The 56,566-nt window shown below is 72.5% G+C and carries 48 protein-coding genes and 4 pseudogenes (1 of these 52 cut by a window edge); 26 read left to right on the top strand and 26 right to left on the bottom strand.

All coding sequences use genetic code 11. From position 1 onward, the window contains the following. Together AB0C78_RS38960 and AB0C78_RS38955 are read right to left on the bottom strand one after the other, a co-directional pair. Positions 1–168, bottom strand: partial view of a hypothetical protein gene (locus AB0C78_RS38960; protein ID WP_360758266.1) — the 5' end (the start) only. Its footprint begins 369 nt before the window's first position; the window shows 168 of its 537 coding nt (coding positions 1–168); its start codon is at positions 166–168; its stop codon lies beyond the left edge, outside the window. A gap of 522 nt (positions 169–690) precedes the next feature. Continuing rightward, on the bottom strand, positions 691–1,644 hold the full coding sequence (locus AB0C78_RS38955) for a hypothetical protein (RefSeq protein WP_360758274.1): 954 nt from the start codon (positions 1,642–1,644) through the stop codon (positions 691–693). Here AB0C78_RS38955 and AB0C78_RS38950 point away from each other — a divergent pair. Next, positions 1,579–1,836 (top strand): hypothetical protein, encoded by a 258-nt coding sequence (locus AB0C78_RS38950; RefSeq protein ID WP_360758264.1) that lies wholly within the window; start codon positions 1,579–1,581, stop codon positions 1,834–1,836. The genes AB0C78_RS38955 and AB0C78_RS38950 overlap by 66 nt on opposite strands. 242 nt (positions 1,837–2,078) lie before the next feature. Here AB0C78_RS38950 and AB0C78_RS38945 read toward each other — a convergent pair whose 3' ends face one another. Genes AB0C78_RS38945 through AB0C78_RS38935 form a run of 3 tightly spaced genes read right to left on the bottom strand, consistent with a single transcriptional unit; the run spans position 2,079 to position 5,024 of the window. Beyond that, positions 2,079–2,507, bottom strand: a complete 429-nt coding sequence (locus AB0C78_RS38945) for a hypothetical protein (RefSeq protein ID WP_360758262.1) — start codon at positions 2,505–2,507, stop codon at positions 2,079–2,081. Positions 2,508–2,538: 31 nt separating this feature from the next. Further along, entirely contained in the window at positions 2,539–4,044 is a 1,506-nt protein-coding gene (locus AB0C78_RS38940) for a tetratricopeptide repeat protein (protein WP_360758260.1), read from the bottom strand. A gap of 26 nt (positions 4,045–4,070) precedes the next feature. Next, positions 4,071–5,024, bottom strand: coding sequence for an NB-ARC domain-containing protein (locus AB0C78_RS38935; RefSeq protein ID WP_360758258.1), 954 nt, complete (start codon positions 5,022–5,024; stop codon positions 4,071–4,073). Between AB0C78_RS38935 and AB0C78_RS38930 the strand changes: the two are divergent. Together AB0C78_RS38930 and AB0C78_RS38925 are read left to right on the top strand one after the other, a co-directional pair. After that, positions 4,963–5,553 (top strand): annotated as a pseudogene (locus AB0C78_RS38930) (glycosyltransferase); the annotation flags it as partial. The gene AB0C78_RS38935 and the pseudogene AB0C78_RS38930 sit on opposite strands and share 62 nt — an antisense overlap. Beyond that, entirely contained in the window at positions 5,510–6,358 is an 849-nt protein-coding gene (locus AB0C78_RS38925) for a glycosyltransferase (RefSeq protein ID WP_360758272.1), read from the top strand. The pseudogene AB0C78_RS38930 and the gene AB0C78_RS38925, both read left to right, overlap by 44 nt. 40 nt (positions 6,359–6,398) lie before the next feature. Here the strand turns inward: AB0C78_RS38925 and AB0C78_RS38920 are convergent. Together AB0C78_RS38920 and AB0C78_RS38915 are read right to left on the bottom strand one after the other, a co-directional pair. Next, positions 6,399–6,997 (bottom strand): annotated as a pseudogene (locus AB0C78_RS38920) (transposase family protein). After that, positions 6,987–8,174: an MFS transporter gene (locus tag AB0C78_RS38915; protein WP_360758256.1), complete on the bottom strand. Its 1,188-nt coding sequence runs from the start codon at positions 8,172–8,174 to the stop codon at positions 6,987–6,989. The pseudogene AB0C78_RS38920 and the gene AB0C78_RS38915 overlap by 11 nt, the downstream one beginning before the upstream one ends. Before the next feature lie 21 nt (positions 8,175–8,195). On the opposite strand from AB0C78_RS38915, the gene AB0C78_RS38910 reads away from it, so the two are divergent. The 5 genes from AB0C78_RS38910 to AB0C78_RS38890 all read left to right on the top strand — a co-directional run bounded on the left by AB0C78_RS38910 (position 8,196) and on the right by AB0C78_RS38890 (position 12,440). Beyond that, entirely contained in the window at positions 8,196–8,450 is a 255-nt protein-coding gene (locus AB0C78_RS38910) for a helix-turn-helix domain-containing protein (protein WP_360758254.1), read from the top strand. Then, entirely contained in the window at positions 8,429–8,755 is a 327-nt protein-coding gene (locus AB0C78_RS38905; RefSeq protein ID WP_360758252.1) for a hypothetical protein, read from the top strand. The genes AB0C78_RS38910 and AB0C78_RS38905 overlap by 22 nt, the downstream gene beginning before the upstream one ends. A 293-nt stretch (positions 8,756–9,048) precedes the next feature. Next, on the top strand, positions 9,049–9,594 hold the full coding sequence (locus tag AB0C78_RS38900) for a transposase (RefSeq protein WP_360758250.1): 546 nt from the start codon (positions 9,049–9,051) through the stop codon (positions 9,592–9,594). 61 nt (positions 9,595–9,655) lie between these two features. Next, the gene (locus tag AB0C78_RS38895) at positions 9,656–10,870 is read left to right on the top strand and encodes a N(5)-(carboxyethyl)ornithine synthase (RefSeq protein WP_360758248.1); all 1,215 of its coding nucleotides are present in this window, start codon (positions 9,656–9,658) and stop codon (positions 10,868–10,870) included. A gap of 397 nt (positions 10,871–11,267) precedes the next feature. Continuing rightward, positions 11,268–12,440, top strand: a complete 1,173-nt coding sequence (locus tag AB0C78_RS38890) for a PP2C family protein-serine/threonine phosphatase (RefSeq protein ID WP_360758246.1) — start codon at positions 11,268–11,270, stop codon at positions 12,438–12,440. 130 nt (positions 12,441–12,570) lie between these two features. Here AB0C78_RS38890 and AB0C78_RS38885 read toward each other — a convergent pair whose 3' ends face one another. Next, positions 12,571–12,981 (bottom strand): STAS domain-containing protein, encoded by a 411-nt coding sequence (locus AB0C78_RS38885; RefSeq protein WP_360758244.1) that lies wholly within the window; start codon positions 12,979–12,981, stop codon positions 12,571–12,573. A gap of 614 nt (positions 12,982–13,595) precedes the next feature. Between AB0C78_RS38885 and AB0C78_RS38880 the strand changes: the two genes are divergently transcribed. The 3 genes from AB0C78_RS38880 to AB0C78_RS38870 all read left to right on the top strand — a co-directional run bounded on the left by AB0C78_RS38880 (position 13,596) and on the right by AB0C78_RS38870 (position 16,387). Then, on the top strand, positions 13,596–14,003 hold the full coding sequence (locus AB0C78_RS38880; RefSeq protein WP_360758242.1) for a DUF5994 family protein: 408 nt from the start codon (positions 13,596–13,598) through the stop codon (positions 14,001–14,003). Positions 14,004–14,075: 72 nt separating this feature from the next. Then, complete coding sequence (locus tag AB0C78_RS38875; RefSeq protein ID WP_360758240.1) at positions 14,076–14,348, top strand: STAS domain-containing protein; 273 nt, start codon at positions 14,076–14,078, stop codon at positions 14,346–14,348. 320 nt (positions 14,349–14,668) lie between these two features. After that, a complete protein-coding gene (locus AB0C78_RS38870; protein ID WP_360758238.1) occupies positions 14,669–16,387 on the top strand; it encodes a SpoIIE family protein phosphatase in 1,719 nt (572 codons plus the stop codon). Between the two features lie 33 nt (positions 16,388–16,420). Here AB0C78_RS38870 and AB0C78_RS38865 read toward each other — a convergent pair whose 3' ends face one another. Continuing rightward, positions 16,421–16,717: a hypothetical protein gene (locus tag AB0C78_RS38865; protein WP_360758236.1), complete on the bottom strand. Its 297-nt coding sequence runs from the start codon at positions 16,715–16,717 to the stop codon at positions 16,421–16,423. A gap of 165 nt (positions 16,718–16,882) precedes the next feature. Between AB0C78_RS38865 and AB0C78_RS38860 the strand changes: the two genes are divergently transcribed. Next, positions 16,883–17,182, top strand: coding sequence for a PAS domain-containing protein (locus AB0C78_RS38860; protein WP_360758234.1), 300 nt, complete (start codon positions 16,883–16,885; stop codon positions 17,180–17,182). Between the two features lie 529 nt (positions 17,183–17,711). Here the strand turns inward: AB0C78_RS38860 and AB0C78_RS38855 are convergent. Then, positions 17,712–18,098, bottom strand: coding sequence for a helix-turn-helix domain-containing protein (locus AB0C78_RS38855; protein ID WP_360758232.1), 387 nt, complete (start codon positions 18,096–18,098; stop codon positions 17,712–17,714). A 103-nt stretch (positions 18,099–18,201) separates the two neighbouring features. Here AB0C78_RS38855 and AB0C78_RS38850 point away from each other — a divergent pair, with 103 nt between their 5' ends. After that, positions 18,202–18,825 carry an NAD(P)H-binding protein gene (locus AB0C78_RS38850; RefSeq protein WP_360758230.1) on the top strand — a complete coding sequence of 208 codons (624 nt, stop codon included), beginning with the start codon at positions 18,202–18,204 and terminating at the stop codon, positions 18,823–18,825. Beyond that, positions 18,825–19,246: pseudogene (locus tag AB0C78_RS38845) on the top strand (nitroreductase family deazaflavin-dependent oxidoreductase). Before AB0C78_RS38850 ends, AB0C78_RS38845 begins: the two are co-directional and overlap by 1 nt. A gap of 46 nt (positions 19,247–19,292) precedes the next feature. Here the strand turns inward: AB0C78_RS38845 and AB0C78_RS38840 are convergent. Continuing rightward, complete coding sequence (locus tag AB0C78_RS38840) at positions 19,293–19,952, bottom strand: cutinase family protein (protein WP_360758228.1); 660 nt, start codon at positions 19,950–19,952, stop codon at positions 19,293–19,295. Between the two features lie 191 nt (positions 19,953–20,143). On the opposite strand from AB0C78_RS38840, the gene AB0C78_RS38835 reads away from it, so the two are divergent. Next, the gene (locus tag AB0C78_RS38835) at positions 20,144–21,664 is read left to right on the top strand and encodes an alpha/beta hydrolase domain-containing protein (RefSeq protein WP_360758226.1); all 1,521 of its coding nucleotides are present in this window, start codon (positions 20,144–20,146) and stop codon (positions 21,662–21,664) included. A 174-nt stretch (positions 21,665–21,838) separates the two neighbouring features. Here the strand turns inward: AB0C78_RS38835 and AB0C78_RS38830 are convergent, their stop codons facing one another. Further along, positions 21,839–22,054 (bottom strand): hypothetical protein, encoded by a 216-nt coding sequence (locus tag AB0C78_RS38830; protein ID WP_151540583.1) that lies wholly within the window; start codon positions 22,052–22,054, stop codon positions 21,839–21,841. Positions 22,055–22,134: 80 nt separating this feature from the next. Here AB0C78_RS38830 and AB0C78_RS38825 point away from each other — a divergent pair, with 80 nt between their 5' ends. Continuing rightward, positions 22,135–22,515, top strand: a complete 381-nt coding sequence (locus AB0C78_RS38825) for a YchJ family protein (protein WP_360758223.1) — start codon at positions 22,135–22,137, stop codon at positions 22,513–22,515. A 131-nt stretch (positions 22,516–22,646) separates the two neighbouring features. After that, positions 22,647–23,297: a hypothetical protein gene (locus AB0C78_RS38820; RefSeq protein ID WP_360758221.1), complete on the top strand. Its 651-nt coding sequence runs from the start codon at positions 22,647–22,649 to the stop codon at positions 23,295–23,297. A gap of 88 nt (positions 23,298–23,385) precedes the next feature. On the opposite strand, the gene AB0C78_RS38815 is transcribed toward AB0C78_RS38820, so the two are convergent. From AB0C78_RS38815 to AB0C78_RS38775, 9 genes are all read right to left on the bottom strand, one after another. Beyond that, a complete protein-coding gene (locus AB0C78_RS38815; protein WP_360758219.1) occupies positions 23,386–23,793 on the bottom strand; it encodes a cupin domain-containing protein in 408 nt (135 codons plus the stop codon). Beyond that, a complete protein-coding gene (locus tag AB0C78_RS38810; protein WP_360758217.1) occupies positions 23,793–24,614 on the bottom strand; it encodes a phosphoenolpyruvate hydrolase family protein in 822 nt (273 codons plus the stop codon). Before AB0C78_RS38810 ends, AB0C78_RS38815 begins: the two co-directional genes overlap by 1 nt. Then, on the bottom strand, positions 24,611–25,828 hold the full coding sequence (locus tag AB0C78_RS38805; RefSeq protein WP_360758215.1) for a Tm-1-like ATP-binding domain-containing protein: 1,218 nt from the start codon (positions 25,826–25,828) through the stop codon (positions 24,611–24,613). Before AB0C78_RS38805 ends, AB0C78_RS38810 begins: the two co-directional genes overlap by 4 nt. Before the next feature lie 71 nt (positions 25,829–25,899). Continuing rightward, positions 25,900–26,598, bottom strand: a complete 699-nt coding sequence (locus tag AB0C78_RS38800; RefSeq protein WP_360758213.1) for an ABC transporter ATP-binding protein — start codon at positions 26,596–26,598, stop codon at positions 25,900–25,902. Further along, a complete protein-coding gene (locus tag AB0C78_RS38795) occupies positions 26,595–27,530 on the bottom strand; it encodes an ABC transporter ATP-binding protein (RefSeq protein WP_360758211.1) in 936 nt (311 codons plus the stop codon). Before AB0C78_RS38795 ends, AB0C78_RS38800 begins: the two co-directional genes overlap by 4 nt. Positions 27,531–27,587: 57 nt before the next feature. Next, the gene (locus tag AB0C78_RS38790; RefSeq protein ID WP_360758209.1) at positions 27,588–30,233 is read right to left on the bottom strand and encodes an FtsX-like permease family protein; all 2,646 of its coding nucleotides are present in this window, start codon (positions 30,231–30,233) and stop codon (positions 27,588–27,590) included. Continuing rightward, positions 30,233–33,568 (bottom strand): ABC transporter permease, encoded by a 3,336-nt coding sequence (locus AB0C78_RS38785; RefSeq protein ID WP_360758206.1) that lies wholly within the window; start codon positions 33,566–33,568, stop codon positions 30,233–30,235. Before AB0C78_RS38785 ends, AB0C78_RS38790 begins: the two co-directional genes overlap by 1 nt. A 194-nt stretch (positions 33,569–33,762) precedes the next feature. Beyond that, the gene (locus AB0C78_RS38780; RefSeq protein WP_360758203.1) at positions 33,763–35,028 is read right to left on the bottom strand and encodes an alpha/beta fold hydrolase; all 1,266 of its coding nucleotides are present in this window, start codon (positions 35,026–35,028) and stop codon (positions 33,763–33,765) included. Positions 35,029–35,035: 7 nt separating this feature from the next. Next, a complete protein-coding gene (locus AB0C78_RS38775) occupies positions 35,036–35,875 on the bottom strand; it encodes a helix-turn-helix transcriptional regulator (protein ID WP_360758270.1) in 840 nt (279 codons plus the stop codon). 368 nt (positions 35,876–36,243) lie between these two features. On the opposite strand from AB0C78_RS38775, the gene AB0C78_RS38770 reads away from it, so the two are divergent. Continuing rightward, a complete protein-coding gene (locus AB0C78_RS38770) occupies positions 36,244–36,597 on the top strand; it encodes a YciI family protein (RefSeq protein WP_360758200.1) in 354 nt (117 codons plus the stop codon). A gap of 184 nt (positions 36,598–36,781) precedes the next feature. Beyond that, complete coding sequence (locus AB0C78_RS38765) at positions 36,782–38,038, top strand: RNA polymerase sigma factor (RefSeq protein ID WP_360758268.1); 1,257 nt, start codon at positions 36,782–36,784, stop codon at positions 38,036–38,038. Here AB0C78_RS38765 and AB0C78_RS38760 read toward each other — a convergent pair. Both AB0C78_RS38760 and AB0C78_RS38755 read right to left on the bottom strand, forming a co-directional pair. After that, positions 38,032–39,201: an FAD-dependent monooxygenase gene (locus tag AB0C78_RS38760; protein ID WP_360758198.1), complete on the bottom strand. Its 1,170-nt coding sequence runs from the start codon at positions 39,199–39,201 to the stop codon at positions 38,032–38,034. The genes AB0C78_RS38765 and AB0C78_RS38760 overlap by 7 nt on opposite strands. A 126-nt stretch (positions 39,202–39,327) precedes the next feature. Continuing rightward, on the bottom strand, positions 39,328–39,909 hold the full coding sequence (locus tag AB0C78_RS38755) for a helix-turn-helix domain-containing protein (protein ID WP_360758195.1): 582 nt from the start codon (positions 39,907–39,909) through the stop codon (positions 39,328–39,330). A 207-nt stretch (positions 39,910–40,116) separates the two neighbouring features. On the opposite strand from AB0C78_RS38755, the gene AB0C78_RS38750 reads away from it, so the two are divergent. Next, positions 40,117–41,076, top strand: coding sequence for a threonine/serine dehydratase (locus AB0C78_RS38750; protein ID WP_360758193.1), 960 nt, complete (start codon positions 40,117–40,119; stop codon positions 41,074–41,076). Positions 41,077–41,094: 18 nt separating this feature from the next. Here AB0C78_RS38750 and AB0C78_RS38745 read toward each other — a convergent pair whose 3' ends face one another. Next, positions 41,095–41,820: an SDR family oxidoreductase gene (locus tag AB0C78_RS38745; RefSeq protein ID WP_360758190.1), complete on the bottom strand. Its 726-nt coding sequence runs from the start codon at positions 41,818–41,820 to the stop codon at positions 41,095–41,097. 47 nt (positions 41,821–41,867) lie between these two features. Between AB0C78_RS38745 and AB0C78_RS38740 the strand changes: the two genes are divergently transcribed. Continuing rightward, positions 41,868–42,413 carry a MarR family transcriptional regulator gene (locus AB0C78_RS38740; protein ID WP_360758189.1) on the top strand — a complete coding sequence of 182 codons (546 nt, stop codon included), beginning with the start codon at positions 41,868–41,870 and terminating at the stop codon, positions 42,411–42,413. A gap of 3 nt (positions 42,414–42,416) precedes the next feature. Here AB0C78_RS38740 and AB0C78_RS38735 read toward each other — a convergent pair whose 3' ends face one another. Further along, a complete protein-coding gene (locus tag AB0C78_RS38735; RefSeq protein WP_318839235.1) occupies positions 42,417–43,478 on the bottom strand; it encodes an RNA polymerase sigma factor in 1,062 nt (353 codons plus the stop codon). A 98-nt stretch (positions 43,479–43,576) separates the two neighbouring features. Between AB0C78_RS38735 and AB0C78_RS38730 the strand changes: the two genes are divergently transcribed. Further along, positions 43,577–44,200 (top strand): TetR family transcriptional regulator, encoded by a 624-nt coding sequence (locus tag AB0C78_RS38730; RefSeq protein ID WP_360758185.1) that lies wholly within the window; start codon positions 43,577–43,579, stop codon positions 44,198–44,200. On the opposite strand, the pseudogene AB0C78_RS38725 reads toward AB0C78_RS38730, so the two are convergent. After that, positions 44,190–47,562: pseudogene (locus AB0C78_RS38725) on the bottom strand (pyruvate carboxylase). The gene AB0C78_RS38730 and the pseudogene AB0C78_RS38725 sit on opposite strands and share 11 nt — an antisense overlap. Positions 47,563–47,875: 313 nt before the next feature. On the opposite strand from AB0C78_RS38725, the gene AB0C78_RS38720 reads away from it, so the two are divergent. The 4 genes from AB0C78_RS38720 to AB0C78_RS38705 all read left to right on the top strand — a co-directional run bounded on the left by AB0C78_RS38720 (position 47,876) and on the right by AB0C78_RS38705 (position 55,351). Next, positions 47,876–51,349 carry an AAA family ATPase gene (locus AB0C78_RS38720; RefSeq protein WP_360758183.1) on the top strand — a complete coding sequence of 1,158 codons (3,474 nt, stop codon included), beginning with the start codon at positions 47,876–47,878 and terminating at the stop codon, positions 51,347–51,349. Positions 51,350–53,121: 1,772 nt separating this feature from the next. After that, positions 53,122–54,108 carry a MinD/ParA family protein gene (locus AB0C78_RS38715; protein WP_360758180.1) on the top strand — a complete coding sequence of 329 codons (987 nt, stop codon included), beginning with the start codon at positions 53,122–53,124 and terminating at the stop codon, positions 54,106–54,108. Continuing rightward, entirely contained in the window at positions 54,105–54,407 is a 303-nt protein-coding gene (locus AB0C78_RS38710; RefSeq protein WP_360758177.1) for a hypothetical protein, read from the top strand. The genes AB0C78_RS38715 and AB0C78_RS38710 overlap by 4 nt, the downstream gene beginning before the upstream one ends. After that, on the top strand, positions 54,404–55,351 hold the full coding sequence (locus tag AB0C78_RS38705) for a DUF6177 family protein (protein WP_360758174.1): 948 nt from the start codon (positions 54,404–54,406) through the stop codon (positions 55,349–55,351). Before AB0C78_RS38710 ends, AB0C78_RS38705 begins: the two co-directional genes overlap by 4 nt. The last annotated feature ends 1,215 nt before the right edge of the window (positions 55,352–56,566 follow it).

The raw sequence follows: 56,566 nt of genomic DNA, 5'->3' as shown, positions 1-56,566 counted from the left end.
GACCTCCGCATAGGACGCGCTGCGGTCGGCGCGAAGTTGACCGCGCTGCTCGGCCCTCTCTTGCGCGGCGATCTGTTCCAGGGTGGCTCTTCGTTGCATCCAAGCGCCCATGAGTGTTCCGCCGAGGGCGCCGACCACTCCTATGAAGGCCGCCAGCACAGAGGTCATGTTCTCATCCACGAACGCCCTGTCTAGAGGAGATCATCGTACCGATCAAGTGCTCGCAGGCAGCCCAGAGCGTTCGACCGGTGAGGAAGGGTGCGTCGGTGTGGTCAAGTGGCGGTGGTCACGGTGGATCGCCGCGTACAGATCAGCCCTCGACTTCGACGTCATCGGCTATGGGGCACCCTTCTGACCGTCCTCCCCTCCTGGTCGGACGTTCTATGCGGACTCCGGCGAATGCAGCGTGTCGGGCAGGGTGCCGCTCGTACGTTTCTCCCGTGAGCACCTTCGACGCCGTCCAGGCGATCATGGCCGTGGCCTCCTTCCCCACCGCGCTCGGCACCTGGATCGCGGCCCATCGCTCCGAGGGGCACGCCGACCGGTCGGCGCAGGCGATGGTCGCCCAGGCGGAGATCGACAGGAAGGCCGAGCACCGGACCCTGTCCCCCAAGGTCCAGATCAGTTGCGTCCGCGACCCCGGCGGCGTGCTCTGGCAGCTCGTTGTCCGCCTCAAAGGTCCGGGCGCGCTCACCGTTCGTGGCCTCGCCGAACAGGGCAGGCGTCGGTTCCAGAAGCGTCTGAGCGGAGTACGCCAGGACTTGTCTGACACCGATTCGCCATTTCGCCATGAACTCCACCTCGAAGACAGCGCGCTGATGGACGACGTCCGCACGGACCCAGTCGAGGGCTCCCTCGGTGAGCCCGTCGACGCGGCGAGCAAGCTCGTCGCGCAGGTAGTGCTCGAGGTGAACGGCACCTGACAGGCCCAGCAGCCGACCGCGGACGCGTCTCTTGCCGTCCGGCAGGGGAATGCCGCACCCAAAGTTCTGTACACACCTGCCGGCGACGTTTCTCGATGAGTTCCGGCAACCCCTGTGTCCCCGGGCGGTTCGGTGTTGATGAGATTGAGCAGCACCGAGAACCTCGCGGTCGAGGGCGGCAACGAGTCCCCGTGCACCGGGTCGTTGGCACACTTTGACGGCATGGAGCCGGCTCGAGCGCGGTGAGCGGCCGCGGCGGCCGACCCGCAAGGAGGATCGGCACTGTGATGCTTGATCGGCGTCCGGCCAGTGGCTCAGGGGCCAGATCCCCTATTCGTGATGGTGGCGGGGTCATCCGGCGTTGGAGGGGGCGAAGGCCAGGTTGAGGTGGGTGAGGCGGCGGATCACGAGGCTGGGCACGTACTGGGCGCGGGTGAGGTGGCGTGGAAGGCGCCCTGATCCAGGAGGGTGCGCACGGCCAGGACGGTTTCCAGGCGGGCCAGGTGGGCGCCGATGCAGAAGTGGATGCCGCGGCCGAACGCGGTGTGCGATTTGATCGCGGGTCCGTGCAGGTCGAGGGTGTGGGGGCAGGGTAGGCGGCGGGGTCGCGGTTGACCGCGCCCCACAGCAGCATCAGGCGGGATCGGGCGGGAAGGTGCACGCCGCCGAGTTCGGTGTCGCGGGTGGTGACGCGGAAGTGGCCGCGGAACGGGCTGTGCAGCCGCAGTGTCTCTTCTACGAACGCCTCGATCTGGTCGGGGTCGGCGCGGAGCCGGTCGGCCAGGTCTTGGTCGTCGGCGAGGGTGCGGGCGGCGGCGCCCAGCAGGCTGGTCGTCGACTCGCTGCCGGCGGTGACCTCTCCCGATCCGGGAGAAGGCGCAGCACCGCGAACGTGTTCGCCACGGTCAGGTAGGCCGATCGCAAGAGCACAACCATTCGTCATCCCGCACCGAACGCCGCGCCGTCGTCTGCTCTGCAACTGACCAAGCTTCGCGTCGGAGCCCACCACCTCCTATGCCTCTCGCCTGCACCGACGTGATTCTCGGCAGGCACAGGGCTCCCGGCCCGAGGTGTCCCGCTGCTTCCGCACCTCTTCGGCTCGCTGATCATGATCGGGTGAGCGCGCGGCGTTCGTCCGCCGAGCAGCGGAGCGTGCTACGGTACGTCGCCGATGCGCAGGTCGCGGCCGGCGACGTAGGTCCCGGACTGGTGGAAGTCGCCTCCGGCGACCGCTCCGGAGTCGGCGACCTGGAGGTGGCGCGCATCGACGGCCTTGAGCTCTTCGACGAGCCGTTCGAGGCGCGTCGCGAAGTCGGGATCGGCCTCGATCAGTTCGGCAATGACGTTTTGCAGCGCGGTCCTTCGGCCTTCGTTGTCGGGTTGAGCCTCGGCACCGTCCAGGACGGCCTCTTCGTAGTGGGCACCAGCGATACGGCCCCGGATCGCCTTGTAGAGTTCGGCGATTCGCTGGGATGCGCCGTCGGACGCGGCCTCTCCCAGACGCGCAAGTCCACCGCCGGCGATCTGGCCGAGATACGGGACGAGCGCACCCACCGCGGCAGCGGCCAAAGTGACGGGTTCCATGGGAGTCCTCTCTTGGACGGGTCGACGGCTTTCAGGGGTTCGGCAGACCGAGGTGCGTCATGATGGCCTCGGCCACCGTGGCATGCCCGCCTGCCGGATCGATTTCGGCGAGGCCGAAGAGCGCCAGGGCCTCCCCATGCGGATCGGCGGCCCGCCGCAGGTAAGTCAGTGCCTCCTCGTAGGAGCGCGCGGCCATCTGATGGTCTCCTGTGGCGCGTTCGATGTCGGCCCGCTCGCGCAGTGCGTTCCCGTGGCCGGTGAGGCTGCCGACGACCTCGAAGTGGCCGATGGCCTCATTGAGCGCCGTGGCGTCGGCGCGGAAGCGTCCTTGCCACATCAAAGACGCCCCGAGCCCCTCGTGTTCCGGGACGTTCATCGCGGCGAAGATCTGCTGGGCGCTCCGCAAATGGTCAACGTCCTGAAGCGCCGCGCCGAGATGCAGGAGGGCCCATCCCTCGCCGTACAGGTCGCCGATCTCCCCGAACACCTCGAGGGCCTTGCGGTTGTGTTCCACGGCTTCGCCGGTACGGCCGTATTGCCGCAGGATCCGGCCCATGTGATTGTGGGCCCAGGCCTGCCCCTGCCGATGCTCGATCTGCTCGAAGAGGTCCAGTGCCTGATGGTGGTGGCGCTCGGCCTCGGCGTAGCGCCACTGCGCGCCCCGCACCGAGGTCAGGTTGTTGTGCGACCACCCCTCGGCCGCCCGATCACCAACCGAGCGCAGCAAGTCCACCGCTCTGGTCAGAGTCGCGGCGGCATCGTCGAGATCTCGGCGCCAGAACTGGACATGCCCCAGCGTGCGCAGGACGAGGCCCTCACCATGGGCGTCCGCGGCGGAGCGGAAGATCTCCACTGCCAACTGAAGACAATTCTCCGCCTCATCGTACCGGTGCGTCTCGCGATACAGCGTGCCCAGATGGGACAGGACGTCGGCACACGATACCTCTGCCGCAGGAACGGCCCGGAGCAGGCTCAGTGCCGCCACGCTCTCCTCAATGGCCTCAGTGAGCCGGCGGTTTTCCCGCAAAGGCCAAGAGCGCATGTGCCGCGCAACACCCAGCGCCTCTGGGTCATCGAGCCTGGAGGCGGATTCGATGGCGAGTTCCGCGCCTTCCAGCCAGTCCGCCCAGTGCCCGCGGACCTCGAAGAAGCCCGCCAGGTTCGAGATGACGCGCCACGGAACGTCATGGCGTCCGATGACGGTCGCTTGCCTGACGATGGCCATCAACGTCGCGTACTCGTTGTCCAGACCCTGCAGGGCCGTCGCATACGCGTCACCGTCCGCGGTTCGGCGGCCGTCGACACCGATATGCCGTCCCCAGCCGGCGGCGGCATCGAGGGCCCATGCCATCGCCCTGTCCACTGCGGCTTCGCGCTCGGTCCGGGTGTCCTCGTTCTCGGCTCTCTCCTGTGCGAACACCTTGACGAGATCGTGGAAGCGCGCCCGATCCTGCCCGACGGGTTCGATCAGATGCGTGTTGAACAACTCGGCGAGCGTGTCCTCCCACGCCGCTGTGCCGTCGACGGCCGCCGCCAAGGCGTCCCCGAAGTCGGGAACCGCGATCAGGCTGAGAAGCCGGAAATGCCGCGCGGCCTCCGGGCTGAGTTCCCGGTAGCTGACCGAAAGCTGGTTCGCAGGTCCAGGTGGTCGGTCTTGAGCAGGTCCAGCCGCTCGGCCGCGAGCCGGTCGGCGAACCTCGCCAGTGGCAGCCGCCTGTTAGCGGGTTTCGTCAGCTGCGCTCCGGCCATGTGCAGAGCGAGCGGCAGCCCGCCGCACAATTGGATGATCTTGCGCGCGGCGTCCGGATCGGCGGCGACCCGGTCGGCGCCGATACGGGCTTCCAGCAGGGCATATGCCTCGTCATCAGTCATGCTGCCCAGATCCATTTCCCGGATGTCCTCCAACTCTGAGAAACTGCGCCGGGACGTCATGAGCACTCCACAGTCGGCCCGGCTCGGCAGCAAGTCCATAACCTGTTGGGCCGATGTCACACTGTCGAGCACGAGCAGCGTCGGTTTGCGCAGTTCAGCATGGAAGACTTCGATTCGGCCCGCGAGGCTCCCGGGGATCCGGCTCTCGGCGACCCCGAGCTGTAGCAGCAGCCGGAAGACCGCTTCGGAGACATCCAACTCCGGCAGTCCGGCCTGGCTCAGCTCCAGAAACAGCTGTCCACCTGGATAGGAGGGAGCGACATCCCGCGCCACCTGGAGCGCAAGCGAGGTCTTTCCGCTTCCAGGGCCGTTGAGAACGTTCGCCAACGGGAACGGATTGCGGTCGTAGTCCATCCACTCGCGCAGGCTCGCGCGCTCCGCGGCCCGGCCGATGAACGTCGTCCCCCTGCGGCGCAGCCGACTCACAGGCCCCCTGGGCTGCGGCACCTCCGGCTGGTGATAATGGATGCTCATCGTCCCGATATGGGTGTCGCGTCCCGCGACGAACTGCCCATGCTGATGGATGTCCCGACCCGCCGACGCGCCGGAGCCGGACTCGATCGCATCATCCATCGGGTTCACCATGGGTCGAGTCTCTGTGAACACCGGTGCCTTTGTCCACGCGAAGCGGGCCGGGGCAGGAGTGACGGGAGTGAGAACGGTGGGAGATACTCCCGGCATGCCCGATTCCCCGCTGCACATCGCCCAAGTATCGGAGCACGCCAGCCCTCTGGCCGAGGACATCGGCAGCACAGACTCAGGAGGGCAGAACGTTTACGTCCGTGAACTCTCCCTCGAGTTGGCGTCCCGTGGCCACCGGGTCACGGTGTTCACCCGCCGCACATCGTCGAACCAGCCCGAGCGGGTCCGGTTCGCTCCCGGTGCGGAGGTGATCCACGTTCCCGCCGGGCCCGCCCGCCAACTCCCCAAGGAGGACCTGGCGCCGCTGATGGGCGACTTCGGCGACCAACTGGCCCTGCGCTGGCAAGAGGAACCACCCGATCTGGTCCACGCGCACTACTGGATGAGCGGCATCGCAGCCCTCGCCGGAGCACGCCGCACAGCGATCCCTGTGGTCACCACCTTCCACGCATTGGGCCTGGAACGGATCGCCTATCATCCCGAAGCCGCCACAACCGATCATCGAGAGAGAGAGAGAGAGAGTCGGATCCGAACGCACTGTTGCCCAGGTCGCGGACGCCATCGTCGCTTTGACGCCGGAGGAAGTCGGCTACCTGACCCGCGCAAACGGCGTCCCGCATTCCAAGATCACCGTCATTCCGGTCGGAGTGAACCTGACCCGTTTCACACCCCAGGGCTCAGCCTTGGCCCGCAACGGTCGGCTGCGCGTCGTCACCGCCGGACGACTGGTCACTCGCAAAGGTGTGCATACGGTGATCAACGCCTTCGCCCGGCTCCCCAGAGCGGCCGATGCCGAACTCCTCATCGCCGGAGGCCCACCCCGCGATGACCTCCCGACGGACCCCGCGGTGCAGGACCTTCGCGTGCTCGCCCAGCGCCACGGAGCAGACAATAGAATCGAATTTCTCGGCCGGATAACGCACGGACGCGTGCCCGAACTCCTACGTTCTGCTGATGTCTTTGTCTGTGCACCGCACTACGAGCCTTTCGGCACGGCTGCCCTCGAAGCAGCCGCCTGCGGTGTCCCCGTCATCGCGTCCGCGGTCGGCGGCCTGCGCGAGCACGTCCGCGACGGAACGACCGGCATCCTCGTGCCACCCGGCGATGCGGCAGCTTTCAGCAACGCCCTCTATTCGCTCCTCGACAACCCCGGTATCCGCACTCGCATGGGCGCGGCCGGAGCCGAGAACGCGCGAAGCTACGCCTGGCCTGTCATCGCAGACAAGATGCTCGAGACCTACCAGTCACAGCTGAGGGCCGGCGGACGACTGAACTGATTGAAGATCATCGCGATCACTGCCGATCACTGACCCTTTTTCATCCTCGGGTGATCTCGTAGTTCTGTAGGACGGCGATGGCCTTGACCAGGTGGCCGGCCTTGGAGGGGCTGCAGCGGAGCTTGCGGAGCAGCTTCCACGACTTCAGCTGGGCGTTCGCGCGTTCGCCGGGTCCGCGGAGCTTGGCGTGCGAGCGGTTGGCCTGCCTTTGGGACTCAGGCTTGTTGCGTCCCGTGTACGGGGTGATGACCACCGAGGCCTCGGCGCCTTGATACGGCCGGTCGGCCCGCACCCGGTCGGTGGCGATGAGCGTCCCGTCCAGCACCAGCACCAGCAGGTGCAGCCCGTCCTCCTTGCCTTGCGCAACGCCGCCGTCAGCTTCGGCGACCGCGCCGACAGCAGCGCCACCGCCTCCTCGACATACCGCCAAGCCGTACTCGTCGACACCCCGAACCCGGCCCCGAGCTCTGCGAAGGTCTCGCCCTTGCGCAGGTGGACCAGCACCAGCAGAGCCTGCTGCCCAGGATGTCATCGGCGGGCCTGGGTCTCTCGCCTTGCGCTTGGCGGTTACGGGACGGTTCCGCTGAGGGGCGTCACTGTTGGGCTTGCGGCGAGGTCGCCGGACTGGTTATGCGGCATTCTGGCGGGGGCCCTGCGACTGGATCGCGGTGATGGCGAGCACGAGCGCGCAGCCGCAGAAGATGGTGGCGAGAGTGAAGCCGGCCGCGATGCCGTGCGCGAGGACGTTCCGGGACTGCTGCACCGGGGACAGGCCGGGCCGGGGGTGGGCGGCGGCGTTCCTGGAGGCGATGCCGAACGCGGTGACGAGCACGGCCAGGCCGGAGCGCAGTGGGCTCATCCCGTAGGCCTCCTGAAGGAGCTGGCTGAGGAAGTAGACGGTGCCCGTGAGGGAGATAGCGAGCAGGAACATGTTCGCCAGCCCGGCCGCCCGGTTGCGGTCGGCGAACAGCCGCAGCGGCATGACCGGGTAGGCGGCGCGGGCCTGCCAGGCCACGAAGGCGCCGGTCAGGACGGCCGCAGCGGCGAACGCGCCGATCGCCCGGCCGTCACTCCACCCAGCCTCGCCGACCCGGATGAAGGCGTAGGCGAGCGCGCCCATGCCCAGCGTCGAGGTGATGGCTCCGGCCCAGTCGATCCGGCCCGGGTGGCGTTCGGGCTCGCTGATGAAGCGAGGGGCGAGCATGATCACAGCGGTGCCGAACGGCACGTTGACGAACATCACCCACCGCCACGACAGCTCGGCGGTGAGGACGCCGCCGAGCAGGTAGCCGAGCGCGACGCCGAAGCCGGCGACCATGGAGAACGCGCCGAATGCCCGGTTGCGCGCCTGACCCTCGGGGAAGTTGGCCGCGATCAGCGACAGCGTGCTCGGCCCGGCGAGCGCGCCGCCCGCGCCCTGAACCGCCCTGGCGGCCAGCAGCCAGCCGGCCGAGGTGGCGCACCCGCCGACCAGGGACGCAGCAGAGAACACCGCGATGCCCGTTACCAGCATCCGCCGACGTCCCCAGATGTCGCCGGCCCGGCCGCCGACCAGCAGCAGCCCGCCGAAGACCAGCGTGTAAAGGCTGGGCACCCAAGCCAGCCCGGTGGGCGAGAAGTGCAGGCCGCGCTGGACGGACGGCAGCGCGACGTTCACGATCGAGGAGTCCACGACCAGCATCAGCTGGCAGGACACGATGATGGTCAGGGCGATGCCGGCCCGCCAGCCGAGCCGTTCCTTGCGTCCCTGCCGGGCCGGGGCCTGCGCGGGACTGGACAGTCCCGGACAATACGGGGAAAGTCCCCGTTTTTGCAATGCCTTGCCCAGAGGAGGGATATGACCAGCGGCAAGCCGACGCGCGCCGACGCCCGACGCAGCTATGAGCGGCTGCTTTATGCCGCCGCAGAGGTCTTCGCCGAGCAGGGCACCAGCGCGGCCCTGGACGACATCGCCAAGCGCGCCGGGGCCGGCAACGCCACCTTGTACCGGCACTTCCCGACCGCCGGGACCTCGTGCAGGCACTGCTCGCCGGCCGCTACGACGACCTGCGCACGGCGGCAGAAGACAGCATGGACGCCCCCGATTCCCTAGCCGCGCTGGCCGGCTGGCTGTGGTCCTTCATCGCCCACGTCACCACGTACCGTGGCCTGGCCGCATCCGTCCTCGACGCCGCGCGCGACCCGGAGGCAGAGCTGTCCGCATCCTGCCAGGGGATGCGCGACGCCGCCGCGAAGCTGCTCAGCCGCGCCCAGGACGACGCCGCCATCCGCCCCGACCTCACGGTCGCCGAGCTGCTGTGCGTCACCAACGGCATCGCCGTGGCCGCCGAACAACGGCCGCAGGACACTCCCAGGCTGCTGTCCCTCCTCATCGAGGGCCTGCAACAGCACGCCTGACAACGACTGAAGCCTCCACGGCAGGGGAAAGGCCGCGCAAGCCGGCGTCCGGCCTTCCACCCACCCCGCTTCCGGCGGCAATGTCACTGTCCCAGTCCACAGCAACACCACGGGCCAAGAACACTGCCAGGACTTTGCCGCATCCCTGCGCTGCAGGTCACCAACGAGGGCTCCTGCAGCACCCGCCACAGCGCCGGGGGCCCTCGCCAGGTGGCCGAGCATCTGGGCCATGAGCGGGTGAACGCCCGACCGCCCCATCCGGCAACCACCGCAATGGCAGCTCGATAAAGACGGTGTCACCCGAGGCCTGCTCGGTTCGGATCCAGGTTCCGCGGGACGGGCGGGCGAGTTCACCCCGCAGATCGTGCCCAAGCACGCCCGCCCACCTGGAGAGCCCGGCCGCTCGACAGCGTCTGCCCGCTCGTGCTGACCGACGCCCTGTACGTCAAATCCGTCAAGGTCAGGTGACCGACCGCCCGATCTACGTGGCGCTGGGCATCCACTGCCACGGCGAACGCGACGTGCTGGCCGAACTCCGCAACCAAGGCGTGCAGGAGGAGCCCATCGCCTGCTGCGATGGGCTCGAGGGGCTGCCGGAGGCCATTGAGGAGATATGGCCGCAGGCCACCGTGCAGCCTGCACCTGGTCCACTCGTCGCTGCCGCATGCCTCCAAGACGCACTGGAGCCGGCTCGCCCGTGTTCTGCGGTAGATCTACACCTCTCCGGCTCCATCCGCCGAGCAGCGGTCCGCCGAGGCCAACACCCGACGGTCCGCCGCAGCGGCGGCCGTGCACGCCACCGCAGCGGAATCACCGCGTATGGTCTGAAGAGCCGGTGAACCGCGACATCCAGCCCTGAGGCTGACCCGCCCCACCGGCTCACCCCCGAGAGGGGACGTCTTGCCGACCTTGAACGGCTCACCCCGCCCTGGCGCCATGGTGGCGCCGCTGAACCCCCGCACCGGTCTGAGCCTGGGTGTCCTGGCTCGCACGGCCAAGGAGAACGAGCATCGGCAGCCGATCCACCCGCTGCACCTTCAGCGGATCGGCCCGGGCCTGCGCTCTCGCATCTATCTCGAACGCGGCTACGGCGAAGGCTTCGGCATCTCCGATGAGGAACTCGCTCCCCGGGTCGCCGGACTGCTCCCCCGCGACCGGCTCATCGCCGACTGCGACGTCGTCCTGCTGCTCAAACCGCAGCCTCACGACCTCAAGGAACTGCGCCCCGGCCAGATCCTGTGGGGCTGGCCGCACTGCGTCCAGGACCGGGAACTCACCCAGGCCGCCATCGACGGGCGGCTCACGCTGATCGCGTTCGAGGCGATGAACCACTGGACGGCCGACGGTGGGTTCAACCTGCACGTCTTCCACAAGAACAACGAGCTCGCCGGCTACTGCTCCGTCCTGCACGCGCTGGCCCTCACCGGATCCACCGGCGCCTACGGCAGACGGCGGCGCGCCGCCGTCATCAGCTTCGGGGCGACCGCCCGGGGCGCGGTCACGGCCCTCAACGCCCACGGCGTCCACGACGTCCACGTCCTGACCGCCCGGGGCGTCAGCGCCGTCGGCTCGCCCATCCACTCGGCCCAGATCGTCCATTTCGACCGCGACCCGGAGCGGCCCGGCTGTACCCGTGCCCTCACCGACGACGGCCCGATCGCGACGGCCGCGTTCCTCGCACGGCACGACATCGTCGTCAACTGCGTCCTGCAGGACACCGGCGCACCGCTGATGTTCGCGGCGAACAACGACCTGCCGGTCTTCTCCTCCGGCACCCTCATCGTCGACGTCTCCTGCGACGCGGGCATGGGCTTCGAATGGGCCCGGCCGACCACCTTCACCGACCCCATGTTCACCGTCGGCCACAACATCCACCACTACGGCGTCGACCACAGCCCCTCCTACCTGTGGGACTCCGCGACCTGGGAGATCAGCCAGGCCCTGATCCCGCACCTGGCCACCGTCCTCGGGGGCCCCGCCGCCTGGGAGGCCGACAAGACCATCCGGCGGGCCGTCGAGATCCGCGACGGCGTCGTCCAGAACCCCGCCGTCCTGGCGTTCCAGCACCGATCCTCCGACTACCCGCACGTACCCCGGGGCCGGACGGGCCGGTAGATAGGCCACCGTCGGCATGTGCAGAACCGACCGCCTCGACCGATCACAGCGCGGGGCCCGGCGGCTCCGGGGCCGGCGGGTCAGCCGGCGGGCTGGTCTGCGGCGACCGGCCGACCATGCCGTCCGGCCATGCCGCGGGCGCAGACCAGCGCGGACGCGGCGCGGATGCCGTCGACGGTGCCCTGGTCGCGCCGTCGGGGTGACGTCCGCGGCGCGACACATCTCGACGGTGAACTGGTCGAAGTCCGGGGGCTGGCCCGATCACGATGAGAACTTGCTCGGATACTTAGAGTCTTCAATGCGGCGATGGGGCACATAGGCGGGTGTGGGAAGATCAACTGGACCCGGGGACTCCGTCGATCGGAGCGAGGGTTTCGGTGAGCGGCTGCTGGGACAGTTGCTGGACCGGGCACACGAGATGCCGCCCCAGCTCATCGCGCCGCTGGTGGCCGAGGAGGTCCGCGCGATCGGCGGCCGGGACATCTCGATCCTGTTGCAGGACTACGCCCAGCTGACGCTGGTGCCGCTGCCGGGCCGGGGCCTCACCGACGGCGAACCGCTGTCATTGTCGGATTCTCCGGCCGGTCGCGCGTTCCTGTCCGAGACCGTCGTCGAGCACCGGCAGGCCGACGGTGTGCGGATGTTCCTGCCGCTGCTGGACGGCAGTGACGAGATCGGCGTGATGTCCCTGACCCTCGACAGCGTCGACGATGACGACCGCCGGCTGCTGCGGCGGCTCGCGGGCCTGGTCGCCGACATGCTGGTGACCAAGAACAACTACACCGACCAGTTCCTGCGCGTGCGGCGGCGCGCGCCGATGAGCGTGCCCGCGGAGATCCAATGGTCCCTGCTGCCCCCGCTCACCATGACGACCCCGCAGGTCGCCGTCGCCGGAATCCTCGAACCCGCCTACGACGTCGCCGGAGACAGCCTCGACTACGCCCTCAACGACGACGTCCTGCACCTGGCCATGATCGACGCGATGGGCCACGGTCTGAACGCCGCGGTCCTGGCCACCGTCGCCGTGGGCGCCTACCGGCACGCAAGACGCGCCGAAGCCGGCCTCGCCGAGCTCTACGCGTTCATGGACACCGCCATCGACGCCCAGTTCGGCCCCGACCACTTCGTCACCGCGCAGATGATGCGCCTGAACATCGGGACCGGCCACCTGGAATGGGTCAACGCCGGCCACCCCGCGCCCATGCTGATCCGCGACCACAAGGTCATCTGCGCACTGGAAGGCCACGGCACACTCCCCGTCGGCTTCGGCGGCTCGACACCCCAGATCAACCACCGGCGGCTCCGCCCCGGCGACCGGGTCCTGGCCTACACCGACGGCCTCGTAGAAGAGCACACCACCGGCGGAGAACAATTCGGCGAACAACGCCTCATCGCCACCCTCGAACGCATCAGCCCCGCCAGCGCGACCGTCCAGCAGATGGTGCGCCACCTCTCCCACACACTCATGCAGGAGAGAGGCGGAATCACCAGCGACGACGCCACCCTCTTCCTCATCGAATGGCGCGGCGGCACCGCCGACCACCTCGCCAAGCCCCTCCTGCGACCATGAGGCACCGGCCGGGAGCACGGGCCGTCATGCCGTGGGGACGGCCGGCGGCCCGAGCGGCGGCGAACGCGGGGTTCGGCAGTGGTCCGCATGGCCGTTTTTCAACGGGCCGTCCGACGCCCCCGTGGGCGGGTCAGACCGCAGCCGGCGCGAGGGCCGGAGGAACCGGCTGCTTGAGCGCTCGCGCCAGGGTCGGGTAGGTCGCGAGGCCGTGCTCCAGGGCGGCGTCGTCAAGGGTCTTCGCGACGTAGGAGCGGGGAGCGGCGAGACGCATCGAGACGCCCAGCGCCAGAGCGGCGTGCCAGGCACTGATCAGGACGGATATCCCGGCCGCATCGCAGAACCACAGATGTGACAGGTCCAGCACCAGGATCCGCTGCCCTGGGTGCAGCAACTCCAGAAGCCTGTCGTGCAGCGCCGGGGCGGTCAGCATGTCGAGGTCGCCTTGCAGGGCTGCGACCGTGTACATGGGCCGGCGCACCACCGACAGCGCCACCTGCGGATGAGTGCCGGTATGGCCTTCGGACGTGTACGTCGTGTTCATGATGTCACTCCGATCCCGACGCAGATCGCGGGCGAACGGAGTCGGCAGAGCGTCCACCGGCGAATGCGGCCCGCACCGCCTCGGGGCCCCGAAGGCTCGCGGCCGTGGCACCGCCGACGTAGCACCCCGATCGGTCCTCGGCCCCTCGGCCCCCGACCGCGCGTCGCGGAACGCCGATTGATCATCGGCACCCGGATAACCTGCGTCACCCTTCACGCTACGCGGTGCGGCGCCTGCTCAAGGGCAATGACCTGCAAAGCCGCCTGGGCCTGGTGCGGCCCGGCCGGCCGCCCGGCACGCCGCGGTGTTCATCGGCGCCCCGCGGGGCCGCACCGGCGGGCGATGGGCGAGACACCGATGAACGCGAGCCTGCCATGCGATGCATGGCGTATGCCCCGCCCAGGGAGGATCCGGTGGCGTAGGCTGGTGGAGCCGAGAGTACTTCGTGCGCGGGCCGCCATGTCGGCGCCGTTCTCGGGGATCACGACCCGGTCCTCGCCGGACCGAGAATTGGGGCCTTCGAGATGGCCCACCACAGCACTCAACTCGTACACGTTCCCGGCGCGGCCGCGCCGGCCGTGCTCCCGCCGCCGGCCCTGCTTCCGCCGCCGACGATGTCCCGGCTTCGGCTGGTGCCGGGTGACACCGGGCGCGGGATCATGGACGGCGGCTGGTGGCCCCGGTCGCGCGACGCGGCGGCCGAGCTCACCGAGCTGGTGATCGCCCTGGCCGACCGGCTGGGCATGGCCACCCGGCTGACCATCGACTTCGACGACTGGCAGCACGTCCCGCTCCGCATCACGGCGCTGGGGCGGGCCATCAGGGTGGGCTGGCTGCCCCACCTCGATCACATGGTCGCGGTCGCCTGCGGGCGCGCGGAGCCGATCCTGCTTCTGGTCATACCGTCCGAAACGTCCAGGCCCTCCGCGGAGGAGGCCCTGGCCAAGGCGACGGCCCCGGGCGGCGATGTTCCGCCTGAGGAGATCCTGGCCTCCTGCGACATCTCCACCGCCCGACCCTGAGCCGCACGATTCCGTGCCGCTCATCACTGCTTCCCGGGCCGCCGCGGGGCGCCCGGTGATCGGAGATCAACGATGACCACGTTCGTGACCGCCGCACCCGCCACCGACGGTCCGGCCGCGGCGCCGTCCGAGGTGCGGATGCCGGCCCACCGGCGCCCCGGCCACACCATCGTCGCGCTGCACGGCGGGTTGGACGCCGCCGCGGCGCCGGCGCCGCGCGAGCACCTGGTGGGCGTGCCGCGGTCCAGCGGCCGGCTGCTGGTCCTTGACATGGGCGAGGTGTCCTTCTGCGACGAGGCGGGGCTCGTCGTCCTGGCCGGCGTCCAGCACCGCGCCGCGGCATGACCCCATGAACTCCCGGCACCCGTGGCGACCCCGCTCACCGAACAGCATGGGAACGGATGCGGGGCGGATGACGATGAAGGACGAATACCTGACCCTGGTGAAGGGCCTCGCGGCGGGTGTGGCCATCGCGCTGCTCGCCCTCTGCGCGGTCATCGCCGTCGTCTCCCTGATCGTCTCCTGAGCCCGCTGGAGGGGAGAGCACCGGTGCCGGGGCGACGCCGTCGGGGAGCGATCCGGCGGCGGAGCGTTCCCTCCTCCCGGACAGAGGTGTTCGGAATCGCCGCGGGGGCAGGTTCCTGATATCCGACCAGGGGGAGCAGATGAGCGGGCAGCCGGACGGCCGGGCCGGCGCGGACCAGGCGGGCCTGGTCGAGGCGATGAACTCGGGGGTCGTGGCCGTCAACGCTGCCGGCCGCATCACCGCCTGGAACCCCCGGGCCCGACAACTGCTGGGGTACACCCGGGAGGAGGCGCTGGGAAGCCCGCTGAGCAGGTTCCTGCATCGCGCCGCCGAAGGCGATCTCCCTCCGGGGCAGGACCGCCGCATACTGCGGGCGCTGCGGACCGGTGTCCCCGAGCACGCCGACGGCGACCCGTTCACCCATCGCGACGGGCGGCCGGTGATGCTGTCCTGGTCGTCCGCGCCGATCTACGCCGATGATCCGGCCGCGGCCTCGCCGGAGGCCGGAACCGGAACGGTGGCCGGAGCGGTCATCGTGCTGCAGGACGCGGCCGGACGGCACCGGATCGAGCGGGAACGCCACGACCGGATGGCGCAGGTCCGGCGCGCGAACTCCCGGCTGGAACTGGTCGCCGAGATCACCACGGTCCTGTCGTCCACCCTGGACGAGGACGAGGTGCTGCAGCGGCTGGTCCGGCTGGTGGTGCCCGCGCTCGGCGACTGGGCGGAGGTCGACCTGCTCGTCCCCGACGGACGCATCGAACGGGCGGCCGCGACCCATCGTGAACTGTCCCCCGCCGACGTCGCCCGCTTGGAGGGCCCGCTCCCACCGCTCCCCTGGACCCCGCGCGGCCCGCTCGCGCGCGTGCTCCGAGGCGGGACGACCTTGGTCGTCAGCGCCGACGCCGCCCGCGCGTATCCCGATGAGCCGCTGACCGCCGCCCAGCACGAACTCTTCCAGACCATGGACGCGCACACGGCGATCATCACTCCGCTGGCGGCCCGCGGTGAGACCTATGGCGCGCTGACGCTCGGCTACTCCCGTCCCGGACACGGCTACGGCCCCGACGACCGGCTCGTCGTGGAGGACGTCGCGCGCCGCACCGGCCTCGTCCTGGCCAACGCCCGGCTGTTCGCCGCGCAGCGCGACACGGCCGAGGCCATGCAGCGCAGCCTCCTCACCCCCCTCCCCCAACCCGACGACCTGCAACTCCAGGCCCGGTACGTCCCCGCCACACACGTCGGATGGGTCGGCGGCGACTGGTACGACGCCTTCCCCCTGGCCGGCGGCGCCACCGGGCTGGCCATCGGCGACATCGTCGGCCACGACCTGCACGCCGCGGCCCGCATGGCGCAGGTCCGCAACATGCTGCGGGCCCTGGCCTGGGCCCCGGACGCGTCACCGAACGCGGTCCTGGAACGCCTGGACGCGGTGATGGACGCCGTCAGCGACGCCGAACTCGCCACCGCCGTGTTCGCCCGCGTCCAGAAGACCCCCGGCGGCCACTGGCGTCTGCACTGGTGCAACGCCGGCCACCCGCCACCGCTGCTGATCACCCAGGACGGCGGCACCGCCTTCCTCGACGAGCACGGAATGCTGCTCGGCAACCCCGACCTCACCGGCGACCGCCCCGACGGCACCCGAGAACTGCCGCCACTGTCCACACTCCTGCTCTACACCGACGGCCTCATCGAGACCCGCGGGACCGACCTCACCGACAGCCTCACCGGGCTACGCCGCCACAGCTCCCACCTCGCCCGGCTCCCCCTCCCCGACCTGTGCGACCAGCTCCTCGAACGCATGGAGCCCAACGGCGAGGACGACGTCGCCATCCTCGCCCTCCGCGTTCCCGGCTGACCGCCCGAGCCCCGCGCACGGGACCGGACGCGCCTACAGGGGCTCACTGACCCAGCGCCACCCACCGTCCACATGCCGCGCGCTGATCAACTGCGCGCTGCCGGAATCCGCCGCCTCGGCGATCATCCGGATCAGCCGGCGGTGAAAGTCGGCGGGCGGATGACCGCCGCCCGGCGCGCCTTCCAGCAAGCTCACGCTGACCTTCGCCTCATCACGTAACTGCACGGTCAATCGGCCGGTCCTGTCCATGCGCAGGATCACGATCGCATCGGCACGGATCAGATCACCGTCAGCGGCCGAGATCCACACTTCGGGCAGTGTCCCGCTCATGAACCTCACCTCCTCCCGGTCCAAGAAGCACCAGCACCAGCACCAGCACCAGCACCAGCACCAGCACCACCCCAACATACGAGGCTCCTACGTCCGCCTCGGCGAACATCTCGCCACCCGGCGAAGCGTTGCCCCTCAATGAGACGAGCGGGGTGGAACGCGTGCTTGTCGCCGTTGTCGGGTTCCGCGGGCAACGGCCGGCTGCGGGCGCTGCATCCCGATGATCGCGAGGCGACGAAATGGGCCCAGGACGCAGTGCGCCGGGAAGGTCGGCCCTGCTGGTACATGTACCGGTTGCCGACGGCCGAAGGCGAGTATCGGCACTTCGAGGTCCGCACCGCGCCGATCTACCAGAACGGCGGTCTGATCAAATGGATCGGGGCCCACATCGACATCGAGCAGCGGCTCAACACCACGGCGATCCGGTCTTGCCCTGGCGTTTGGCGGCTCTTGCCCGGCTCATAGTGAGAGCTGGTCACGGTCACAATGGTCTCTCCCGCCCCGGTACTCGTCCCCCGGGCCTGGAGCACGAGAGGCCGACCTGACCGGGGAGGGCAGAAGCCCCCGAAGACCCAACCGGCGAGTGGTCCTCGGGGGTTGTGCCGATCACGCCGAGGGCGCGACCAACGCCAGGACGCCCCTCAATGACGAGCCGCAGCGACTGTTGAGGGACAGGCAGGCAGACAACCAAGTTCGCCGAAGTGGAGGCGGTCGGCGGTGGCGCGGGCAGGCGCCTGGCGAGCACCGCAACCGGCGTCCGCACGTCGTCACCATCACCCGACGACCGAGCCTGCAGCGCTGCCCTTATCGTCGGTGGTCATGTCGGTGCGGCTCACGGCGAAGGATCCCGTGACGGTAAGGATGCCATCGGCGGACGTCGCTACAGTTTCCCCTGTGTGTGGGGTCCCCCCGGGGGCGCCAGTGCGAGGGTTCTCCCGGGGTGCGCGCGCGGTGTTCGGCCTGGTCGGGGCGTTATCCGGGCCTGGGCGGGGTGTTATCCGGCCTGGTCCAGGTGGGTGGCGGTGTCGTAGGACTCGCGGGCGTCGAGCAGTTCGTCCCAGTGGTGCTCGGCCCAGGCGCAGGCGGCCGCCATCGGTTCGAGCATGCTGCGGCCCAGCGGGGTCAGCTCGTACTCCACGTGCGGCGTGGCCTCGGCGTAGACGGTGCGCTTGACCAGGCCGTCGCGTTCGAGGGAGCGCAGCGACCGGGTGAGGACCTTGGGCGTGACGCGGCTCAGCGGCACGCGCAGTTCGGAGAAGCGGCGCGGCCCGCCTTCGAGGCAGCGGATGACGAGCCCCGCCCACTTGTCGCCGAACCGGATCGGGCTGAGCGAGGACGGGCACAGCTCCTCGAACATGTCGGCGGGCAGCGGTTCCCTCATGGCGCCACGATAGCCGGTATCCCGGAGGGAACCGCGGCCCTCGTTAACGTCGGCGGACCGGCCGGGCACGCAGGGCTCCGGCCCTGGTGAGAGGCGGTTCGTCATGAACATCGTGGTCTTCGGCGCGGGCGGGCGCGCGGGCCGGCAGGCCGTCGCGGAGGCGCACCGGCGCGGCCACCGGGTCACCGCCGTGGTGCGCGACCCGTCACGCCACGGCGACCTCGCCGGCGCGCGGGTGGTGGCGGGAGACGTCACCGACGCGGACGGCATCGCGCAGGCGGCCGCCGGGCACGACGCCGCGATCAGCGCCGCCGCGGACCTGTCGGCGCCGCCGCACGACTTCTTCACCGCCTCGTCCCGCGCCCTGGCCACCGGCTTGGCGAAGGCGGGGGTGCGACGGCTGGTGGTGGTCGGCCTCGCATCGATCCTGCCCGGGGCGTCCGGGGCACCTTTGATGGACGAGCCCGGATATCCCAACGAGTACCGCTCCTTCTACCTCGGTCACGCGGCAGGCCTGGAGGAGCTAAGGGCCTGCGATCTGGACTGGGCCTACGTGGCTCCCGCCGGGGACTTCGACCACGCCGGCGAGCGCACCGGCGCGTATGCGGTCGCCGACCACGGGGACCCGGCCAGCCGGATCTCGTATGCGGACTTCGCGATCGCCTTGCTCGACGAGGTCGATGCGCCCCGGCACCACCGTGCGGCCGTCAGCGTCCGGGAGACGTGATGCCGCGGGTGCACGACAGCCCCGATCCCTGGATCACCGAGGACATCCGCCGGTTCGAGGAGACCGGCGGTCGGCCTCGTCCGGGCGTGAACGACCTGCTGCTGACCACCCGGGGCCGGAGGTCCGGCGAACTGCGACGCACCGCGCTGGTCTACGAGCGTGACCGCGACCGGTACGTCCTGGCGGCGTCCAATCGGGGGTCGGACCACCATCCCGCCTGGTACCTGAACCTGCTCGCCGACCCCGACGTCACCGTCCAGGCCGCTGGACGGTCCTTCGCCGCCCGGGCACGTCCGGCCACCACGGAAGAGCGTCCGGGCTGTGGAAGCTGCTGGTGTCGGCCATGCCGGAGTACGGGGCCTACCAGGAGCAGACCGCCAGGGAGATCCCTGTGGTCCTCGTGGAGCCCGTAACCGGATAGGGGTGAGCCCCCGCCCGGCCGTGGCGGGGGGCTCACCTGGCGGGGGTCAGCCGTTGATCTTGGCCGCGGCGAACTGGGCGCCCTGGGGGACGGTGCCGTTCGTGGCGTAGGTGAGGTGGGCGGAGATGTCGACGCCGTTCGCGCAGACGGGGTCGCCGGTGTTGCAGAACTCCTTGGCCTTCGGGCCGTAGAGGGAGCTGGCGGTGTTGATGGTCTGGCCGTACAGGCGCAGCGGGTTGCCGTAGACGACGACGGCCTTCACGCGGGAAGCGAGGTTCGTCGGGATGGTGCCGCCGGTGCCGAGCAGGGTCGGGATGCCGATCGCGATGTCGGTGACGCTCGCGCCCTGCGAGTAGCCGCCGAGGACGAACGAGGTGTTCGGACAGGAGGCGGCGACGGACTTGACATGGTTGCTCATGTCAGTGGCGCCGGGGCCGGCGCTGGTCTGCGCGAGGTCGGCGGCGTAGTTCACCGCGTAGGAGCTCACCGACTTGCCCGGCAGGTCGCCCTTGATGGCGCTGACGAGCGGCGTGCCGACGATGCCGAGGCCGGGCAGCTCGCCGCTGCCGCGGGCGAAGACGACGTCGACGTCGGAGCAGCTCGCGGCGGACGCGGGGGCGGCGGACAGGGTGGCCAGCCCGGCGGCGCTCACGGCACCGGCGAACGCGACGGCGGTGAGCCGCCGGAGGGACGGGGAGAGGGACATGCGGGCCTCTTTCTGCGCCGGGCCCCGATCCGTTCGGGGCCGGTCAGCGCAGGAACGTAGGGGCCCGGCGGGCGCTCCGGCATCGGCAGAATCACCGGCCCGCGCGGCGGACTGGCGATTTCCCCGATGCCGGGAGCAGGGCGGCGGCCGACACTGTGCTTCCCCCCGACCAGTGCTTCCAGGAGGCAACCGTGCGAATTCCCCTGCGCTCCCCGAGACGGCGGGCCACCGCCGCGGCCTTGGGGGCGGTGCTCTTCGGCGCGTTCATCGGCGCGTCGCCGTCCGCCCGCGCGGACGTGGACGACCCGGCCGTCAGCGTCCCGCCCGCGGGGAGCCACGGCTTCCCGTTCCTCGCCGCCGCCGAGGACCTCGGCTCGTACGGCTACACCGAGAACGAGTACTTCATCTCCGGCACCGCCCACTCGTACGCGAAGGCGGGGCTGTGGGGCCCGGACGGACGGTGGAGCGTGCGCGAGTCCGGCAGCGCGGCGTACAAGACCCGGCTGCTCGTCCGGCGGCCCACGGACCCGGCGAAGTTCAACGGGACGGTCGTCGTCGAATGGCTGAACGTCAGCGGGCAGCTCGACCTGTCGCCGGACTACTGGTTCGAGCGGGACGAACTGCTGCGCGAGGGCTACGCGTGGGTGGGCGTCTCGGCGCAGGCGGTCGGCGTCAACGGCGGCCTCGGCGAGATCCACGGCCTGAAGGGCTGGGATCCCGAACGGTACGGGACGCTCGTCCACCCGGGCGACGCGTACTCCTACGACATCTTCTCGCAGGCCGGGCGGGCGCTAAGGGCGCCGGACGGCCCGGACCCGCTCGGCGGGCTGAAGGTGCGGACGCTGCTGGCGGACGGCGAGTCGCAGTCGGCCGGGTTCATGACGACGTACGCGGACGCGGTGCAGCCGGTGGCGAAGGTCTACGACGGCCTCATGATCCACAGCAACAGCGCGGTCGGCGCGCCGATCAGCGGCGAGCTGGCGGACACGCTGACGATGCCGAACCCGTCGCGGATCCGCACGGACCTGCCGGTGCCGACGTTCGTGGTGCTGACCGAGACGGACGTCCCGCTGGCGTCGGCGGCGCGGCAGCCGGACACCGGCAGCGTCGTGCACTGGGAGCTGGCGGGCACGTCGCACGGCGACCAGTGGGCCTACGACCTGGGTGACCCGACGCTGAAGAAGTCGGCCGGGTCGGCGGCGCCGCAGGCGGACTGCACCGCGGGGACGGCACCGTTCAACGACGGTCCGGGCCACTACTCGATGAACGCGGCGCTGCGCCACCTGGCGTCGTGGGCGCGCGGCGGGGCGCGGCCGCCGAGCGGCGCGCCGCTGAACACGGCGCTGCGCGACCCGCGCACCGGGCTCGCGACGGGCGGCGTCCGGCTGCCGGACATCACGGTGCCGACCCGCACGCTCACCGGGCTGCGGCACCTGGGCCTCAGCGACGGGGTCTTCTGCGGCCTCTACGGCGCCCGCGACCCGTGGAACGGCGACACGGACGGGTGGGACAAGCACGACGCGGGCGATCCGTCCAACCCGTCGTTCCCGCCGGTCGCCGAGCCGGTGCTGAGCCGGCTGTACCCGACGCACGCCGGGTACGTGGCCAAGGTGCAGGCGGCGGCGCAGCAGTCCGTCGACGGCGGGTACCTGCTGCCGGAGGACGCGGCGGCGATCGTGAAGACCGCGCAGGACTCGTCCATCGGCGGCTGACCCGGGGTGGGCGACACCGGCCGGCGCGGGCTCTCGGCCATCGGCCGCCCCGCGCCGGCCGGTGCGCGCCCGGCACCCGCCCGCCCGATGCACCCGGTGCCCGCCCGATGCGACCGGTGGCCGCGCGCCCGGCACCCGCCCGCCCTGGACCCGCCCGGGCGGGCCGCGCGCGGCTCAACTCGTGTCGACCGAGCGCTGCTGGCCCGGGTAGCCGGGCTTCTGGTAGGGCAGCCCGACCATCTCGTCGTCGAGCGTCCCGGCGGTGAGCGGCAGGTCCGGCGGCTCGGGGGCGGGGCCGTCCGGCTTCGCGCCGGACGGCGGGGCGTCCACGGGGCCGCCCGCGTTCACCCCCTGCGACTCGACGAGGTCGTCTTCATGCTCTTTGTGCATGTTCGTCCCTTTACCCGGCAGGAAGCGGAATAGCCCGACGTCAGGCGGGGGCCTCCGCGCCGCTGCGGGAGAATCGCCGCATGGCGAAGAAGTGCCCCTGCGGGACCGGGACCGCGTACGGGGAATGCTGCGGGCGGCTGCACCGGGGCGAGGCCGCCGCGCGGACGGCCGAGGAGCTGATGCGGTCGCGGTTCAGCGCGTTCGCCGTCCAGGACGAGGCGTACCTGCTGGAGAGCTGGCATCCGGCGACGCGGCCCGAGCGCGTCGAGGCCGATCCGGGGACGCGGTGGACGCGGCTGGAGATCGTCCGCACCGAGGACGGCGGCCCCGGCGACGGCAAGGGGATCGTGGAGTTCCGCGCGCACTACACGTCGGGCGGGCGGGACGGGGTGCTGCACGAGGTCAGCCGCTTCGTCCGGCACGACGGCGCGTGGGTCTACGTCCGCGGCAAGGTCCGGTGACCCCCGCGTGGGGGATGCCGGTCGACCCGTGAGGGGCAGCGGCTTCGGCCGTGCGGGGGAGGCTCGGGCACCGCGGCGGCTGCGACGTTGGGGACGCGGGCGACGGGCGCCCGCGGCGAAGGGAGACCCACATGTCGCACCGGAGGATCGCGGTCGCGGCGGCCGTCCTGGCGGCGGCCGGCGCGGTCGGCGGCGGGACGGCCATGGCGCAAGAGAGCGGCGGCCCGGCCCCGCGGGAGTCGCACGTCACCGGCGACGCCTGGCTGAAGTACCCCGGCGACCCGCAGTACCCGTACCGGCGGTTCGTCGTGGACGCGCATGGCGGACCGTGGAGGTTCGTCAACGGCAAGATGGTCATGGGCGCCGCCCGCGGGACGGTCCGGTTCGACCACTTCGCACCGGACGAGCCGGGCGGGCCGTCCACCCACCACTGGGGGACGATCAAGGTCGACTACGTGATGGCGTCCGGGCCGGTCGCGGTCGTGTCCGGCATCCGGCAGGACGACGAGCACGGCATCCCGCCGAACCAGAAGCGGGCCAACCTGACCTTCTACCAGTCGCCGCGCGGCCACCGGTTCGACCGGATGGGCTTCTCGTGGGGCCTGGTGGACGCGCAGTGCCAGCAGATGGGCGGCGGACCCGCGCCGTTCAGCCCGGCCGCTGCCGGGCCGGACGGCCGCTGGCTCAAGGGCTACACGGTCAAGGCCGCGCCGCTGGAGATCCCCACCGGCCCGGTCCAGCCGCCGGACGACCCGGCGGACTGCTCCTTCGCCGACGGGTAGCGCTCCCCCGGGCGTCTCGGGGCCTCTCGGGGTGTTCGGAGCGTCTCGGGGCGTCCCGGGGCGTCTCGGGGCGTCTCGGGGCGGCGGGTCAGGCCTGGCGCCACTCCGGGGCGGTCCCGGCCGCGTGGAGGCAGAAGTCGGGCGCGCCTTCGAGGGCCTTCTCCTCGCCGCCCGGCGTGTACGTGACGATCAGCCGCAGCGGGCGCCACGTCGCGTTGTAGGTGGAGTGCCACGCGCCCTTCGGGATGTGGACGGCGTCGCCCTCGCGGATCGTGAACGGCGCGCCGTCGTCCACCATCTGCTCCGCCTCGCCGGAGACGACGTAGATGACCTCCTCCGCGTTCGGGTGGTTGTGCCGCGCGTGCCCCTTGCCCGGGTTGACGATGACCTCGCCGAGGGTGCTGCCCGCGCCGTCGACGGCCGACGGGGTGACGAACCACTTGATCGACCCCCAGTCGAAGGTCATCGTGGGCACGTCGCCGGGAGTCACGTGCATCAGATCTCCAGGTTCTTGAAGGCGGCCACCTGCTCGGTGATGGCCCGCTCGGTCGGCAGCCGTTCGACCGAGGAGGCCCCGAAGAAGCCGACGACGCCGGTCGTGCGGGACAGGACGTAGGCGGCGTCGTCCGGTTCGGCGATGGGGCCGCCGTGGCACAGGACGAGCACGTTGTCGCGGACCGCGGCGGCCGCGTCCCGCATGGCCTGCACCTTCGCGACCGCCTCGTCCAGCGTCAGGGCGGTGCCGGCGCCGATGCTGCCCTTGGTGGTGAGCCCGACGTGCGGGACGAGGACGTCCGCGCCGGCCTCCGCCATGGCCCGCGCCGAGTCCTCGTCGAAGACGTAGGGGGCGGTGACGAGGTCGCGTTCATGGGCGAGCCGGACCATCTCCACTTCGAGGTCGTAGCCCATGCCGGTCTCTTCGAGGTTCTGCCGGAACACGCCGTCGTAGAGGCCGACGGTCGGGAAGTTCTGCACCCCGGCGAACCCCATCGCCTTCAGCTGGTCGAGGAAGACGGGCATCACGCGGAACGGGTCGGTGCCGCACACGCCCGCGAGGACCGGGGTGTCCCGGACGACCGGCAGCACCTCGGACGCCATCTCGACGACGATCTGGTTCGCGTCCCCGTAGGGCAGCAGCCCGGCGAGGGAGCCGCGGCCCGCCATCCGGTAGCGGCCCGAGTTGTAGATGATGATCAGGTCGACGCCGCCGGCCTCCGCGCATTTCGCGGACAGGCCGGTGCCCGCGCCGGCGCCGATCACCGGCTTGCCCTGCGCGACCGACGCGCGCAGGCGTTCGAGGACGGTCCGGCGGTTCACCGCGCTCCTTCCGTGATGAGTTCGTGCAGGCGGTCGGCCATCGCGCGGCCGAACGACGGGTCGTTGATGTTCACGTCCAGGGTCTCGGTCGGGACGGCGCCGTCCATCGCGGCGAAGCAGGCGGCGTCGGCGTCCGGGTCGTGGAACGGCATGTCCGGCGCGTCGAGCGCCGACACGCCGCCGAGCGGGACGAACAGCACGGTCGGTCCGGTGGCGGCGGCGAGCTTGGCCGCGACGCGGCGTCCGAGTTCCTCCATCTCGTCGCGGGTCGTCCGCATCAGCGTCACAGTCGGGTTGTGGACGTACAGGTTCCGGGCGGCGAACCGTTCCGGGACGGTGTCGCGCGGGCCGAAGTTCACCATGTCGAGCGCGCCCGGCGCGACGACCTGCGGGATGCCGTGCCGTCCTGCGGCGGTGAGCCGGTCCGGGCCCGCCGACAGGACGCCGCCGACCAGATCGTCCGCCAGTTCCGTCGTCGTCAGGTCGAGGACGCCCGCGATGAGGCCGCTGTCGACGAGGCCCTCCAGCGCGCGTCCTCCGGCGCCGGTCGCGTGGAAGACCAGCACCTCGTAGCCGAGGTCGCCGAGCCGCTCGCGCGCCGCGTCCACCGCCGGGGTCGTCACGCCGAACATGGACGCCGCCACGAGGGGCCGCTCGTCCGCGGGCTCCGGCGGCGCGTCCGCGCGGGCCTTCGCCATGCCCGCCGCCGCTGCCGCCGCGTTCCCGAGGATGAGCCGCGACACCCGGTTCACGCCCGCGATGTCGACGACGCTGTAGGTCATCGTGACGTCCTTCGCGCCGACGTACGGCGCCACGTCCCCGGCCGCCATCGTCGACACGATCAGCTTCGGCAGCCCGATCGGCAGGTCCCGGACGGCGCGCGCCGCGATCGACGACCCGCCGCTGCCGCCGACCGCGAGGACCGCGTCGACCCGGCCCTGCACGACCAGCCCGGCGAGGACGACCGCCGCGCCCTCGCCCATCGCCGTGACGGCCGCGCCCCGGTCCGCCGCGTCGCGGAGCACCGCGATCGTCGTGCCGCCGGCCTCCGCGACGCGCTCCGCCGGCACGTCGGCCACCACGCCGGGCGCCGGCTCGCCGACCCCGGCGTCCACGAGGACGACCTCGCAGCCCAGCTCGCGGAGCCGGTCGCGCAGCCACGCGTACTCCGCGCCCTTGGTATCGAGCGTTCCCACCAGCACCACGGTCGCCACGCCGCGCCTCCGTCCATCGCTCCCCGGGGATCATGCCCCTGGCCCGTCCCCGGCAACCGGCCGAGGGCGGCTCATCCCGCCGCGGGCACCGGCGCTTCGGTGATCTTGCCGTCCTCCAGGTTCAGGACCCGGTCGGCCTCCGACAGCAGCGCCTGGTCGTGCGTGGCGACCAGCACGGTGACGCCCTCGCCGGCGACGATCGCGCGCAGCAGCGGCATGATCGCGGCGGCGGTCTCGGAGTCGAGCTGGCCGGTCGGCTCGTCGGCGAGCAGCAGCCGCGGCCGGTTGGCGAGCGCGCGGGCGATCGCGACGCGCTGCTGCTGCCCGCCCGACAGCTCGTAGGGGCGCTGCGCGGCGTGGTCGGCGAGGCCGACGAGCGCGAGCAGCACCCGGACGCGCTCGTCGCGCTCGGCCGGCGCGGTCCGGGTCAGCCGCAGCGGGACCTCGACGTTCTCGGCGGCGGACAGCACCGGGATCAGGCCGTGCGACTGGAACACGAACCCGATGTGGTCGCGGCGCAGCGCGAGCAGGTCGTCCTCGGACAGGGCGCCGATCTCCCGGCCGTCCACGCGGACGGTGCCGCCGTCGGCGGTGTCGAGGCCGCCGATCAGGTTCAGCAGGGTGGTCTTGCCGGACCCGGACCGGCCCCGGATCGCGACGAGCTCGCCGGGCTCGACCCGGAACGACGCGCCGCGCAGCGCGGGCACCTCGACCTTCCCGGCGCGGTAGGTGCGGACGAGGCCGTCGACGGCGACCATCGGCTCGGTCATGCGCCCTCCTCGCGGGGCCGGTCGGGCCAGACGCCGACGTGGTCGTCCTCCAGCGCCAGTCGCACCCGCTCGCGCATGTCGAGGGCCTCGGTGAAGCCGCGCGGGAGCTGGACGCGTCCGGCCCGGTCGAGGACGGCGTACTCCTCGGCGGTGCGGGTGCCGTCCGAGGCGTCGCGGCGGCGGACCTCGCTGCTGGTGCGGCCGTCGCGGATGCCGACGGTGCGGTCGACGCGCTCGGAGACGCCGGCGTCGTGCGTGACGATCACCGTGGTGGTGCCGAACTCCTGGTTGACGCGGCGGAACGCGGCGAACACCTCGGCGGCGGTGCCGGTGTCGAGCTCGCCGGTCGGCTCGTCGGCGAGGACGACGTGCGGCTCGTTGGCGACCGCGACGGCGATCGCGATGCGCTGCTGCTGGCCGCCGGACAGCTCGGCGGGGCGGCGGCCCGCGCAGTCGCCGACGCCGAGCATGCCGAGCAGGTCGGCGGCGCGGGTGGCGCGCTCGCGCCGGGACCGGCCGGCGAACCGCATCGGCAGCTCGACGTTCTGCGCGGCGGTGAGGTACGGCAGCAGGTTGCGGGCGGTCTGCTGCCAGATGAACCCGACCTGCTCGCGGCGGAACGCGAGCCGCTCCTTCGCCGACATGGTGAGCAGGTCGGAGCCGGCGACGCGGGCGACGCCGGCGGTCGGCACGTCCAGCCCGGACAGGATGTTCAGCAGCGTGGACTTGCCGGACCCGGACGCGCCGACGATGGCGATCAGCTCGCCGGGGTCGACGAGCAGGTCCAGGCCCTGGAGCGCGACGACCTCGATGCCCTCGCTCTTGTAGATGCGGACGAGGTTGTCGCAGACGATGTGCGCGCCCTCGCCGTAGGCGGGGCCGCGTTCGACGGCGCGGCGTTCGAGTTCGGCCAGATCCGGTGCGTCTACCAAGGCTCCCCCTCCGTGCGGGGGGACGGCCCGCGCGCCCCCTGGTTCGCTTCGCTCATCTCAGTCCCCCGTTCTCAGGACGTCGCCCAGGTTCGGGCGGTCGAAGGCGCGGTCGACGGCGAGGGCCGCCGCGGCGGCGAGCAGCAGCGCGGCGAGCAGCCCGAGCAGCGCGGCGGCGCCGGGCGTGTGGCCGGTCGCGGTGAACCCGGACGTGTAGGGGCGCAGGTCGACGACCGGCCCGGTGATCTCCGGCAGCAGCAGCCCGAGGACCCAGCCGGCGGCGACCGCGCACAGCAGCACCGGGGCGATCTCGACGAGCGCGAGGGCGCGGCTCTGCCTCCGGTTGAGGCCGAGGACGCGCAGGTGCGCGACGGTCCGTCCGCGGGCGCGGGCTCCGACGACCAGCACCAGCAGGACGGCGAGCAGCCCGTAGGCGCCGCCGATCAGCGCCGCGTTCCGGAACGTCCGGTGCACGAGGTCGACCATCGGGACGGCGGTCATGCCGTGCAGGACGTCCGCGCGGAGCTGCACGTCGCGGGGCGCGCCCTTGGGGGCGGCGGCGTCGAGGACCTTGCGCAGCGCGGCGACGTCGACGTGGTCGCCGCGGACGAACAGCTCCGTCGGGTAGTTGCTGGAGCCGAACGTCGTGTACGGGACGACGACGAACGCCGATCCGGTGTCCATGGACGGGAACCGGTCGATCGTCGCGTCCGGCTTGAACCGGAACGGGTCGATGTAGTGGCTGCTGAGGGTCACCGGCTTGGACCCCGAAGCGAGGATCCCGGCGGCGCCGGGCGAGACGAGCTGCCCGTTCGGCGCGTCCGGGAGGCCGGGGACGCCGGGGAACGCCTTGCGGTACGCGTCGAGGTCGATGCCGACGACGGTGATCGGCGCCGGCTCGCCCGGCCCGGTGACCTGCTGGACGACCCGGGCCGGCACCACCGCGGTGACGCCCCGGACGGCGCGCGCCTTGGCGACGGCGCTCGGGTCGAGGCCGGTGGATCCGATGCGGACGTCGCCGCCGACGACGCTGAAGGAGGCGCGGACCTGCCCGTGCCGCAGCGCCGCGTCCACGGTCGCGCTGAACCCGGCGACGGCGGCGGCGAGCAGCAGGATGACCAGCGGCAGCGCGCCGATCACGCTCTGCCGGGAGGCGCGCGCGAGGCCGACGAACCAGAGGGCGCCGCGGCCGCGGCGCAGCAGCGGGCCGGCGGCGCGCAGCAGGTACGGGTAGGCGCGCAGGACGAGCATGCCGAGCGCGGCGCCGAGCAGCACGGGGACGGCGGCGACGAGCGGGTCGCCGCCGGACGCGCCGCCGCGCTGCCGCAGCACCACGACGCCGGCGACCGCGACGACGACCAGCAGCAGGTCCAGGACGAGGCGGCGCAGGGACGGGCGGGCGGCGGTGAAGTCGTCGCGCCGCGCGCCGGCGGAGCCGAGGCCCGCGCCGCGCTCGCGCAGCACCATCGCGCCGGACAGCGCGAGGACGACCGCGACCAGCGCGGCGACCGCGTAGAGCGAGCGCGTTTGCGGCGGCCCGGCGTCCAGGAGGAGACCGGCGGCGTAGCCGGCCGCCGCGGCGGGCAGCACGCCGAGGGCGGTGAGGCCGCCCGCGTACCAGGCGAGCTGGCGGAGCGACGCGCCGCGGGCGCGCATCGTGCCGAGGAGCGGCCGGAGCCGTTCGCCGAGGAGGCCGGCGGCGAGCAGCAGCACCCCGGCGGCGACGGCGAGGAGCCCGGCCAGCGCCATCCCGAGGACGGACTGGGCGGTGCGCAGCCGGCCGAGGAAGGCGTCCAGCCGTGCTTCCAGCGGGGTCTCCACCGTGCAGGCGAACAGCCCGGCGTGGCCCTGCACGGCCGCCCGGTAGGAGTCGAGCTCGGCGGCGATGGTGCGCGCGCGGCCGGTGTCGACCGCACCGGTGCGCACCGGGAACCGCCAGGTGAAGGTGAAGCCCCGGCGGGCGTCGGCGGCGATCATGGTGTAGCCGCCCGTGTCCGTCAGCGCGGTGCCGACGGCGGCCTTGGTGCCCTCCCGGTCGATGATCCGCTCGGTGGACCGCAGCAGGGAGACGCGCGACGCCCAGTAGGCGTCGCGGGGGTTCGTCGGCGCGTAGAACCCGGTGATGCGGACGTGCAGCGGCTCGGGGATGTCCTCGTCGGAGAGGGTGAGCCGGGCGCCGACCTTGTAGCCCATGGCGTCGGCGTACCGTTCGGCGACCATCACCTGGATCTCCGGCGTGGTGCGGCCCTGGTTCAGCGGAACCTCGTTCACCGGCGGGCGCCCGGCGACGATGTCGATGCGCCGGTCGGTGTCCGGGTCCCAGCCGAGGGTCAGTTCCCGCGGTTCGGGGAACTCGCCGGCGATCGACTGCGGGGAGTCCAGCGCGACGGACGCCTCGGGCGGCCCCGTGACGTTCCGCAGCGAGCCCGGGAGCAGCTGCTGCCAGGTGAACGCGTTGGCGGTGAGCGCGCCCACGTTCGGGATGGCGCTGGACGCGCCGGTGCCCTTCGCCCTGCCGACGACCTGCAGGTCGGCGTCGGTGCCGACGGTGGTGGCGGCGTCGCGGTCGTATCCGGCGGCGGTGGCGGCCGGGACGGCGACCGCCAGCAGCGCGCTCACCAGCGCCAGCACGGCCAGCGCCGCGAGCGGCGCCCACTGCGTGCGGGCCAGCCTGAGCCAGGGGCCGGTGTGCAGGGCTCGGCGCATCATTCCTCCCCCGCGCGCAGTCCGGCGCCGACGTTGCGGCGGCGCAGGACCCGGATGACCGGCGGCAGCACGAGCCCGAGGACGGCGGCCGTCCCGGCGAGCATCGCCGCGACCAGCGGCCACTGGACGATCAGGACGGCCGGCGGGTACGGCTCGGTGGCCTGCACCCCGACGACCAGGTGCGGGACGACGAGCCGCGCGACGAGCAGGCCGAGCGCGGTGCCGCCGGCGAGGCCGAGCACGACCAGGAACGCCTGCTCGACGGCGAGCATCCCGGCGACCTGGCGGGGGCCGACGCCGAGCGCGCGCAGCACCGCGAACTCGCGGGACCGCTGCCCGGCGGTGACGGCGGCGTTCACCACGAACGCGATGACGGCGAAGGCGAGCGCGGACCCGAACCCGAGGACGAGCGCGCCCTGGAGCGCGGCGCCGAGCGGGGCGTCGCGGAGCCGGGACCGCAGCGCGGCGCGGTCGCCGGTGACCTCGCCCCATTCGCGGTGCGCGCCGGCGGCCTTGACGGCGGGTCCGGTGCGGTCGCCGCGGACGGACGCCCACCATTCGCCGGGCCGGGTGCTGTCGGGTCCGGCGCGTCCGGAGGCGAGCCGCTTCTCCACGAGGGTGGGCAGGTCGACGAGGATGCCGGGGGTATCGGGCGCGGTGGTGGGCAGCGCGTCGACGACGCCGATGACCTTGACGGGCTGGTCGCCGTCGACGGTGCTCAGGGTGAGGGTGGCGCCGACGCCGACCTTCGCGCGGGACGCGGCGGCGGCGGTGATGACGCCCGGCACGGCCGGCTGGAGGTGCACGTTCTGGTCGCCGTGCGGCGGTGGCGTGCCGGCGCCGAGCACCGCGTGGACGGAGGTCCCGCTGGCGAGCCGGAGGCTGCCGAACACGACCTCGCCGGGCGGGCTGGCGGGGATCGCGATCTCGGCGAGCCCGGGCCCGTTCGCCAGCTTCGGGCGGGACGGGTGGACGGGGTCCGTCGGCTCGGCGAACACGTCCCACCGGGCTCCGGCGGGCGGCGCGGCTTCGCCGGTCCCTTCGCCGCGGACGTGCTCCAGGGTGAGGTCGATGGGCCCGCTGTAGCCGTTGTCGTCGTAGGAGTAGTGCAGGGCGCGCACCGACAGCGGGTAGCTCAGCACGCCGCCGGGCCCGGCGAGGGCGGCGGTGTCGACCGCGATGGTGTGGGTCCGGCCGTCCGGCCGGATGCCGGGGAGCGGGACGCGGGCCGTCACGCCGTGGGCGTCGGCGACGGTCGCCTCGGCCTTGTACGCGTCGACCGGCGGCGGGACGGTGCCGTCGGGCAGCGGCGGGACGGGGCCGGTCCGCTTCAGCCGCACGTCGAACAGCAGCCGCGCGGGCCTGCCGGGGACGGCGAGCCCCGGCGTGGCGGGACGGGCCGCGGCGAGGGCGCCGAGCGCCAGGCCGTGCCGCAGGTCGGAGCGGATCCGCAGCATCGTCCCGAGCCGCGCGGTGTCGGCCGCGAGGAGGGTGGCGGACGCGGTGCCGATGGTGCCCTCGACGCGCAGCGCGCCGGTCACGGAGGTGACGCCGGGCAGCGCCGCGACCCGGCCGCCGGCGCCGAGCGGGGTCGGGGCGAAGACCCCGACGGGCGCGCTGACGCGCAGGTCGCTGCCGCTCTGGAAGTCGGCCTGGTCGGTCTGCGAGCGGCGCCAGGTCGCCATGGTGGTGACCGACAGCACCCCGACCGCGATCGCCATGACCAGCAGCAGCACGGGCCCGGCGTAGCGCAGCGAGCGGCGGCCGACCTGCCGGGCGCCGAGCGCGGGGGCGAGGCCGCGGCCGCGCGCGGCGACGCGTTCGGCGGCGCCGGACGCGACGGGCACGACGCGCAGCAGCAGGACGGCGCCGGCGAGCAGCCCGAGCGCGGGCCCGGACACGATGACCGGGTCGACGCCGGACGCGCCGCCGGACGCGCCGGTCCCGTCGACGCCGTACCGGGTGAGCTGCCAGATCGCGAGCGCGGCGACGAGCAGCAGCGCGAGGTCGGCGCCCGATCCGACGAGCCCGCCGCGGCGGGCGCGGCCCATGCCGGCCTGCGCCTCGACGAAGGTGCGGTTCGCGCCGCGCAGCGTCGGGACGGTCAGCGCGACGGCGCCGGCGAGCGCGGTGGCGACCGAGACGCCCCACAGCGGCGCGAGGGGCCCGGCGTCCAGCCGCAGCCCGGACGCGCGGATCGCGGGCGCCCAGCCGGCGAGGTGCAGCAGCGGCCCGGCGAGCAGCGGCCCGCACACCGCGGCGGGCAGCACGATCAGCGCGCCCTCGGCGACGCCGAGCCGGGCGAGCTGGCGCATGCCGAGGCCGCGGGTGCGCAGCAGCGCGACCTCGCCGCGCCGGTGGTCGGCGAGCAGCCGGGCGACGAGCATCCAGGCGCATCCGGCCAGCAGGATCAGCTGGAGCACCGGGATCAGCATGGTGGAGCGGGTGACCCGGACCGCGTCGGCGAGCTGGGCGGCGAGCGTCGGCAGGCTCGTCACGACGGTGTACTGGGCGCCGCCGGAGGCCTTCTGGACGATGGCGCCGCTGCGCGCGGCGCGGCCGCCGAGCGGGTCGATGTCGCCGGTGCCGATGTGCCGCAGGTCGGGCATGACCGTCCACCGGACGTCCACGCCGGTGCCGGTGAGGCGGGCGGCGAACACGTCCTGCGGCACCACGAGCGGCCCGTAGGTGGTGTAGTCGCCGTGCTCGGCGCCGGTGGTGACCAGCTGGTCGCCCTGCCAGAAGTAGTCGTCCGGGCGGGGCACCTCGAAGAGCCCGACGACGCGGGCGCGCACGACCGACCTCTTGTCGACGCGGCCGTGCAGGGTGAGGACGTCGCCGACGGCGGCGTGCATCGAGCGGGCGGCGGCGGCCGGGAGGGCGGCCTCCATCTCGGCGTCCTTGCCGGTCCCCGCGCCCGGCGAGGGCCAGCGGCCCTGGGCGAGGCGGGCGTGCCGGTCGATGCCGGTGTAGGTCGCGAACGCGGTGAGCTGCGGGTGCTCGCTCTTCTCCTGCCCCGGCAGCGTGTAGGAGTCGCTGCGGACGCCCATGGAGACCGATAACGGGACGTCCCGGTAGATCTGCTTGAGCGCGGCGTCCACCTGCCGCTGCGCGGTGCCGAGCCCGCCGGCCGGGACGTTGGTGCTGAGCGTCGTGCCGACCGTCGCGAACGTCGCGTCGGCGAGCGTGCGCTGCAGGCCCTCGCGGGTCACCGAGCCGGCGTAGCCGACGAGGGCCGCGAGGACGGTCGTGGCGAACAGCGCGGTGGCGCACGCGGCCAGCACCAGCGTGCGGTCCGCGGCCATGCGCCTGACGACGAGCCCCCGTTGCCCCATAGCCGCACATGATCAATGGACGTGACCTGGACAACAAGAGCTGAGCGGGTTTCTTGTACTTATCGCAACATTTCCGGTACTTCGCCATGATCTGGACAGATCAACCGCCCCATCCGGCGCGCCGCCCTATCCAGTGGGCGGTCCCATCCGCCGCGCCGCCCTATCCAGCGCGACCTTGGCCGGTGTGCGGACGGTCAGGCCTCGCCGCGGCGGAGGGCGATGAGGCGGTCCAGGACGTTCGCGTCCGCGGACAGGCCGTTGTGCGCGTACTCGCTCGTCACCCACGTCCGGATCCCCGGGATGGCGGCGGCCGTCGCCATCGACATCTCGCGGTCCACGTACATGTCGTCGTAGTAGACCGCCGCCGCCACCGGGACGGTCGTGGACGCCAGGCGCTCCGGGTCGTACAACGCCGGCCATTCGTGCGCCGCGACCAGATCGGCGCACTCCCGCAGCGGGACCAGCGCCGGGTCCTCCTCGAAGAACGACGGGAAGATCGTCTCGCCCAGGAAACGGAACGGCTCGGCCTGCGGCGCGAACTCGGGGAACTCCTCGACGACGCGCGCGGCCGACCAGTTCGACGCCGTCCCGTTGCTGAGGGACGACTCATGGATGAGCGCGTAGAGCGGCTGCGCCGCGAACGAAACGAGCGCGTTCACGCCGTGCAGGAACGTGTCGGACAGCCGGTCCTCGGCGATGAACGCCTCCTCCAGCAGGTAGTGCAGGTTGTCGAACTGCGCGGAATGACCGAGCCCGATGCCCAGGCCCTGGAACCGGCGGACGGTCAGCCGCTCCCCGCCCGGCAGGCGCTCGTCGGCCCGGTCCAGGTGCGCGGCGATGCGGCGCGCGACGTCCTGGTCCCCCGGGTAGCGCGCGAAGTAGCGCTCGTTGGCCGCGGCGATCCGCCGGTACGCGGCCCGGTACCACTCGTCGGGCGTCGCCGTCAGGCTCGGCAGCCCGCCGGTGATGAACGCCTCGCTCAGCCCCTCCGGCGCGATCGACAGGTACGTCACCGTGCAGAAGCCGCCGAAGCTCTGCCCGAGGACGCTCCACGGGCGGTCCCCGGCCAGGTGGCGGCGCAGCAGTTCCGCGTCGCGGACGATCGAGTCGGCGCGGAAGTGCCGCAGGAGTCCGGCGGCGGCCTTCGGATCGGCGGGGAGCGTCTGCCGGTTCAGCGGCGTGCTGCGTCCGGTGCCGCGCTGGTCGAGCAGCAGCACCCGGTATTCCTTGAGCGCGCGGGCGAGCCACGCCGCGGGCATCGCGCCGGGCCGCGGGGACTTGTTGCCCGGCCCGCCCTGCAGATAGAGCAGCCACGGCAGGTCCGCGTCACGCCTCCCAGGCGCGACGACCTCCCGCGCATAGATCCGGATCGTGCCGCCGGCCGGGTCGCCGTGGTCGAGCGGCACGTCCAGGAAATGATCGGTGCACGCGTACCCGGCCCGGACGAACGAGTTCCCCATTCCCCCACTATCCCTGACCCGCGGCGCCGCGGGTCAGGACGTCGGCGATGAGGTCGGGGGTGCGGGCGGGCGGCTCGGCCTGCACGCCCAGCCGGTTCAGTGCGTCCCGGTACCGGATGACGTCGGACGGGCGGTCCGGGTACAGGGCGCCGGTGAGCTGCTCCAGGTACACGACGTCCGGGAGCTCCGGCTCGGCGAACCGGAGCAGGGTCACCGGGCCGCTCTCGACGGCGTGCCCGCCGGAGGCGAACGGCAGCACCTGGACGGTGACGTTCGGCAGCCGCGAGACCTCGACCAGGTGCCGCAGCTGCTCGCGCATCACCTCGGGGCCGCCGACGACGCGGCGCAGCGCGGCCTCGTCCAGCACCGCCCACAGCTTCGGCGGCTCGGGCCGGTCGAGGACGTGCCGGCGGCGCATCCGCAGCTCGACGCGGCGGTCGACCTCCTCGGCGCTCGCGTCCGGGTACCGCGCGGCGATGAGCGCGCGGGCGTAGCGCGGGGTCTGCAGCAGGTCCGGGACGTTCTGGACCTCGAACACCCGGATCAGCACGGCGCCCTGCTCCAGCCCGAGGTACGGCTCGAACCAGCCGGGCACGACGTCGGCGTACCGCTGCCACCAGCCCGGCCGGTTCGCCTGCTCGGCCAGCTCCAGCAGCGCCTCGCGGCGGACGGGGTCGTCCACCCCGTAGAGGGTGAGCAGGTCGGCGACGTCGCGCTCCTTGAACCCGACGCGGCCCAGCTCCATCCGGCTGATCTTGGAGTGCGAGCCGCGGATCTCGTAGCCGGCGGCCTCGGTGGAGATCTCGGCGGCCTCGCGGAGCCGGCGCAGCTGCGCGCCGACGACCATGCGGAGCACGGTCGGGCCGGCCGTGCCGGACGGGACGGAAACATCGATACCGGACACCTCGGGCGACGCCCCCGGTCCGACTCTCGGGTCTCCCACGGGACGCCTCCTCGGCGCACGTCGACGTGCCTTCCGCAAAGAAGTTACCCGCCCGCGAGCCCGTTGCCCAATGCACCCGGACGGACCGTTTCGTGCGTTTCTCAGGTGATTCGTCCCGTCGGCCGCCGGCGGACCGGCGCTGACCTGGCAGGATACGAGCCGGCAAGAAAATCCCGAAAAAAGTCGCGGCGGATGTCGATCCGGCCCGCCCCCGCTCGACGCGTCAGTGAGGGCCGGGAAGGACCCGGCCCGGCAGGACCACGGAGGCACCGATGCGCTTCATGATGATGACCACCGACGACGGCCAGGCCCAGGGCGAGCCCGACGAGGCGATGATGGCGGAGATGGGCGCGTTCATCGCCGAGATGTCCGCGTCCGGGGTGCTGCTGGCGACCGGCGGCCTCGAGCCCGGCGGCACCCGCATCAAGGCGTCCGGCGGCAAGGTCACCCTCACCGACGGCCCGTTCGCCGAGGCCAAGGAGATCGTGGTCGGCTTCGCGCTGGTCGAGGTGCGCAGCCGGGAGGAGGCGATCGAGCTGTCCAAGCGCTTCTTCCAGATCGTCGGCGACGGCGAGGGCGTCATCCAGCAGGTCTTCGGCCCGGGCGACGAGGTCCCCGGCGCCTGACCCCGGGCGCCTGACCCCGGCGCTTGGCCTGGGCCGGCGGGGCAGGCGGTGACCTGCGGGGAGGCGGCGTCCGGGTTGCGCGGCGGGCGGCGCGGGTGCTGTCATCGGCACCGTGACGCCATCCGCCGCCCCGGACGCCTCCGGCGCCCCCGACCCGCGCGCCGGCAGCGGACGCCCGTCGGGCGTGCACGCGAGCATCGACGCGGTGTGGCGGCTGGAGTCCGCCCGCATCATCGCCGGGCTCGCCCGGCTGGTGCGCGACGTCGGCCTCGCCGAAGAGCTCGCGCAGGACGCGCTGGTCGCCGCGCTCGAGCAGTGGCCCGAGTCGGGCGTCCCGGACAACCCGGGCGCCTGGCTCATGGCCGTCGGCAAGCGCCGCGCCATCGACCGGATCCGCCGCGAGCAGCGGCTGGAGACCAAGCTCGAGGAGCTCGGGCACGGCCTGGAGCCCGAGGCGCGGGAGGCGCCGCCCGAGTTCGACCTCGCCGCCGACGACGAGCACATCGAGGACGACGTCCTCCGGCTCGTCTTCACCGCCTGCCACCCGGTGCTGTCCACGCAGGCCAGGGTCGCGATGACGCTGCGCATGCTCGGCGGCCTCACCACCGAGGAGATCGCCCGCGCGTTCCTGACCTCCGAGCCGACCGTCGCGCAGCGGATCGTCCGGGCGAAGCGGACGCTGTCGGAGGCCGGCGTCCCGTTCGAGGTGCCGGAGGGCCCCGACCGGGCCGCCCGGCTGTCGTCGGTGCTGGAGGTCGTCTACCTGATCTTCAACGAGGGCTACGCGGCGAGCGGCGGCGACGACTGGGTCCGCACGGACCTGTGCCAGGAGGCGCTGCGCCTCGGCCGCATCCTCGCCCACCTCGCGCCCGGGGAGCCGGAGGTGCACGGCCTCGTCGCGCTGATGGAGATCCAGGCGTCCCGGATCAGGGCCCGCACCGGGCCGTCCGGCGAACCCGTCCCGCTGCACGAGCAGGACCGCGCGCTCTGGGACCGGCTGCTCATCCACCGCGGCTTCGCCGCGCTGCTGCGCGCCCGCGAGATCGGCGCGCCGCCCGGCCCGTACGTCCTGCAGGCCGCGATCGCCGCCTCGCACGCGCAGGCCGCCACCGCCGCCGACACCGACTGGGCGCAGATCGCCTCGCTGTACGGGCACCTCGCGGAGGTCGCGCCGTCCCCGATCGTCGAGCTGAACCGGGCCGTCGCCGTCGGGATGGCGGACGGTCCCGAGGCGGGCCTCCGGCTCGTCGACGCCATCGCGGGCGAGCCGGCGCTGCGCGGCTACCCGCTGCTGCCCGGCGTCCGCGGCGACCTGCTCGCCCGGCTCGGCCGGACCGCCGAGGCCCGCGCGGAGTTCGAGCGCGCCGCGGAGCTCACCCGCAACGCGCCCGAACGCCGCGTCCTGCTCGGCCGGGCCGCCGCCCTGCACGGCGCTCAGTAGTCCTTCACGGTGAACGCGTTGACGATCTCGCCGAAGTCCTGGAAGTCGATGACCTCGGTGTCCTTGCCCATCTCGGCGTCGCGCTGCGCGTCCACCCGCGCCTTGTTCGTCAGCGCCAGCTCCTGGTTCGCCGCGACGTACCCGCGCAGCTCCCGCTCGTAGGCCGCGAACGCCGCGCGGTGGTCGCCGCCCGCCGCCTTCAGCTCGCCGGCGAGGACGTACGCGCCGACCATCGCCATGCTGGTGCCCTGCCCCGACAGCGGCGACCCGCAGTACCCGGCGTCGCCGAGCAGGACGACCCGGCCCTTCGACCAGGAGTCCATGTGGATCTGCGCCATCGCGTCGAAGTGGAAGTCGGGCGCGTCCCACATCGTCTCGAGCAGCCGCGGCAGCTCCCAGCCGCCGCCCTCCAGCGCGTCCGCGAGGATCTTCTTCTGCGCGGCGGTGTCGCGGTAGTCGTACGCGATCGGCTGCTCGGACTCGAAGCCCAGGTAGACGCGGACCTCCTCGTTGTCGCGGACGCTCATCACGCCGCCGCCCCACGCGCTGCCCGGCATCTGGTGGAACACCTGCCAGCGGTCCAGGCCGAGGAAGTTCGGTGCCGTCCACACGCCGAGGTAGGTGCCGAGGTGCGAGATGAACCGCTCCTCCGGCCCGAAGACGAGCCGCCGCGTGTTGGAGTGCGCGCCGTCCGCGCCGACGACCAGGTCGAACGTCCGGACGGTGCCGCTGCGGAAGGTCACGCGGACGCCGTCGTCGTCCTGCTCCAGTTCGGCGATCGAGTCGCCGAACAGGTACTCGACGCCGGTGCCGGCCGCGTCCGCGATGATGTGCGACAGGTCGTCGCGGAGGATCTCGATGTCCGGGCTGTCGAAGTCGCCGGCGGTGATGGTGCGCTCCTCGCTGCGGTACAGCTCGTTGCCGTCGGCGTCCACCATCGACATCCCGCGCATCTGGACGCGCCGCTCGCGGATCAGGTCGAGGATCCCCATCCGCTCGGCGACCTCCAGCGCCGGACCGCGCACGTCGATCGCCTGCCCGCCGTCCCGCAGGCCCTGCGTGACCTCGACGATCGTGACCTCGAACCCGTAGCGGTCCAGCCAGTACGCCAGGGCGGGGCCGCCGATGCTCGCGCCGGAGATGAGGACCTTCGTGTTCTCCATGAGTGACTCCCTCTCAGGGGCGGGAGGTGCTTCCCGCCGTCACTCAGGAGACTGGCCGCGCCCGCTGACCGCGCCCGCACCGTCCGCTGACGGGCCGGTCACGGGCGGGCGGTCACGGCTCGCCGGTCACGACTGGGAGTGGGCGGCGTGGGCGGCGTCGATCTGCTCCCAGGCGACCTGCAGCAGCGCGGCGCGCTTCTCCTCGGGCGTCCCGTCCATGGAGGAGATCGCGAAGGTGCCGAAGTAGACGGTGAACAGCGCGCTGAGGGAGCGGACGCGGTCCAGGACGGGCCTGTCGGGGTCGGTGAGCAGGGTGCCGAGCTGCTGCATGCGGTCGCGGAAGGTCTTCGGCGCGGACCGGTCACGCAGCGCCGCCTGGTTCTCCTGGAGGAACTGGAAGACCGGGGCCCACTCCTCCAGCGCCTCGTTGAGGCGGCGCAGCAGCTCCCGCCTGGTCTCCAGCGTCGTCGGCTGGGTGCGGGCCCAGGCGATGAGCTCGTCGAGCCGCTCGCCGATGCCGCCGACGAGGGCGTCGAGGATGTCCTCCTTGGTGCGGAAGTGGTAGTACAGCGCGGCCTTTGTCACGTCGAGCCGCTCGGCGATCTCCCGCAGGGAGGTCTGGTCGTAGCCGCGTTCGAGGAACAGCTCCAGCGCGACGTCCAGGATGCGTTCCCTGGTGTCCTTGCGACGCGTCTGCGGCTTGCTCACGGTGTGCCTCTCCTCCGGCCGGCCTGCCCGCCTCCACCGTATCGCGGCAACTTACTTGACGCCCGGCTAGTTAGTGCGGCTAGCGACCGGCCCCGGCCGGGGCGGAGGCGCCGGGCACCCCACGGAACGCGCCACGCGCCAGGAGCGACCGGACGGGATGGTACTGATAGTGGATGCGGGCGCCGCGTCCGCGGAAAGGAGCCCCCCGTGATCGCGCTTCCGGACGTCGAGGCCGCCGCGGGACGCGTCGCCGGCCGCATCCGCGAGACGCCGCTGCTCGCGGTGGACCCCGGCCCGCTCGCCCCCGCCGGACGGATGTGGCTGAAGCTGGAGCAGGCCCAGCACACCGGGTCGTTCAAGGCGCGCGGCGCGTTCAACCACATCCTCGCCGCGAAGGCCGGCGGGCGGCTCCCCGCGACCGGCGTCGTCGCCGCGTCCGGCGGCAACGCGGGGCTCGCGTTCGCCTACGCCGCCGCCGAGGTCGGCGTGCCCGCCGAGGTGTTCGTCCCCGAGACGGCCCCGGCGGTGAAGGTCGCGCGGCTGCGCGCGCTCGGCGCCGCCGTCGTTCAGGTCGGCACCCGCTATGCCGAGGCGCAGGACGCCGCCACCAAGCGCGCCGCCGACACCGGCGCCCTGTTCTGCCACGCCTACGACCAGCCGGAGGTCTGCGCCGGGCAGGGCACCCTCGGCCTGGAGATCCTCGACCGGACCGGCGGCGAGGTCGACACGGTGCTCCTCGCCGTCGGCGGCGGGGGCCTGATGGCGGGCGTCGCCGCCGCCCTCGAAGGCCGCGCCCGCGTCGTCGGCGTCGAACCGGAGACCATCCCGACCCTCGAACGCGCCCTGCACGCCGGCCGCCCGGTGGACGTCCCGGTCTCCGGCGTCGCCGCCGACTCGCTCGGCGCCACCCGCCTCGGCGACATCGCGTACGCCGTCGCCGCCCGCACCGGCGTGGCGCCGGTGCTGGTGTCCGACGACGCGATCATCGAGGCGCGCCGGTTCGTGTGGGAGGAGTACCGGCAGGTCGTCGAGCACGGCACGGCCGCCGCGGTCGCGGCCCTCCGCACCGGCGCGTACCGTCCCTCCCCCGGCGAGCGCGTCGTCGTCGTGCTCTGCGGCGCCAACACCGACCCGTCCGATCTCCTCCTCGACCCCGGCGCGTCCTAGGCGGAGACGGGAGTCCGGTCAGGCGCCGATGTAGGCGCCGCCGTTGAGGTGGAGCACCTGCCCGGTGATGTGGCCGGCGCCGGGCGAGGCGAGGAACGCGGCGAGCGCGGCGACGTCCGCCGGGGTTCCGGCGCGCTTGGTGGCGGTCTGCCCGACCAGCATGGCGCGCCTCTCGTCGGTCAGCTGGTCGCCGAAGAACTCGGTGTCCTCGATGAGGCCGGGCGCGATCACGTTGGCGGTGATGCCGCGCTCGCCCAGCCGCGCGGCCAGCTCGGCGTTCCAGACGCGCATACCGGCCTTCGCCGCGCCGTACGATCCGCCGCCGCGGCCGCCCGCGATCGAGCCCATGCTGATCACGCGGCCGCCGCGGGCGAGCCGCGGTTCCAGGGCGGTCGTGACGAGGACGGCGCTGACCAGGTTCGTCTCCAGGTTGGCGAGCCAGGCCTCGCGGACGCCGGCGAGCCCGGACGGCGCGGGCCGTCCGGTGTCGGTGTTGCCGCCGGCGTTGTTGACGAGGACGTCCACGGTCTCGGGCAGCTCGGCGAGCGCGGCTTCGATCCGGCCGGGGTCGGTCACGTCGAAGACCGCGGGCCGCACGCGGGGGCCGAGGCCGGCGGCGGCCTCGGCGAGCACCTGCTCGCGCCGGCCGGTGATGACGACGTCCAGGCCGTCCGCCGCGAGGGCCGCCGCGACGGCCCGGCCGATGCCGGTGCCGCCGCCGGTCACCACTGCGCTGCGGGTCATGGGGACCTCCTTTGTTTAGGTCTAAACTTCGTCCTAAACTAGGCGCCGTGGAGGACGAGCGCAAACACGGGGACCCGGTCGACGCCATCGCGGAGGCGTGGGCGCGCGAGCGTCCGGGCACGCCGGTCGCGTCCATCGGGATCATCACCCGGGTGTGGCGCGCGGCGAAGCTGCTCGGCGACGAGCGGCGCCGCACGCTGGCCCGGCTCGGCATCGACACGGCCACCCTCGATCTGCTGTCCACGCTGCGCCGGCACGGCGCGCCGTACGCGATGACGCCCGGCGAGCTGCGCGAGGCGTCGCTGCTCACGGCGGGCGCGATCACGCAGCGGGTGGCGCGGGCGGAGCGGGCGGGGCTGGTGGAGACCGAGCGCGGCCCGCGCGGCCGGACGTCGTCGGTGCGGCTGAGCGACGCCGGCCACCGGCTGATCGAGGACAGCGTGAACCGGCTGCTCACCTACGAGGACTCGCTCCTCGACCACCTGGACGAGGACGAGCGCGAGCGGCTCACCGAGCTGCTGCGCCGCCTCCTGGACGGGCTCGTCGAACGGCTCGGGGCCGACGCCAAGCCCGGCCAGGTGGGCGAGCGCTGAGCGTCAGGAGAGCAGGTCGGCGAGGGTCTCGCGGCGGGACGGGTGGCGCAGCTTGTGCATCCCCTTGGACTCGATCTGCCGGATGCGCTCGCGGGTCACGCCGTAGACCTTGCCGACCTCCTCGAGCGTCTTCGGCTCGCCGCCCGCGAGACCGAACCGCATCGAGATGACGCCGGCCTCGCGCTCGGTCAGCGTCTCCAGCACGGCGTCGAGCTTGCCGCGCAGCATCGACGACGCGACGACGTCGGCCGGGTCCCCGCCCTCGGGGTCCTCGATGACGTCGCCGAGCTCGCCGTCGCCGTCCTCGCCGAGCGGGGTCTGCAGGGACAGCGGCTCGCGGGCCTGGCGGCGCAGCCACTCGACCTTCTCCGGCGTGACGTCCAGCTCGACGGCCAGCTCCTGCGCGGTGGGCTCGCGGCCGAGGTCCTGCATCATCCGGCGGCGGATCCGGGTCATCCGGTTGAGCACCTCGACGACGTGCACCGGGATGCGGATCGTCCGGGACTGGTCGGCGAGCGCGCGGCTGATCGCCTGCTTGATCCACCAGACGGCGTAGGTGGAGAACTTCAGGCCGCGCCGGTACTCGAACTTCTCCACGGCGCGGATGAGCCCGAGGTTGCCCTCCTGGACGAGGTCGTTCAGCGGCAGGCCGTGGCCCATGTACCGCTTGGCCAGCGACACGACCAGCCGCAGGTTGGCCTCGACCATGTGCTCCTTGGCGCGGCGCCCGTCGGCGGCGATCCAGGCGAGGTCGTCGCGGTCCTGCGGGGACAGGGCGTCGCCGAGGGTCTCCAGGCGTTCGCGCGCGAACAGCCCGGCCTCGATGCGCTTGGCCAGCTCGACCTCCTGCTCGGCGGTGAGCAGCGGGGTCCGGCCGATGCGGGAGAGGTAGTCCTTCATCGGGTCGACGAGGTCGCGGCTCGCGGTCGCGCCGCGAGCGGAGGCGCCCCGGGCGGCCGCGCCGCGGGTCGACGCGGCGCGAGCGGGCTCGGGGGACGCGACACGGGGGGTGCTGGCGTTCAGGGCGGTGTCCTTTGCTCGTCCGGCCGGGAGGGAACGGGTCACCCGATCTCGGTACCCGGCAGCCCGGCGGCATAAACTTAGGTCGACTCCATAGGTGTGTCAACTATAAATTTAGGTCGACCTATGGCAAGATGGACGGCATGGGTTTGCGGGAGATGAAGAAACAGCAGACGCGGCAGGCGATCTCGCACCAGGCGACGCGCCTGTTCCTGCGGCACGGGTTCGACCGGGTGACCATCGCCGACGTCGCCGCCGCCGCGCAGGTCGCGAAGATGACGGTCACCAACTACTTCCCGCGCAAGGAGGACCTGGCCCTCGACCTGCACGAGGAGTTCGTCGCCCAGCCCGCCCGGACGGTCGCCGAGCGCGCGCGGGGCGAGTCCGCGCTCGCCGCGCTGCGCCGCGCGTTCCTCGACGCCGTCGACCGGCACGACGCGGTCATCGGCTTCTCCGGCGCCGACTTCGCGCGGATGATCACCGAGAGCCCGGCGCTGGTCGCGCGGCTGCGCGAGTTCCACGAGGAGCGCGAGCACGCGCTCGCCGCCGTCCTCGCCGCGGAGGCCGGCACGAGCCCGGACGACGTGCTCGTCCGCGTCGCGTCGGCGCAGCTCATCGGCGTCCACCGCGTCCTGTTCGAGGAGACGCTGCGCCGCACCATCGCCGGTGAGGACCACGACGCGATCGCCGCGGCCCTCACCGACTCCGCCAAGAAGGCCTTCGACCTGCTGGAACCGTCGCTGAAGGACTACGCCGTCAGGCGATGACGAGCAGGAGGTCGCCGGCCTGGACGGGGGTGGCTTCCGGGACGGCGAGCCGGGTGACGGTGCCGGCCACCGGGGCGGTGATCGCGGCCTCCATCTTCATCGCCTCGATCGTGGCGACCGTGTCGCCCGCCGCCACCTGGTCGCCCTTCGCGACGCGCAGCGTGACCGAGCCGTCGAACGGCGCGCCGACGTGGCCGGGTTCGGCCGGGTCGGCGCGCTCCACCGGCGGCGCGTCCGACGCGACCGACTTGTCGCGCACGGACAGCGTGCGGAGCTGGCCGTTCACCGTGCAGATGACCTGCCGGACGCCCGCCTCGTCGATGTCGCCGACCGCTTCGAGCCCGGCCAGCACGCGCACGCCCGGTTCGAGGTCGAACGCGACCTCCTGGCCGGTGCGCATGCCGTAGAGGAACGCGCCGGTCGGCAGGACCGACAGGTCGCCGTACGCCGCGCGCGCTTCGCGGTACTCCTTCGCGGGCCCTGGGAACAGCAGCCGGTCGAGGGTGTCGCGGACTTCGGGCCCCGGCGAGCGCCTTCTCCTCGGCGCCGTCCAGTTCGGCCCGGGCCGGGGTGTACTGGCGTCCGGCGAGCGCCTTGGTGCGGAACGGCTCGGGCCAGCCGCCGGGCGGGTCGCCTAGCTCGCCGTTGAGGAACCCGATGACGCTGTCGGGGATGTCGTAGCGCTCGGGGTTCTCGGCGAAGTCGTCCGGGTCGGCGCCGGCGGCGACGAGGTGCAGGGCGAGGTCGCCGACGACCTTGCTCGACGGGGTGACCTTGACGAGCCGGCCGAGGATCCGGTCGGCCGCGGCGTAGCAGCGCTCGATCTCCTCGAACCGGTCGCCGAGGCCGAGCGCGACGGCCTGCTGCCGCAGGTTCGACAGCTGCCCGCCGGGGATCTCGTGCTGGTAGACGCGTCCGGTCGGCGACGGCAGGCCCATCTCGAACGGCGCGTAGAGCTTGCGCACCGCCTCCCAGTAGGGCTCCATCACGGTGAGCGCGTCGAGGTCGATCCCGGTGGCGCGGCCGGTGAAGTCGGTCGCCGCGACGATCGCCTGCAGGGGCGGCTGGCTGGTCGTGCCGGAGAGCGGTGCTGCGGCGCCGTCCACGGCGTCGACACCGGCTTCGATGGCCGCGATGTAGGTGCCGAGCTGGCCGCCCGCCGTGTCGTGGGTGTGGAGGTGGACGGGCAGGTCGAAACGCTCGCGCAGAGCGCTCACCAGTGTGCGCGCGGCGGGAGCGCGGAGCAGACCGGCCATGTCCTTGATGCACAGGATGTGGACGCCCGCCTCCACCAGCTCCTCGGCGAGACGCAGGTAGTAGTCGAGCGTGTAGAGGCGCTCGTTCGGGGACGACAGGTCGCCGGTGTAGCAGAGGGTGCCCTCCACCAGCGCGTGCGTCTGGAGCGCCGCGTCGATCGCCGGACGCATGCGCTCGACGTCGTTCAGCGCGTCGAACACGCGGAAGATGTCGACGCCCGTACTCGCGGCCTCCTTGACGAACGCGCGCGCCACCGAGTCGGGGTACGGCGTGTAGCCGACGGTGTTGCGGCCGCGCAGAAGCATCTGGATGCACAGGTTCGGTGCCGCTTCCCTGATGGCCGCGAGCCTGTCCCAAGGGGACTCGCCCAGGAAGCGGAGCGCGACGTCGTACGTGGCGCCGCCCCACGCCTCTATAGAGAGGAGCTGCGGGGTCATGCGTCCGAGGTAGGGCGCCGCGGCGACGAGGTCGTGCGTGCGTACGCGGGTCGCCAGCAGCGACTGGTGCGCGTCCCGGAACGTGGTGTCGGTGACGGCCAGCGCGTTCTGTGCGCGCAGCCGCTCGGCGAACGCGCGCGCGCCGAGAGCCAGAAGGTGGTCACGCGAGCCCTGCGGGAACGGCCCGTCGTGCTGGAGCGGCGGGAGCTTGGTCGCCGGGTCCAGGTTCGTGGGCGCGTCGCCGTGCGGCTTGTTGACGGTGACGTCCGCGAGGTAGCGAACGAGCCGCGTCGCACGGTCACCGCTCGACCGGGCCGTCAGCAGCTCGGGATGGTCGGCGATGTAGGACGTGGTGACGCCGCCCCTGCGGAAGTCCGGCTCGTCCAGCAGCGCCTGCAGGAACGGGATGTTCGTCGAGACGCCCCGGATACGGAACTCGGCGACCGCCCTGCGCGCGCGCCGCACGGCCTCCTCGAACGTCCGTCCCCGGCACGTCAGCTTGACCAGCAGCGAGTCGAAGTGCGGCGACACGATCGCGCCGCCGTGCGCCGTCCCCGTGTCGAGGCGGACCCCGGCGCCGCCCGGCGACCGGTACGCCGAGATCTTCCCGGTGTCGGGGCGGAACCCGTTCGCCGGGTCCTCGGTCGTGATCCGGCACTGCACCGCGAACCCGCCGACCGTCACGTCCTGCTGGGAGATGCCGAGGTCGTAGAGGGTCTCGCCGCCCGCGATCCGCAGCTGGCTCTGCACCAGGTCGACGCCCGTGACCTCCTCGGTCACGGTGTGCTCGACCTGGATGCGCGGGTTCATCTCGATGAAGACGTGCTCGCCGCGGTCGTTGACGAGGAACTCCACGGTGCCGGCGTTGACGTAGCCGATCTCGCGGGCGAACTTGACCGCGTCCTCGCACAGCCGCTCGGCGACCGCCGGGTCCAGGTGCGGCGCCGGTGCGATCTCCACGACCTTCTGGTGGCGCCGCTGCACCGAGCAGTCGCGTTCGCGCAGGTGGACGGTGTGGCCCGCGCCGTCCGCGAGGACCTGCACCTCGATGTGGCGGGGCCGGTCCACCGCCTGCTCCAGGAAGACCGTCGGGTCGCCGAACGCGCTCTGCGCCTCGCGGCGCGCCGTGTCCACGGCGGCCTCCAGCTCCTCGCGGTGGTCGACGCGGCGCAGCCCGCGCCCGCCGCCGCCCGCCGCGGCCTTCACGAACAGCGGGAACCCGACCTCGTCGGCCGCCTCCAGCTCCCGCCCGGGCTCCGGCGTCGCCGACCGCAGCACCGGCAGGCCCGCCCGCCGCGCCGCCGCGACCGCCTCGATCTTGTTGCCGGCCAGGCTCAGCACCCGCGACGGCGGGCCGACGAACGTGATCCCGTTGCGCTCGCACGCCTCCGCCAGCTCCGGGCTCTCCGACAGGAACCCGTAGCCGGGGTAGACCGCGTCGGCGCCGACCCGCAGCGCCGTCTCCACGATGCCGTCGACGTCCAGGTAGGCGCGGACGGGGTGGCCGTGCTCGCCGATCTCGTACGCCTCGTCGGCCTTCTGTCGATGCAGCGACAGCCGGTCCTCGTGGGCGTAGACGGCGACGCTGGCGATGCCGAGCTCGTACGCGGCGCGGAACGCCCGTACGGCGATCTCGCCGCGGTTCGCGACGAGCAGCTTTGTGATCACGTGTTCTCCCAGGAGACGGCTCGGGCGCGTCCGCCCGCACCCGACGGCCTCCCGGGCTCGGCGCTGAGCGTCGGAGGAGCATGGGCCGGTCCGGCGGGCGAACCGAATCTTCGGATACCTACCCAGTTGACCGGCCGGGCGTTGCCTGGGATACCCCGTCCTCTTGTGAACAAAGTGATAGATCGCGTTTAGCGAGAAAAATGCCTGATTGTTCCGTTCGGCCGGTCCACCGGCCGGCGGCTTTCGCGGCCGGGGGCGCGCGCGACGCTCTAGGCTGTTCGGTCGGGTTTCGTGTGCTTGTAGGGGGAACAGGGTGCGGCTGCCGGAACATCTCGAACTTCTCGTCTCCGACGAGCCCGTCCTCGACGTGTACTCCTACGGGCCCTGGCGCGTCCCGGACGGCCTGTACGACGAGATCCGCGCCCGCATCGACAAGCTCGCCGCCGATCCGCGCTGCAAGGACGCCACCACCGACGAGCACTCCCTGCTCACCGCGCCCGCCCCGCTCGTCGTCGCGGAACTGCTCCTCACCCTCGACTTCCTCCTCGGCGCCGGAGCCGTCAACGCCGGCACCCACTCCCGCCTGCAGTACCAGTTCTTCAACCGGTACCACAACGAGCCCCGCGACCCGCTGCGCGACGCCGGCGGCTGGGGCGTCAGCCGCGGCTCCTTCCAGCCCCTCGAATGGCTCGAGGACTGCGGCGACCAGGACCTCGCCCTCGCGCTCGCCCGCGAGTCCCTCGACGTCTTCGAGGGACTCGAGCCGATCGAGCAGCGCCGCCAGGCCCTCATCAAGCTGTACGACGACCCGCCGCCCGCGCTCCGGATCCAGACCCCGCTCCCCGAGCAGCGCGCCCTGTGGCTCGCCCACGCCAGCGACGACATCGTCACCGTCCTGCCGGAACTCGCCGGCCCCATCGGCTACCTCGAATGGGTCTGCTCCGGGCTGCTGCCCGTCCACGAGCACCTCCGCGAGGTCGCCCCGCACGACGAGACCGCCGACGACCTGCTCGTCCACCTCCTCCTCCAGGGCGGGCTCAAGCAGGTCCCCGCCGAACTGTCCGTCGTCCTCACCGAGGACCGCTACGGCGAGCTCCTCGAACGCTTCGCCCGCGACCGCGACACCTTCGAACCGAACCCCTGGTACCTCAACGAATGGGGATGGCTCGGCCGCGCCCTCGGCGCCGGCGCCATCGACGCCTGCCGCGGCTGGCTCGACATGGCGATGCGCTTCACCGGCTGTGTCCAAGGGCTGCCCAACGAACCGCGCATCCCCGACCCCGAATGGATCCCCGTCGGCGAGTTCGGCGCCGACGTCCGCCGCCTGTTCACCCCCCGCCGCCGCATGGTGAACCCTCTCGCCGCCGGCGTCGGCACCGCCCCGTCCCGGAACCGCCGCACCCGCCGCGCCGAGGTCGGCTCCGGGCTCGTCGGGCAGCCCGACGTCGTCGCCGCCCTCGAGACCATCGCCGAGACCGGCGGGCCCGTCCGGCTGATGCTCGTCGGCCCCGACGGCACCGGCAAGCGCGACGCCGCCCAGGAGATCGCCCGGCTGCTCCGCGAGCACCGCATCGTCGACCCGCCGCTGTGGCTCGCCGACGACTTCTTCGCCGGCAAGGAGGTCTCCTCCGCCACCACCCAGCTCTACACCGAGGCCCGCGACGCCGCCGGCACCCGCCTCATGGTCATCGACGGCCTCGACGACATGTCCCGCGACGGCCGCAGCGGCGAGGCCATCGTCGAGGAACTCCACCGCGCCCTCGACGTCCACGACGACCTCCACGTCGTCGCCCTCTGCGAACCCGGCGGCGACGAGCGCATCCGCGAGGTCAACCCCGGCCTGTCGCTGCGGTTCCAGGTCGTCCGCACCCACCCGTTCGACGCCGACGGATACGCCGAACTGTTCAACCGCGCCCTCCAGCAGCGCGGCGCGCGCGCCCACAAGCGCGCCCTCACCGCCGCCGGGCAGCTCCTCGTCCGGACGCCGCCGATCCGCAACCTCCGCAACGCCCGCCTCGCCCAGCGCCTCGCCGACATCGTCGTCGAGAACGTCCGCGCGAACACCCCGCCCGGCGAGGAACTCGTCGTCAAGCGCGCCGACGTCCCCGCCACCTTCGACACCGCCGGCACCCCGTCCGACCCCATGGCCGAACTCGCCGCCCTCACCGGCCTGCGCACCGTCAAGGCGGAGATCGAACTGCTCGTCGCCGGTGCCAAGGCCGCCAAGCTGCGCCGCGAGGCCGGCCTCCCCTCGCCCGCCGCGCCCGCCCGGCACATGGTCTTCACCGGCGACCCCGGCACCGGCAAGACCGTCGTCGCCCGCCTCCTCGCCCGCATCTTCAAGGACCTCGGCGTCCTGTCGTCCGGCCACCTCGTCGAGGCGTCCCGCTCCACCCTCGTCGGACGCTACGTCGGCGAGACCGCCGTCAAGACCCGCGGCGTCGCGCAGAGCGCCGTCGGCGGCGTCCTGTTCATCGACGAGGCCTACGCCCTCACCGAGACCAGCATGTCCGACGACTACGGCCAGGAGGCCATCGCCGAGCTCATCAAGGTGATGGAGGACCACCGCGACGACCTCGTCGTCATCGTCGCCGGCTACGAGCGCGAGATGCAGCGCTTCATCGCCTCCGACCCCGGCCTCGCGTCCCGCTTCCCCACCACCGTCCGGTTCCCCGACTTCACCGACGCCGAGCTCGTCGAGATCTTCACCGGCCAGGCCGCCGCCGCGGGCCTGTCCCCCGACCCCGCCGCCCTCGACAAGATCACCGAGCTGCTCCGCCGCGCCCCGCGCGGCCGCTCCTTCGGCAACGCCCGCGTCATGCGCAACCTGTGCGAGCGCGCCACCGCCCTGCAGGCCCGCCGCGTCACCGCGCTCCGCCGCCCCGGCCCCGACGACCTCGCCGCGCTGCTCCCCGGCGACATCCCCGACAGCCTCAGCGGCGCCGGACGCGTCCTCCCCGCCACCGACCCGCTCGCCGAACTCGACGCCCTCGTCGGGCTCTCCGCGGTGAAGGAGGAGGTGCACCGCCTCGCCGCCGAGGCCCGCGGCGCCGAACTGCGCCGCGCCGCCGGCAAGCAGGTCACCGTCCCCACCCGGCACATGATCTTCACCGGCAACCCCGGGACCGCGAAGACCACCGTCGCCCGCCTCGTCGCGTCCGTCTACGGGCACCTCGGGCTGCTGTCGTCCGGCCACCTCGTCGAGGTGTCCCGCGCCGACCTCATCGGCCCCTACCTCGGCCAGACCGCCCCCCGCGTCCGCGCCGCCGTCGAGCAGGCCCTCGGCGGCGTCCTGTTCGTCGACGAGGCCTACTCCCTCGCCGGCGACGCCTACGGCCAGGAGGCCGTCGCCACCCTCGTCCAGCTCATGGAGGAGTACCGCGGCGACCTCGTCGTCATCGCCGCCGGCTACGAACGCGAGATGAACGCCTTCCTCACCGCGAACTCCGGCCTGGCGTCCCGCTTCCCCAAGCGCATCGCCTTCCCCGACTACACCGACGACGAGCTCACCGCCATCTTCGAGCACCTCGCCGCCGCCGAAGGCCTCACCCTCGCCCCGGACGTGCGCGGACGGCTCCGCGCCGTCCTCCGCGACACCCCGCGCGGCCCGTCCTTCGGCAACGGCCGCCTCATGCGCAACCTGCTGGACGCCGCCGTCGCCGCCCAGTCCGAACGCCTCACCGCGTCCGGCTCCCCGTCCGACACCGAGATCATCACCCTGCGCGCCGACGACCTCCGCACCGCCGCCCCCACGTCCCCGGAGAGCGCCACGGGCCTGTACCTGTGACCCGTCCACACATGGTCTGACGCCGCAACACACAATTGGTCGGAATCTCCCGCCTGTGCCTGTCTAGACTCGTCTCGCCCAATCAATGCGGAGCTGGAAGGGGCTCGGTGTCCGATCGAGACTGGCAGCACACGGTGCTGCGCGACCTCGGCACACTGGAAACCGGCCTGGTCCCCCCAAACCCACGCCCAACACCGCCCCCGCCCTCGGCCACCGCCCCGGAACGGGACGCATCTTCTTCCTCGCCCTCGGTCACCAGCACGTTGCGGGACCGCCCTTCCACCCCGCCCACCGGCACCCGCACCCCCACAGCCCCCTTCGCCCGCACCACCGTCCCCCGCTTGCCCCACGCCCTCGCAACCTCCCGCGCAGCCACGCTCCCCTCGACCCCACCGGCCTCGTCCTCGACCGACCCGCAGACCACGGCCACCGCCGACCGGACGCCCGAATCCACCCCACCGGCCTCACCCATTCCCGGATCGTCCAAGCCCTCGGCCGCCGACGCGCGCCCAGTGCCCTCCGCATCCGCCCCGTCAACGGATGCTCCCTCCTCCAGGAGCGCTGACGGGACGGCCCCCTCCGAAGCAGCGGACGTCTCTCCGGAGGCGGACCCGTCGACCGCCCCCACCAACTCGGCGCCGCCCGCAACCTCCGAGTCACCCGCACCCGCGAACCAGCCCATCACCGCAGATGGCAGGGCAAACAACGCCTCCATGGCACCACCGTCCACGCCGTCGACGGCCACCGCACCCGCTGGCAGCAGACCGGCGGCCCACACCGCCGCAGACGTCGACCATCCGACGCCACCTACAACAACAGGTTGGGTGGTCACCCCGCCGTCCGAACCAACACCGGCGTCCTCCTCTCCCCCAACAACCGCCGAACTCCGAGTTGAGCCGCTTCCCAACACGGGAGACTCATCGCCCCAGCCATCCGCCCCCACGAACGCCGAGCGGCCCGCATCCCCAAGCAAGACGACACCGCCCGCAGACCCTCACCCCTCCACCTGGACGACCGACTCCATAGACGCCCCTCCGGCGACATCGGGATGGACGATCCCCCCTCCATCCGAGCAGCCGCCTGCCGCACCACAGCCCGACCCGCGCGCGCACGGGTCTGCCGCATCACCGTCCGGACCGTCAACTACCGCACCTCCGGTGGCCCCACGCCTCGAGCCATCCCTGCCCACGCCCAGCGCAGCGCTCTTCGGGCAGCCCCAAGCCGCGCCCGGGCCTGAGCCTTTCGGTCAGGCCCCGGACGCACCCGGCGCCCCAGCGCCCGTGCCACCTGCTCACACACCCGGACCGGAGCCGTTCGGCACGACCCCGGACGTAGGCGGCGCAGCACCGCTAAGGCCATCGCCCCACACGCCCGGCCCGCCGCCACCCGGGCCGTCCACCCCCGCGCCCAGCCCGGCGTCACTCGAGCCGTCCACCCCCACACCCAGCCCGGCGTCACTCGGGCCGTCCCCACAGACACCCGAAACAGCGCCGGCCGAGAAGAACTCCCCTCACGCACCCGGTCCCCTGCCGCCCGAGCCGTCCGCCCACACGCCCGGCCCGCCACCGCCCGGGCTGCCTTCACACGCCCCCGGTCCCCTGCCGCTCGAGTCCCCCGCCAACGGGCCCGGCCAACTGCCACCCGAGCAGAACTCCGCCCAGGTCCCCGGCCAACTGCCACCTGGGCCGTCCACTCAAGCACCCGAAACAGCACCACCCGACGGGAACTCCCGCCACGCGCCCGGTTCCCTTCCGCTCGGGCCGATCTCCGACATGGCGCCGCACAGCGTTCCCGCATCGGCGCCGGTCAGGCCGTCCGGTCCCAGCGGCGTGCCCGACCGGTTCGGCACGCCGGCCGGCGGCGTCCCCGCTCCTCAGGACCTCGTCCGCCGCAACCCGCACGGCGACCCGATGGCGCGGCGGCTCGGACGCGGGGTCCGCCGCGCGATGGGCGCGTCGGCCGCCGGGCAGGTCCGTGAGCTGGCGCAGCTCACGGCTCAGATCGGCGTTCCGGTCCCGTCGAGCCGCCGGATCGCGGTGACGAGCATCCGCGGCGGCGCCGGCAAGTCGACGATCACGGCGCTCATCGCGGGGATCCTCCGGCAGTACCGCCCGGACCGCGTCCTCGCGATCGACGCCGACCCGGGTCTCGGTTCCCTGGCGCTGCGCATCGGTGTCAACGCGCCCAGTTCGCTCCGGGACCTCGCCGCCGCGCGTCCCAGCACGTGGGAGGAGACCGCCGCCCACCTCGGCCGGACTCCTGAAGGCCTCTTCGTCCTGCCCGCCGCCCCGAAGGGCGCCCTCGCGGACGACCTCGACCACGCGACCTTCCAGCACGGTACCGGCCGCCTCGGACGTTACTTCTCGACCACCGTCATCGACTGCGGCGGCGGGCTCGTCTCCGAGCTGCAACGCGGGATCCTGCACGGCGCCCATGCACAGGTGTTCGTCACCCCTGGCACACCCGACGGCGCCCTCAGCGCGCGCGCCGCTCTCAACTGGATGGCCTTGAACGGTTTCGGTCCGCTCCTCCAGCGCACGGTCATCGCCCTGGTCTCGCACACGCCAAACCCGGACGCCGACCTGGACCGCGCCGCGCATCTCCTCAGCAGCGGCACGCTCCCCGTCACACTCCTCCCGTTCGACCGGCACTTGGCGGCCGGTATCGCCATCGCCCCCGAACGCGTCAGCATGCCCACCCACGGCGCCGCGACCCGAATCGCGGCGGACGTCTTCACCCGTTCTTTGAGCGCCTCATGAGCCGCGAACTGATCGTCCTCACCTCCGAGAAACCGACCTTGGATCTTCAAGTCCTGGCCTCCCTGCCTCTCCACGTAACGGGAAATTACGTCTTCGACGCCGAAGACCGCCTGCTGCTGCGCGTCCAAGAGCCCGTCCTGATATCTGTCCCAGGCGAAACCGAGCGCCTCCTCGGAATCGAGTCCGCCACCCCCGTCTGGTGGACGGAGATCCATATCGCGACGGCTTCTCCCGAGGCCGATCACCTGGCTCAACGCTGCGCCGAGACCCTCGACGGCACGATCTGGACGGCTCGATGACGGAAACCGCAGGCGGCGCCGACGTCCTCACCGCCCAGGCCATGGTCATGCTGGCCGACCGCCCTGTCGTCGCCCTTTCCCCGGCCGTCTCCCAGGCCCTCTCCGAATGCGAGCGAACGAACCGGACCCTCCAACTGGTCACGTCCGCCACCAGCCGATTGACCCTTCCTCTCCGAGCATCCAAAGCCCAGTGGCTTGTCCACGACGACGGCTACTACGAGGGGCTTAGCGGCCGCCCGATGCACTGGAACGGCACCGCCTTCGTTCCGCTCCCTGATGCCCGCGACTACGCCCCTACCTATACGACGCCCCCGACCGCGCCCATCGGAAGCCAACTCGTCCTCACTTTCCAAGCCCGTCACGCCCCCACGGCCGTCCTCGGCTTGCACACCGAGAAGCTGATGCGTCTCCTGACCGGCGAACCGCCAAAGGGCTGGGGCCTGACCGAACCTCTGCAACATCCCTGGGATCCCGAAGAACTGACGGTCCACGCAGCGGCCACTTCTTCGTCCCGCATCATCGCCATTGGAGCAAGCAGCCGCCCGACGATAGCGACGTCGGACTTCTCGCCCCTCGTCCCCCCGGCCTCCGGCACCGCCGAGATGACGACGCTCACCATCGGCTACACGGAAGACGAAGACCCCCCGATCCCCCAGCTACCGTCCTTCATCGACCTCTTGTCGGCGGACCACCCCCTGACCGCGCTGCTCGCACAGCTGATCCCCGGCCGCCCCGACCTCACCACCGAACCGCGCTGGATGGGCTCCTCCGCCCCCATCGGCCTCGCCTCCGCCGGCGCCTACACCGGCCCACCGGGCTTCTCCCGCAAACGCCTAGGCCCTCCCGACGCTCCCCTCACTTGGTTCCACCTGGGCGACGGCTACTCCCCCGAATACTGGCAACGCCACCAAGACCTCCTAACCCACCTCCGCCGCACCCCCTGAGCCCTTCATGTCCGTGCCCGCACACCCGGTTCCGACGCCGCCGCAGCGCCCAGCAATGGCCTGGCCGCCGACCCGCCCTTCGAGCCTGAGGGCAATCCCCGCGCCTCACTCAGCGCCCGCCGCCGAGCCGTGGCTGGCCGCGTCAGCGAAACGCTTCCGTCCTCGGGAATTCGCCCGCAGGGCCCGCGGCGCCGGGCTAACCGTCATCGAGGACGACCGTGACGGCGGCTTCGGGCTACAGCCGCCATCGTTGAGCGGCGGGAGGACCCCGCTCCACCAGGACTAGCCGAGTGGCTTGGGCTCGACGGCCTTTCCAGCCCGGGTCAGGCGCAGACGAAGGGGGGTGACGAAGGGGGGAGGTGATTTCGGGGTCGCGGTCCATGCCGGTCTCGTACCGGCGAGGTAAGAGCCGCCACTGCCGTCGCCGAGTGGGGTCCACTGACTACCGAGGGACCAGAGGATCCGCTGTGAGGCGCAGGCGCCACAAAGCCGCTCGGAGCTGGGGAGGACGGGCCGCCGCTCGAATCCGTTCTGCCAGCCTTCGCTCCACCGGCTGCCGCAGCTCCTACTCCCCCGTTCCCGGCGATCCAGGACCGTCCGCCACGGGAGCGCCACCACCCGTGGGAGACCTTCGTCTCTGTATAGCCGCTGTGGATCGCGGTGGAGAGCTGGCCGCCGGCCTTGGCAAGGGCGCCGGTGGCCTCGGCGGGCATGCGCATGTCCGCGATGGCGAAATCCGTGGCACCGCCCTTCCAGATCATGTTCTGATGCGTGGTCTTTGTCTTGGGCCCATCCTGCAGCGCGACGTCCCAGTGGCCGACCTCGCCGACCTGCGTCTTTAGGGTCGTCAGGGTGCGCTGAAGGTTGGAGAGGTGATCTCCTAGCGCCGATGCGACCGTAGGAACTGCCGGCGATGGACCTCGAGCGGCGCCGCCCCGATGGAGCCGCCGCCGGGCTCGGGAGCGGTGGTCGGGGCCGAGCCAGTGATGTGCGTCGCGAGGCCGTTGCGGCGATCTGGGGACGGCGTGACCGGGGACGTGGGTGGCCGGGTGAAGGAGTTGGGGGAGGGCGGGCGGAGGGGCTTGGGCAGAGGGTGTTGCTTGTCGGTGTGGGTCAGGAACTCCACATGGCGGTGTTCTGGCGTTCGGCGCCGAGGTGGATGTCGTGGGATTCGCCGATGACCTTGCTCATGCCGGAGACGGCGGTGGCCATGCG

Source organism: Actinomadura sp. NPDC048394 (assembly GCF_040651755.1).
GTDB lineage: Bacteria > Actinomycetota > Actinomycetes > Streptosporangiales > Streptosporangiaceae > Spirillospora > Spirillospora montaniterrae.
The sequence above is the reverse complement of the archived record's forward strand: the minus strand, read 5'-3'. Positions and strand labels throughout refer to the sequence as shown.

Bases quoted from the DNA above. Each gene is read 5' to 3' on its own strand.
- AB0C78_RS38945 (WP_360758262.1), bottom strand. From the start codon at position 2,507: ATGGAACCCGTCACTTTGGCCGCTGCCGCGGTGGGTGCGCTCGTCCCG.
- AB0C78_RS38935 (WP_360758258.1), bottom strand. From the start codon at position 5,024: ATGGTGAACCCGATGGATGATGCGATCGAGTCCGGCTCCGGCGCGTCG.
- AB0C78_RS38910 (WP_360758254.1), top strand. From the start codon at position 8,196: ATGACCAGCGGCAAGCCGACGCGCGCCGACGCCCGACGCAGCTATGAG.
- AB0C78_RS38905 (WP_360758252.1), top strand. From the start codon at position 8,429: ATGGACGCCCCCGATTCCCTAGCCGCGCTGGCCGGCTGGCTGTGGTCC.
- AB0C78_RS38885 (WP_360758244.1), bottom strand. From the start codon at position 12,981: ATGAACACGACGTACACGTCCGAAGGCCATACCGGCACTCATCCGCAG.
- AB0C78_RS38880 (WP_360758242.1), top strand. From the start codon at position 13,596: ATGTCCCGGCTTCGGCTGGTGCCGGGTGACACCGGGCGCGGGATCATG.
- AB0C78_RS38875 (WP_360758240.1), top strand. From the start codon at position 14,076: ATGACCACGTTCGTGACCGCCGCACCCGCCACCGACGGTCCGGCCGCG.
- AB0C78_RS38870 (WP_360758238.1), top strand. From the start codon at position 14,669: ATGAGCGGGCAGCCGGACGGCCGGGCCGGCGCGGACCAGGCGGGCCTG.
- AB0C78_RS38865 (WP_360758236.1), bottom strand. From the start codon at position 16,717: ATGAGCGGGACACTGCCCGAAGTGTGGATCTCGGCCGCTGACGGTGAT.
- AB0C78_RS38855 (WP_360758232.1), bottom strand. From the start codon at position 18,098: ATGAGGGAACCGCTGCCCGCCGACATGTTCGAGGAGCTGTGCCCGTCC.
- AB0C78_RS38850 (WP_360758230.1), top strand. From the start codon at position 18,202: ATGAACATCGTGGTCTTCGGCGCGGGCGGGCGCGCGGGCCGGCAGGCC.
- AB0C78_RS38840 (WP_360758228.1), bottom strand. From the start codon at position 19,952: ATGTCCCTCTCCCCGTCCCTCCGGCGGCTCACCGCCGTCGCGTTCGCC.
- AB0C78_RS38830 (WP_151540583.1), bottom strand. From the start codon at position 22,054: ATGCACAAAGAGCATGAAGACGACCTCGTCGAGTCGCAGGGGGTGAAC.
- AB0C78_RS38825 (WP_360758223.1), top strand. From the start codon at position 22,135: ATGGCGAAGAAGTGCCCCTGCGGGACCGGGACCGCGTACGGGGAATGC.
- AB0C78_RS38820 (WP_360758221.1), top strand. From the start codon at position 22,647: ATGTCGCACCGGAGGATCGCGGTCGCGGCGGCCGTCCTGGCGGCGGCC.
- AB0C78_RS38815 (WP_360758219.1), bottom strand. From the start codon at position 23,793: ATGCACGTGACTCCCGGCGACGTGCCCACGATGACCTTCGACTGGGGG.
- AB0C78_RS38800 (WP_360758213.1), bottom strand. From the start codon at position 26,598: ATGACCGAGCCGATGGTCGCCGTCGACGGCCTCGTCCGCACCTACCGC.
- AB0C78_RS38790 (WP_360758209.1), bottom strand. From the start codon at position 30,233: ATGCGCCGAGCCCTGCACACCGGCCCCTGGCTCAGGCTGGCCCGCACG.
- AB0C78_RS38785 (WP_360758206.1), bottom strand. From the start codon at position 33,568: ATGGGGCAACGGGGGCTCGTCGTCAGGCGCATGGCCGCGGACCGCACG.
- AB0C78_RS38780 (WP_360758203.1), bottom strand. From the start codon at position 35,028: ATGGGGAACTCGTTCGTCCGGGCCGGGTACGCGTGCACCGATCATTTC.
- AB0C78_RS38775 (WP_360758270.1), bottom strand. From the start codon at position 35,875: ATGGTCGTCGGCGCGCAGCTGCGCCGGCTCCGCGAGGCCGCCGAGATC.
- AB0C78_RS38770 (WP_360758200.1), top strand. From the start codon at position 36,244: ATGCGCTTCATGATGATGACCACCGACGACGGCCAGGCCCAGGGCGAG.
- AB0C78_RS38760 (WP_360758198.1), bottom strand. From the start codon at position 39,201: ATGGAGAACACGAAGGTCCTCATCTCCGGCGCGAGCATCGGCGGCCCC.
- AB0C78_RS38745 (WP_360758190.1), bottom strand. From the start codon at position 41,820: ATGACCCGCAGCGCAGTGGTGACCGGCGGCGGCACCGGCATCGGCCGG.
- AB0C78_RS38730 (WP_360758185.1), top strand. From the start codon at position 43,577: ATGGGTTTGCGGGAGATGAAGAAACAGCAGACGCGGCAGGCGATCTCG.
- AB0C78_RS38715 (WP_360758180.1), top strand. From the start codon at position 53,122: ATGGCGCCGCACAGCGTTCCCGCATCGGCGCCGGTCAGGCCGTCCGGT.
- AB0C78_RS38710 (WP_360758177.1), top strand. From the start codon at position 54,105: ATGAGCCGCGAACTGATCGTCCTCACCTCCGAGAAACCGACCTTGGAT.
- AB0C78_RS38705 (WP_360758174.1), top strand. From the start codon at position 54,404: ATGACGGAAACCGCAGGCGGCGCCGACGTCCTCACCGCCCAGGCCATG.